The following is a 57671-nucleotide window of genomic DNA, read 5'->3' as shown; positions in this document are numbered from 1 at the left end:
GTTCGTCGTCGAACAAAACTGTGCCTATCAAGATATGGATGAAGTCGATTTTGATTGCTTACACTTGATTGCTCATCAAAACGCAGCATTAGTGGGCTATTGCCGCATTGTTCCGCCTGAATTCAATAAACTAAAATCCAATCTGTCGGTCGCCGACCCTACGATCAAGACCAACCACACTGCCATGCCTGCTATCGGTAGAGTGCTTGTGCTATCAGAGCACAGAGGTGATGGCCTAGCACGCCAAATAATGACTCAGGCTATTGCTCATTGCCGCAAAAAATACGGTAAAAAGCGTCCGATTATTATCTCGGCACAGGCTTACCTGCTTAGTTTTTATGAGTCTTTGGGTTTTGTGCCTGAAGGTGAGCATTATCTTGAAGATAATATCGAGCATGTGAAGATGGTGCTATACGTTGCTAAGAAAAACAAAGTAAGAAAAGAAAGTGTGGATACTGCATCAACCACGACCAAAGTTTTAAGCTTCCTGCTGTTTATTATAGCAGCGCTGTTTATTTTAGGTCTGCTCTATTTGATGATTTAAACGGCCTACAAAGTTTTACTTCTTAACACAATTCAGTCTGGTTGTTCCATATTGAGTATGCTACTTTTGAATGATAACCGCTTTAAAAGGATGACTGCGAGCATGGGTCAACAAAGCGAAAAGTTAGCACACTCAAGGAAGAGGAAACAACCATGTCAAATACCAATTCAGATACAGCCCATTCAAATACAAATGAGGCAACGGTAGAGAGCAATATCCGTCCAGAATATGACGATGAAATCCAAAAAACCGCCGATTATGTGCTCAATTATTCCATAGATAACGAGTCGCCTAACCCTGCGGAGGCATGGCGTACTGCACGCCACTGTCTCATGGATACCATCGGCTGCGGACTACTGGCACTGCGCTTCCCTGAGTGTACCAAGCACTTGGGGCCTGATTGCCCTGATCAAATAACGCCGCATGGCGCTCGCGTCCCTGGCACATCCTATAGACTAGACCCAATCAAAGCCGCTTTTGACATCGGCTGTATGGTGCGCTGGCTTGACTATAATGATACGTGGCTCGCTGCTGAGTGGGGTCATCCGTCTGATAACTTGGGCGGCATCTTGGCGGTCGCCGACTATATCAGTCAAAAAAATATCAGCCAAAGGCAAGCACCTCTGACCATGAGGGCCGTGCTCGAGGCGATGATCATGGCGCATGAAATTCAAGGCGTCATGGCACTCGAAAACTCATTCAATCGCGTGGGTCTTGATCATGTGTTTTTGGTAAAATTAGCCTCAACTGCGGTCGTCGCCAAATTCTATCAGCTGCCACGCGAGCGCATCATGGCCGCCATCTCACAAGCCATTGTCGATGGTCAGGCACTGCGTACCTATCGTCACGCACCCAACGCGGGCAGCCGCAAATCATGGGCGGCAGGTGATGCAACCAGCCGCGCGGTTCGGCTGGTAGATATCACTGCACGTGGTGAAATGGGTATCCCTGGCGCACTAACCGCACCGCAATGGGGGTTTTATGATGTGCTGTTTAGCCATACCAATAAGGATCTTGCGACCAAACCCGAAGACGAGCGTCGATTTACCTTTCAACGTGACTTTGGCAGTTATGTGATGGAGAATATCTTATTTAAAATCAGCTTTCCCGCTGAATTTCATGCGCAGACTGCTTGTGAAGCGGCGGTTATTTTGCACCCACATGTGAGAGGTCGAATTGATGAGATCGAAAAAATTGTTCTAACCACGCATGATTCAGCAATTCGCATCATCTCAAAAGAGGGCGCGCTTGCTAACCCAGCTGATCGGGATCACTGCTTACAATATATGGTGGCTGTTCCCTTATTGACAGGCGATCTGATGGCGGAGAACTATGAAGATGACTATCATGAAGAGCATTTATCAATCGATGAGCTACGCGAAAAAATGGTGGTAGAAGAAGACGCACAGTATTCAAAAGATTACCATGACCCCAGTAAGCGCTCTATTGCCAATGCCATTCAAATATTCTTCAAAGATGGTAGTAGCACAGAAAAAGTCGCCATCGAGTATCCTATCGGTCATAAACGCCGCCGTGCCGAGGGCATTCCTATACTTGAGGCAAAGTTCCGAGCCAGTCTGGCCACCCGCTTTATCGACAGTCGTTGTCAGCAAATCATTGAGCTGTGTAACGATCAAGAAAAATTGGAGCAAACGCCAGTGAATGAGTTTATGGACTTATTTATGGCTTACTAATGACTCAGTGACTAATATCTCATTCTGTTGACGTATTGACTACCAAGGTATCGACTCTCCTGCCCAATCGACAAAACTGCCTGATTGGGCAGCCTTCATCCCTGATAGCACTTCCAATAAACACTCGGCGCTATACGCTGGCGAGAATAGATGTCCTTCAGCGACATTGCCTTGAAACGGCGCGGACAGTTGAGTATTCACGGTTCCCGGTTGCATAACGACTACGCACACCTCTTTGAGTGATCGGCCCCATTCGATACTCAAGTTTTTCATCCCCATATTGAGCGCCGCCTTGCTCATTCTATAACTATACCAGCCGCCTAGCTGATTGTCCGTGATACTACCGACACGAGCTGATATGGTCGCAAAAATAGCTGGATGCTCAGCGCTGCGTTCAGCTTTGGCGAGCAACGGTTTGATATGCTTGGCTATCAGCAAGCTTGCTAGTGCATTGATTTGCATGTTCTGTAAAAAGAACTCCGTTTCAATCTGCCTCAAGGCCTTTTCTGGCTGCGCCGTCTTGGTATGGAGTAATCCCACGCAGTTGATTACCCAATCGACATGACCCATTGTCTGCTTGATGGTGTCGGCCGCTTTTTGGATGCTGTCTTCGTCACTGATATTCATGGGTATCCAGTGTAGATTTTCTGCTTCAAAGTTCGGCTCACTGCGATGATAAGTGGCGAATACTTGTGTACTATGTCTTTTAGCAGATGCGCCGTCAGTTTGATCGGCAGCTGACTCTTGTACCAGCTGCTTGACCATGGCCTGACCAATACCGCCCGTTCCGCCGATGATAAGATAGGTTTTATTATTCATATGCTACCCTCACTCTTTTTATACAGCTCTTAGCACGTGTTGGTTTGTTTATTCATTTTGGCTGATTTTACGAGTGTTTACTATGATAAAAATCATAGACATTATTCTCATTCTATATACGCTACAATACTTTTTAGCGATTAAACCCGCATTTTTTGCTTTCCATTATTTATATTGACGTTCTTATACGGATATCAGCGCCTTATGCTATCACCCCAAGACCAACTGACCGAGCTAGTACGTGCCTTAGAGACTGATCAGCACGTCTTTGCCACTGACCCGTTACTGATCACGGAAAAGCTACAGAGTGAGGATGGCACACCTATCCAAAAGCTGCATCGACGGGCCTCACGCATCGATAGCAATGGCGCGCTTGCGCGGGTACTGGGCAAAATAGATGGCCGCATAAAAGGCATCATGATCGTCATGAGTGTGGTGTGGTGCATCTCGGGATTTTTGGGACTGTTCACGCTATTGCAGTCCAATGTGGTGAACTTCTTTTATGTCTTGGTTTGCTTGCTTGGTTTTCATACTATTATGCTTGGTGGCTGGCTGGTGATGACACTCATCAATCGAGACCAGCGAGACCAGCAAGCGCCCAGTTGGTTTGCCAGCTTTGTCAGTCCCAGCTATCTCATACGCGGCAAAGACGATGTGACCAAAGCGGCCGTCGATCTGTATGAGCGCCAATTACAGCATAGCGGTATGCGCTGGTATTTGGGCCGGTTTAGCCATCAGTTATGGCTTGCGACGTTGACTGGCATGCTGCTTGCGATTATATTTTTATTGATTGTGCGTCAGTATAGCTTTAGCTGGGAGTCGACCCTACTCTCTGATCAGGCGCTGGTGAGCTTAACGCAAATACTCGGCTGGCTACCAGGCATGGTTGGTTTTGATGTGCCAGATAGTACAGCGATTGCGCAAAGCAGGTTGGTCACAGAAGCGATGCCATTGTCTGTGGCGCGGCAGTGGGCAGGATTGCTAGTCGGTAGCTTGCTGATGTACGGTATTGTCCCGCGTGCGATAGCGTGGGTATTTTGTGCTTTGATGTTCCGCCGCAAAAAAATGCGCTTGGATATCAAGCAACCGTATTATCAAAAGATCATAAATTTTTGGCAGCGTCAGGTGGTTGATGCAGATGACTTTACGGAAGCACCCGCACCTGTCGCGCCCAAAGCGGCGGTAAGTGCAGGCAAGAAACTGGTCGCCTTGCTTGAATATCCTTCAAATCAGGATAAATGGTGGCAGTCAGGGTTGACTAATGACCGTCATGATTTTTCAGAATCAAGTGAGATTGAGAATTTTGGTATCGTTGATGATCGTGAGGATATGGCACGGCTAAAAAACTACTTAGACGAGCACCCTGTGCAAGTCCTATTAGGTATCCATAGCAAAGCGCTGCCTGACCGCGGTACGCTACGCAAACTTGATCAAATCGCCGCTCATGCAAAAGATGGTCTTATTGTACAGCTGCTTAGTGATGCTGATTTGACACATGAGGATGAACCAGTGGATAAGCAAGCTGTACGCTATCAGCAGTGGCAAACAGCGCTCTCTGCGCGAAAAATTGGCTTGGTAGATATTGATTCTTAAAGTTTTTGAATGCGATACTTAATAAAAATTATTTTTATAAAAAGGACAAAATAAATCAGTAATATAGAAAATAGTTATCTCTTGGGTAACAAGGATGTTTTATAGTGGCTAGGAGCCAAATATGTCAACAGACAACACCCTCTTAACATCAGGTGAGTATGGTCAGATATTGGATAATTACAAAGAGGCGTTAAACCAAAGTATCTTAACCGCTGCACCAGAGTCATGGCAGCCAATGCTGGCAAGTATCTTACCTGCTCACTGGCAAGAATGGCTGTTACCGCTAGCTGGTGGCCCATTTTTCTTATTGTTTTTGGCAGAGTGGTTTTATCAGTCTAAGCGTGGGAAAAATGAAAGCTTTAGCTGGCGCCGTGCGATGACCAATTTTAGCTTGGGCGGCTCTTATCTCGGATTTGAATTGATTGTCCAAGCACTTATTGTGCTGCCTATTTGCCTGTGGCTATATCAATACCGACTGTTCACTATTGAGGTGAAATGGCTGACAGCCATACCCATATTTGTCGCGGTTGAGTTCAGCTATTACTGGTTTCACCGTGCCTCACACCGCATGAATTGGTTTTGGTCAGCGCATGTCGTGCACCATTCAGATGATAAGATGAACCTATCCACTGCCATGCGTCAAAGCTTGCTGTACTCGGTGACAGGCTGGTGGTTATTTTTCGTCCCGCTGATGTTGTTGGGTGTGCATCCTATCTGGGTATTTTTCTTTTATGCGTTAGATTTGATTTATCAGTTCTTTATCCATACCGAGACGGTGGGAAAATTTCCAAAATGGGTTGAGTATATTTTTGACACCCCATCCAACCACCGCGCCCATCATGGTACTAATGACGAATATATTGACCAAAATTATGGCGGCGTTCTTATTATTTTTGATCGCTGGTTTGGCACTTATGTAGAAGAAGACGCCGTCAATAATCCCGTCAAATATGGGGCTGTTGGTGAGACCAGTCACGATAATATTATTGGTCTGATATTTGGGGTGTTTTACCGAATGTGGCAGCGGTTTTTTCGTGCCAAGGGCATTAAGAAAAAAATTAAGGTACTGCTGCGCCCACCTACAGCAATCTCATAGCGTATCATGGATACATAAAATACAGTTTACGATATGGACACTACGCATCCAGAACCAACATACCACCAAATTTGTATTACAATAAATGGCTAAATTTCGATCTTCAATAACAATAAGACGCGACTATGAATAATGACAATAAAAAAGAAAATTACGAGCATCACACGCCTACAGGTCTTTTTGCAGACAAGGCGTTGCCCAGCGACTCAAATAATAACGCCAAGACCTCGCATTCGACAGTGTCAAAAACGGCCGCCCAGTCTAGGGTAACTCATGATAATCAATCCATATCAACTGAATCAGTACCGCCAGCTACAACCACAAAAAACCAAAATGTGACAAAAAAAACCATCGCCAGTGGTGAGGCGCTAAAATTGGCGGTCGTGGGACACACCAATACCGGTAAGACCTCCATATTGCGCACGTTACTGCGTGATGTCTATTTTGGTGAAGTCAAAAATGAAGCGGCGACCACGCGTCACGTCGAGCAAGCCAAACTCACAGATAGCCAAACCGGTGAAGACTTGGTCATACTATATGATACCCCTGGCCTAGAGGACGCTTCAGGGCTGATGGATTGGCTAGAATACAATACGGCCAGTCGCCGTGATGGTATTGAGCGTTTGAAGCAGTTTTTGGCATCAGATATCGCTCAAGGTGCAGATAGCAGTGTTCTAGACAGCTATGATTATAGCCAAGAAGCAAAAGTGATTCGTCAGCTGCTGGCAAGTGATATGGCCATCTATGTGGTAGATGCTCGTGAGCCAGTATTGGGCAAGTATAAAGATGAGCTGGCGATTTTATCGTGGGCAGCCATTCCGGTGATGCCTGTCTTTAACTTTACCGACAGTCAGAATGCCAATATTGATGATTGGCAAACCATGCTGGCTAGACGCAATCTACATATCTCCACACGTTTTGATTCCGTTGCTTTTGAATTTGAAGATGAGATGCATCTTTGGCAAAACCTCGCCACCATGCTCACTCATTCTGAGATGCTCGAGCAATTGATGCAGCGCCGGACTGAAGATTGGGCGCAGTTGTATGATGAGGCCAATATTATTATTGCTGACTTTTTATTGAATGTCGCTTCTTTTGTACGCGAGATCAATGAAGATGACGATCCGATGCCTGTCTTAGCGCAAATGCAAGAAGCGGTGAGGCAAAGTGAGCGTGCGATGCAGCACAATTTACTTAACCTCTATAAGTTTTATGACAATGCCGTTGCAGCAACCCCGCTTGAATTGCAAGCCTATCAGCAAGACCCATTCGACCCTGAGTTACTCAAGAGCTATGGTATCCGTACCACTTCTGGCGCAGCAGCGGGTGCGCTGTTAGGGTTGGGTATTGATGCAGCAGCGCTAGGTACGACATTGGGCTTGGGTGCAGCGATAGGTGGTATCGCAGGCGGGTTACTATCTAACACCAGTAGTATTGCCGATAGGATCACTGGGGTAAAACGCTTATATATCGATCCTGCGACGTTGACATTGCTAGCAACGCGAGCGATCGACTTGCTCACTGCCCTACGCCATCGCGGCCATGCTGCGACTGATGCCACCCAGCTATTATATAAAGGCGAGAAAAGCAGCCTTGAGACATCGTCAGATGATGGTAGTTACCACAATGATAGCAACAGCAATACTGATGAAGATAGCAACCCGATTACCGTATGGCCTGCGAATAAATTACCTAGTGAGCTAAAAAAGGCTCGCGGCAAACCGCAATGGTCATCGCTTAGCAGTGGTAAGTCTGAACAGGCGCAGCTGCTGCGCGCAGATATGGCATGGTCGCTATCGGGTAAGCTGCAATCGTACAAGCGTGAGTCGTAGTTATTTACCGTTCTATCGTTTGCTGCATCTAGCCTAGCAATGTACTCAATGCCTCTGTGCCACGTACGTCTGTTTGCTGCAGATAAATTGGATACAGCGGATATTTAGAAAAATTGTTTTCAATATCCTGCAGCAAATCCTGCTGACGCTCAGCACGGCGGCGCCAAAACTCATCCGACTGCGTTGTTGATATCAACTGATTGACTACTATTGCTGCGGGCGTGAGCTTGCTGTCCTCTAGCTGTTCGATAGCCCGTTTGGTCTCAGCCAACGGCAACACGTCAGCCGTCATAACCAACATAATTGCTGTTTGTGTACGATCATGCAGCAGCAGTCCTGCTTGACGAAACAACTGCTTGCGCTTTTCTAGCACGGATACCGCTTGCTCCCAGCGATCAGGCTTTTTTGCGGCAAACGGATTGGCCACATGGTTCTTTTGAGCGCTATCCGTTTGACTGCTTTTTTGATTGTGACTGTCCAAATGCGTCGCTACTGAGCGCAGCTTGGCTTGCCGTCGTTGCTGAGCAAGCAGTCCATCTGTCCATGCACCCATCATCTCTGGTAGTACTAGCAACCGTAGCGTATGCCCTGTCGGTGCAGTATCAAAGATAATATGCTCATAGCCTGCATCTGCCGCTTCGACTAAATGCTGGCACATGGATTCGAGCATCGCTGCTTCTTGGGCACCGGGTGCTGATTTTGATAGTCTCAGATGCTCACGAATTTTGGGCATCATATCTGGATTGGCATAGGAATTAATCGTACGCTCAACTTGAGAAAAGTGCTCGTCAACGATTACATCAGGATTTAACTCAATGGCATCTAAATAAGGTGATATTGCTGTTTTTGCGTTATTAAGCTGTGTATCCAACACGTCGCCCAAGCTGTGTGCTGGATCGGTTGAGACAATCAGCGTCTTTTGCTGCTGGCTTGCGTAATAACTGGCAAGTGCGGCGGCAGTCGTGGTTTTTCCCACACCGCCCTTACCGCCAATAAATATAATCGGTTGTGCTTTTAGTTGTTCTACTAATGTATGTAGAGGATGTAATGCCATATTTTTATCTCATTTCTTATATTATTTTTATTTTTCAATCATAAATAAACGATTAGCAGCAGCCAACATGGTCAAATGGGCATCTATCCATACCCATGCGCGTGTGCCACTCGTGAAAGTTTTCTAAAAATAACGGCTGTAACTCTAAGGTATAAAAGCTGGCAGGATTATCAATGCCTAAGCTTTCAGCAAACATCAGCAGCATAAAGAAATCTTCTTCATCACGGGCAGCACGTGCCATCGTTTGGCGATAAGGTGCATGATAAAACTCATTGAGTCCTGCCACAAATCGTTGCCACCATGGTTGAGTACTCTCTGGTGGTTGGGCGTTTTCTATATCATTTGATGTGTTTTTATTTTCCATAATTCGCTTATACCCTACTTATTTCTTATTACCTATCATGCCTATGTGATACAAAAAACGCCAGCAATTGCTGCTAGCGTTTTTAAGTTGATAAATATTTAGTATGGTTTAGCGTTTAAATGTCACCGCTTTTGCCTTTGTGTATCGACCATTCTTTGCGTAATACAGACAGACTCTCAAACGTTACTAAGATGGTTGCTATCAAGATAATGATATCCATAATGATAAGCAGCCAATTGCCATCAGTGAAGAAAGTTTTGAGCTGAATAAGTAGTGCAAATACCGTCATGACTAGCAAGAACGACAATGGCGCTAAAGTGTACCAAACTGTTCTGCCTTTACGTAACAAGATAACCGTTACGATCATTAGTGTTAACGCCGCCATTAGCTGATTAGTCGTACCAAATAGTGGCCAGATAATCATACCACCAGCACCATCAATACCGCCCGCGCCGAATGCTAATAGCAAGCAGCTGCCGACAGCAAGCAATGTTGCGACCACGCTTTTATTGAGGACTGGCAGGTTATAAAACTCACCGAACTCTTGGAAAATATAGCGTTGCAGGCGTACACCAGTATCCATAGTGGTACCTGCAAACAAGGCAGCCATGACCGTAAGCATCGTCTGTGATAGTACCATGTCAATGCCAACACCCGCATTTAATATGGTCGCACCACCATCAATGAAGGCACCGATAGAACCGTCGCCAAATTTTTGATAGACCGCTTGCCAATCACCAAGGGTAGCAAAACCTGCGGTTGCTGCTAGAATTGCGCCGAGTGCCAGCATACCTTCACCTAGCGCACCAAAATAACCAACGAAACGCGTGTCTTCTTCTTTATCAATCTGCTTAGACGTCGTCCCTGTCGCAACCAATCCGTGGAATCCTGATATCGCCCCACAAGCAATCGTCACAAACAACAGCGGCATTATTGATGGCGTGCCAACTGGCAGTGCTGTGTTTATTGCTGGCGCGACAATATTTGGCGTGCCGATAAAGATAGCTGCATACAATAAAATCAAACCAACGAACAGCTGCAAACCATTAATATAATCACGAGGTTGCAGCAGCATCCATACGGGCAACAACGAAGCAATCGCCGCATAGGCGAATAAAATAAGAATCCATACAGCGTTATCAGGTAAGCCCATTACGGTCTCAGGTAACACAATCGGGAACATAGGGCCAAGATAGATCAGCCCATATAAAGCGCTTACCCCGAGAATAGATACCCAAACCAAATTCATCTTGTAGCGATAAATACACTGACCGATGATAAAGGCAACCACTAAGGCGCCCCAAACAGGCAGTACAGCAGATGGCGTTTTGATCATCATATTAGCGATAGCAACACCAAACACCGCGTTGACCATCAATAGTAATAAGAAAATCACAACCATCATCAAACTGCGGACACGTGTGCCCATGACTGTACCCGCAATAGAGCCAATTGACTGTCCCCTATTGCGCATACTTGCCCAAATGGCCGACATATCATGTACACCAGCCATAAAAATCGTACCGAGCACCACCCAAATGATGGCAGGTACCCAGCCCCAAATAACCGCAATTGCGGGACCGATAATCGGTGCAGCGCCTGCCACCGAGGTAAAATGGTGCCCCCATAGTACATATTTATTGGTAGGAACATAATCGACCCCATCTTTCATCGTATGCGCTGGCGTGGGGCGACTGTTATCCAATGCTAAAACTTTAGTAGCAATGAATTTTGAGTAAAACACGTAGCCACAAAGCATAGCAGCAACGCCGAATATCAGTACAATAGCACTATTCATCTTATCTCTCCCTAGACAAGTAGTAGGTAGTCTTATAAGTTCAAGCTTTTTAAATCAAAATATAAAAAATATGCTAAATTAGTGTGCAGCGAGTCATTCATATAAACCGACCCGTCACCGAATAAATTGTAAAAATCATGTGTGATAAATATTAGCCAACAAATTTTCACATTGTACAATTAAGGTGCGTCACTAAGTAGCATATAGCGTGGTGAGTCTTTGTTTCAAATTCCGGTTAAATGGTAACCGATTTCACGGCAAATGTAACGCAAGTAAGACATGAAAAACAACAAATAAAGGAAGCATAATGGCACATTATTTTGGTTTCGTACCTTCAGATAAATTAAAAGTATTAATCAGCGAGGCCGAACAAGTCGTTGCTTCAAATGAGCAAGTAGAATATTACCCTTACCGAGACGCGCTCACTCATCAGACTGCACGAGATCTAACGGACAATTTGTTAGTCGGTTTGGTTGAGATTATTCCAAATCCTGAGCGTCAAGCGGCCATGCGCAAGATTGTTGCCACCATTGAACGTGCCACAGATACCCTACTCAATATCTTGTTAGGTAAAGAAAATAACGAAGATGTGCTGCCAAGCTTTCACTTTCTAAAAGATCAGGCAACTTTTATTGATAATGAAGGCGTAAAACGTATTGGCTTTAAGTTGTCAGAAGCAGATGCTAGAACTATCGTTGAAGGCTTTGCTGCTATCACACCAGAGCACGTAGATAGAGCCAAGTTTAAAACAGCGCTCGAAACCATGAATGACGCGACATTAACCCACTTCGTCAGCCGCTACGCTGAAACGTTAAAATTAGGTATGATCAAACGCAAATCAGTGCCAGTTGCCAAATCTGCGATTGATAAAGGAATGAATATGGCGCTTAACAAGCTACTACCTGATCTACCAAATGACTCTCTCAATCGTTTGGCGAATTATTACCGTCCATTTATCATTGAAAAACCAGAGTAATTGCTAAATTTTGATCAAATGGTCATATAACATTGGGAAAATTTACCAAAACTTGTTAAAATACTTGGCATTTTTCACCAAAGGTGCGCCCGATGACCCAAATCAGCAATCAAGAAATCGAAAAAACATTACGTAACTCAGAGTGCCTGATCAGCAGCATTGAAGTTGCTGCCGCTTATGAGCGCTTGGCCGCTCAGCTTAACCTACACTACGCTGGTTTGAACCCAATTGTGATGGTTGTTATGAACGGTGGATTAATTCCCGCTGGTCAATTATTGACGCATCTGACATTCTATCATCGTATGCATTATATCCATGCGACACGCTATCGTGACAACGAAGGTACTGACGATCTTGATTGGAAATTCAAGCCTGATGTGAGTATCGAAGGCGAGCATGTCTTGTTGATTGATGATATTTTTGATGAAGGCATTACTCTAAAGGCTGTTGTCGAAGAGCTAAATAAAGAAAAACCATTATCTCTCGAGTCTTGTGTGCTGCTAAACAAGCAGCATGACCGCAAAGTTGCCGATTTTGATGTTGATTTCGTTGGTATTAATGTCGCAGATCGTTATGTCTATGGCTGTGGTATGGACTTCCATGGTTACTTGCGTCACCTGCCAGGTATCTATGCTATCAAAGAAGATAAGGTTTAAGTCTTACCTCTAAGTGACTAACAATATCTAAGTTCAAAAAAAGCATCCAATTTGGATGCTTTTTTTGAACTTAGAATGATAATCATAAGTACTCAAACTGTAGGGACAAACCGGTATGTCTTTCGGTCGGTGTTTGGACAGCTTTCTCAAAAGCGTGTTTCGTACTGTATATCGTCACTTGTTTTTTGGCACGAGTCACCGCTGTATAAATAAGCTCCTTGCTTAATAATCTTGCATGACTATCATCAAACGTAATTGCGACATGATCAAATTCAGATCCCTGCGACTTATGAATCGTCATAGCGTATGCAGTAGCAACTACCTCCTCGTTGAGTAGATTGACCGCAATCCCTTGGGTCTTATTTTCAAAAAATACTTCCAATTGATTTCGTTCATCTGATGTCTGTAAGCAAAAACCAATATCACCATTAAATAACCCTAATTCATAGTTATTCTGCAAAATCATAATAGGGCGACCGTGGAACCATGCGTTTTGACCCAGTGGGAGCTTTAGTTCAGTGAGATGCCATTGGGTGAGATAATTATTGATGTAATGATCGCCCCACTCACCATTGTGACCAGCAGTTAATATTCTGAACTCACTAAATATTTCCATCAATGATGCAATAGTGTTTTTTATTGATTCTGGCATAGATTTTTCTATTGGATTTCTTAGTAAATTTTTAACTATTTCTATATATGGTTGATAAATTTGGGAGATCTTTAAGATATTTTTTTCATTGCTTAGGCTATTTTTTATTTGATTGCTTGGTACAGAGTCTACTTGCAACGTATTCACGTATTGGAAACTCAAGGCATCGTCTTGCCTTAATAATTGCCAAATAGTTTGAAGATTTGTCTCTGCTCTATTGATTTGGATAGCCAGCTTGCCAATACCTGAGTCCGCGCCAAATCGGCGACTCTCAGTCAGCTCTGCATGAATGGATTGTAGCAATGGTATGCAGCATAAATCCGCCAATACCGCCCCTGCATCGACTGCTGCCAACTGGTTAGCATCACCTAACAGTATGAGCCTTGCGCCTGGTTTCACTGCACTCACCAAGTAATTAGCCAACTCAACCCCTAGCATCGACGCTTCATCAACAATGATAATATCTTCGCCAAGTGGATTATCGGCATTGTAACGAGGTCTGCCCGTCCGCCCAATACCTAGCAAACGGTGAATGGTTTTGGCTTCTTGCAGCTGCAAATTAATGCCCGCTGTATCCAAAGCAGCTTGTAAAGACTCTTGCATACGCTGTGCAGCCTTACCAGTAGGCGCTGCTAGTGCGAGACTCGCACTATCCGTACTAAATCTAATATTTTCAGAACCCTCTCCTCCACTCTCTGTCGCTTGTTGCAGTGCAATAACTAACTGAGCAACGGTGTATGTTTTACCTGTCCCTGGACCACCGGTAATGATACTAAACGCGTTGTTATTAGCGACATTAATTGCTTTTATTTGATTTTCGTGAAGGCTTTCAGGTATTGTTATTGGTAAAGGCTTTACTTTTTGATTCAAGATATTGTTAATATTTTTTGCCAAATTAAATTCGGCCTGCCATGCGCGATGTAGCCAAAAAGTAATAGATTCTTTTGAATTTTGGCTGTTAGTTATGTCGTAAATGATAGGTTGGTTATTATTGCTTAGGCTATTTTCTTCATTGTTACTATTAGTGTTAGCCTTAACCTCAGCAAACAAAGCATGCTTATTAACTAGATTTATGAAAAAATTAAAGTCGGTATTTTTTAGTAGCTGAAATACCTTGGCAATTGTATCAAAACGCTTGGTTAGCATGTCCTTTTCATGATTACTCAGCGCCAACTGTATCCATAGCTGATTCCGCTTATCAAATAATGTGCTTAGCAATGTAAATATCGACGTTTCGGCGGTAGATTGATCTTCTGGTTGAGTATTTGATTTGGTATCTATGAGCGCAAAGATTGGCATTGCTAGCACCTCTAATAACTGTTGCTGCCAAGTGTATAATGTGACTGACTCATTATTGATTTCACCTTGCAATACCTCTTCATGCTCAGAGGACTTAATGGTCAGTACGGTATGGCCCTCTTCTAAATGCGTCGCTAACATCATGAACAATGCGTTAAATAAATAATCGTCTTCTTTCTTATCAGCTTGTTTGCTCTCATTATTCGCTTTTGCATACGTTGCGTCGTACGCTATACGCGTTTGCTCACGGCGTAGCAAAATATAATCACTGATATTACTGGCCCAGCTTTCTTGTAAGCCCATTGCTGCACTGCTTTTATTATTATTGCTCATGATATATTTGTCTCTATTTTGACCTGTTTGATCTTTTTAGAATCTTTGATTAATGATAGTCGTTAGGTATGATCTACTAATCAGGTACACCAAATAGCGCATCTAAACCTTTGATAAAATCGATTGGTATATCCCACGTCACAAGTCCATAACGGCCGTTATGTGGTGATTCGCTCGTCTTAATAGCCTCTTGTGATACGGTAGCAGTTGCTTGAGCGTCGGGGCTATATACCCCTCTTAGAAAGACATATTCTACCGCCCCTAAATACCTAGACTCATTGCCTACATAATCAGCAATTCTCATCGAAAGGAATCGATGCAAAGCTACTTGATAAATTGCTGCTTGTAGCCAGTAGCCTGCTTTTGTCATAGCCTTTCTGAGTGTATTTTCATTGTAATCGCTTAGGCTATTTCCTAAAAAATTACTCTTATAATCGACCACATAGTACTTGCCAGCATACTCATAAACCAAATCAATCTCACCACGCAAGTAACGATACAAGTGCGTTCTATTTTGCGGTACAAGATTGACATGCTTGTCTGTCTCATCAGGTAGATACTGTTGAAATAACTGACTGATATCCTCTGCTTTAAAGCGCTCTGACAGCCCCATATTGAACTCTAATTCAGCAAAGCGTTGCTCTTCGTTGAGAGAATAAAGTGGCTGATTGGACGCTAGCAGCGGAGTACGCAGCACTTCTTCAATCCAAGCAATCAAGGCCTCATGCTTTGTCGTATCTATTGCATCAGCGTTAAATGAGACAGAACTCTCTTCTCGGTTACCTTGTGCTCTACGGCTTTGGTGTTCAGCACTGCTATACATCAGCGGTAATTGATAACTACTGACCGCTCTATCGATCACCCCAGACCACTGGGATTTATTAGTGAAATCGATTTTTTCAAATATCTCATGTAAAAACGTACCTGCATTAGCACCTTTTACAAAGGTAAAGCGAATATCCTCTTCTGACTTGAGACTTAGCTCATCAATTTTTTCGAGAGACGTATTACTATCAAGGCTACTATTAGGATAAGGCTCTAACGACATTGCAGCGTCTGCCATATCAATGTCTATCGCATCATCAATACGCTCATCAACAACAGCCATTGCTTGTGTTGATTCGTCTAGCTGACGAGCCAAAGCTGTAAAGCTGGTCTTAGCCCAACCATAAAAATAACTCGTTTTCATGACCTCAGCAAAAGGAACATACTCAATCGCTTGTGTCGTGGGTTCGATGGTAAGTTTGGTATCTGTTGACGTTACTGTCTTAGTATAGTGACTATTATAGAACTCATTAATATTATGACCTCTAAGCATACCTATCGTGCCTTTTAGCCTATCAGGTAATTCAAACTTTGCGTCTGGAGAATCAAACCAATAAAATACCGGTTTTAGCTCAAATCCTGTTTTGTTGCTTGGATCTCGCAGCACGATATAAAGCTGCTCGCTAGCCCGCGTAAATGCCACATAACCAAGTCGGCGCAGCTCATCAAAGCCTTCTTTTGTTTCGATATCAGTATAATAGTCCTCTACCGTAGCAGAGCCTTGCAATGGTGAGAAGCGGCGCTGATTACCTATAAATTGATCCTTTGCTGATTGCTGCACTAACGCTGAAGGTGCTTGCTGAGCATTATATAGATACAGACCATACTTCTCATTATTACCTGATTTCCTACTGGCATCTCCCATACCCAGTACATAGACTATCGGAAACTCAAGCCCTTTTGATTTATGAATGGTCATGAGCTGCACGCCAGACTCTGTGGGTAGCGGATACTGCTTCGCCCAATCGCTGTTGGGTGCAGCCTCTATGTGCTGCCTAAACCAAGCTAATAGCTCATGCTCACCCATGCCTAGGCCATACTGCGCCAACACATCCATGATATGACGCAAATCCATGATATGTCGATCGCCATCTGGATGAGCGGCTAGTGCTTGCCAAACGCCTTGTGTCTGTATGGGGCTTTTATCTAGTAAGTAATGTAGCGCCGACAAAACACCAAAATGCTGCCAGCGCTGTGCCCCTTCCTTTAGATACGTAATAAAATCTTGATAGCTCTTTTTATGTTCTGTATTTTGAACATCGCTACTATTTAGATTGATACTATTAAGTCTATCGTCACTCTCAGCCACGCCTGACTCATGATCCGTCATCATGGCTTTGATATCGTTGATACTTAGGCCATATAGATGACTGGTTAAGACCCGATTAATCATGTCATGACGATACGGATAGAGCATGGCGCTCAGTAGCGCTGCGACATCTTCTGCCATAATCGTCTCGAAGATACTGACGTCACTGGTGGTCAGGGTTGGGACGCCTAGTTTGACCAACTCGTCTTCAACCTGCTTTAAATCTTTTTTGGTACGTGCCAACACTCCAATATCACTAGGCTGAATCGGCCTATCTTTTAATGTCTGACCACTACTGAGCAAGCTAGCAATATGACGAGCGGTGATTTCATACTCATCATAATCAAGCTCACCATCTTTACCATTAGGCAGGTGCAAGATGCTCACCGGCTGAGCAGAAAGCACTTCCGTCACCAAGCTACTATCTTTTGCGTCTGAATCCCTAAACCAAGATAGTTTACTCTTGGCTTCCTCACCTTCTTTTTCTTTCCTAGCTTTCGTATGCTGGTAATAAATATCACTGCCCAACTGTGCCAGCTTGTTGTCAGCAGTCGTTGCTGTCGGCATACCAAACCAGCAGTTTAGTGCATGAATCACCCCTGCATTTGAGCGACGGTTGGTGTTGAGCGTCCAAATGGTACTTTTGTCAAACTGCCCTTTCATATAATTATAGTTGGTCACGTCACCGCCACGGAACCCATAGATCGCCTGCTTTGGGTCACCAACCAGTAGCAAAAACTCATGGCTGGATTTTTTGGTAGTGGATTGCTTGTCATTATCCGACTGTTTACGTTTACGCTTTGGCAAATAGATACTTTCGATCATAATGGCTTGCTCGCCATTGATATCTTGCGACTCATCAATTAATGCAATGGGGTAATGGTGACGTATATAACGTGCTAGCTTATCGCCTTGCCGACCTGTTAGTGCTTGGTTTAAGCGCACCATCTGCAGACTAAAGGTGGTCTCCCCTCGCTCCTCTAAAATCACTGGCAGTCTATTGCGTACCGCAAGCACGATATGACGGTTGAGGTTGGCTAAAATCAATAAAATATACTGATTTAACCTTTCGATCATATCCAAGAGCGCCATTAATGTACTAATGGTCTCTAACTCAAAAAGGGTCTGGTGCTCTTTCTCCCTATTCTTATTAAAGTTTTTAATTTTGCCATCTTCATTTGGATATCTGGCATCCTGCAAAGACGTCAATATCTTGTTTTCACGCTCATTCAAGTAGCTGCTAAATGTCAGCTGATATTGGACTACTTTTTGATGAACATCGACAAGAGCATCAAAATGATTGGTTAAATTAGAGTTTCCACGAAACCCTTGAGATTTTCTATAATCGGGGTTTAGATAGGGCTGAATATCTGCCAAATCTAACTGGGCAAACTCATCAATCAATTTCTCATACGCATCAAAATCAAATCCTTGCTCTAGTTTTATCTCATCAATCGGCGCAGAAATAAAATTCAGCGAGCGAGAAACAAAATTTTTATGATCACCTACTGCTGTCAGCTTACCTTGCTGATCCATAAGCGCATACAGTTTGGGCTGCTCATGATACAAACGGCTTTGAAACTGACGCAGCTCATCATGGATAATACTATCGGTAACCTGCTCGATACTACTGTCTTCTATAATCGCCATGCCTTGCTGATGACCGGTTTCACTACTGTACTCGGTCAGCCACTTTTGCGCCAAGCTATCGAGCGTCCCGACAAACAGCTTATCCAACGTGGTTAACACTAATGCAGTACGCCGGATCGCCTCCGCCATCGGATAGCTATACACATGATCTAATAGATAACCGACTAAATGTAGGTTAATGGGATCGTCCATAATAGCGTTTAAGCGTGCATGTTTGGCTTGCTCTTTTAACCAATCTTCACGCGCTTTTTTGACTTGCGCGCGCTTTTCTCGAGCCACCTGCTGAGCATGTTTATGGTCATGGTCAATATCTTGATTAAACTCATCAGCCTCTGTTTTAGCATTTGATTCGATACTTGAGTCGTTGCTTGTTGGCTTATCCTTGTTATTCTTGTTATCGCCCCTATCAGGCAGTACCTGCAATATATTGGGATATAAGTTATCTTTGTTCTTGGTATCTGCACTCAGGTTATTGACCCATTGTAATAGCTGATAAAACTCTACCAAACGATCATGGATACGCTGACGCATCTCGGCAGCGGCGGCTCGAGTAAAGGTGGTGGCAATGATTTGCTCTGGCGCACGCCTCACTTCAATCAGGAGACGCAGCACAATGCCTGTCAGCGTCCACGTTTTGCCTGTACCTGCTGAGGCTTCGATAAGATGCCTTCCCGTTAATGCAACAGCAACCGCCGGTGTTACTTCTTCTTTTTCCTCAACTATAGCCCCTGAGTCACCCGAAACATCTGGATGATCGTCAGATAAATTTGGTTGTACAGTAGGTTCGATAATGTCGGTTGTGTCAGTAAAATCTGTCATATAAGCGCATACTTTTAATTATTATCTATAAAATCTAGAGGATAAAAAGAAAACTAAAAACAACTGCTATAGCTAATTGTCTAACCCGTCTAATGCGGTAAACATCGGCCTATACAGTGGTTGCGCCAAGGTGGTCAACGCTGCTGATAAGGCTCTAAAGGCATCTTGGTCACGCAGTACATATTGCCAAATAGCATGCTGAGAGCAAGTATCGTATACCGTGTCTGAGTTATAATTAGGTCTTAGCCAATCTGAGAAGTCTGCCCGTTTTGGCCAATAATTGCTATTTTCATTATCATCTGCTTGCGATTTTGAGCACTTAGCCAGATAATTGAGCGCATACTCAGGCAGTAATGTGATGGGGGTTTGACCCGATAGATTGCCAAAAATCGCCCATTTCATCAGTTCTATCACTGCATCTTCATAGACGATTGGGCTTAGCTTAAATGCGATGACATTTTTGTAGGCATCTACTTTTGAGCTGGATTTATTAAAGCGCCAAATACTCACGCCATCATTTGCTGCCACTTGCTCAGCCGTGGTGCATCTGGCTACTTGCCAGTATAGATGGGACAACCAAAACTTAAGGAGATGTTTTGGACTGGCAGAATTAGGCAGTATATTTAACCATTGCTTAGGTGATTGCTCGGCATAGGTCATGCCTGCCTGAATATGAGCGTTTTTATCATCGTTATCTGATGATACTGATATTGGTGATAGCCTTGGCGTTAACAGCGGCACTAGGCCTTTTATTTTGATAGATTTGGGTAGGATTTTTAGCCATGCGTCTGTGTCTATTTGACTGTTTGCGTCGCTATTTACACGATTAAGTATAGCTGCCAGCTCTATCTGAACGGGGTGCTCTGCGGTGGGTGTCAGTAAATGCAAAGCTGGCATGTCCTCTGTTCTACCTGCATTAGGTACGACACATTCACCAAAACCATTAGTGATCAACTGCTCTTCAAACTCTAGGCACTGCTGCTGTAATTGTTGTTGCTGATTGGGCAACGTGGTTTGGCGTGCTACCCCTGCTGGTATGATTTTTTGATACATCAACGTTGAGCTATCTTGCTGGACCGTATTGTCAGTACGCTTATCGGCGGCCAGCCCTTTAATCAAATGATCTTTAATCTGATAAGTTGTCAGGTGATCCAAAAACAATGGCTCTTGATGCGTCATCGCTTCCTCACCTTGTACCACATGCACTTTTTGAGACCGTAAAAACGCTTTGGCAGGATGGCGCACTTGATACACCAGCATACCCTCAATATCTATCTCGCCAATATTAAATACGGTATCACGCACCATTCGGGTGAGCGCCTGAGTCCTATCGTTCATATCATTAGCAGCAGTAGTATCGAGTCCCAGCATATTGGCTAATGTAGACACGATTTGATGATTTATGTTCCCCAGTCCACCCAAGCGATGACCCAGCATTTGAGCAATGGCTTCGTACTGTGTTTTTGTGGGTAAGTCAATCAGTTGTGGAAGCTCGCTAGCTCTTCTTTTCTGTAGTGTCTCAAAAACAGCCTGCCATAGCGGCGCCGGAGGAAATTGTTTTTTCTGAGCCAGCTTGGTTTTGCGCATGGCTTTATTTAGCAACCTATCTAGCTCATCGGCTACAGCAGTATCAGGGTTACTATCGCTAACATCATCAGACGTATTGCTAGGATCAACATTGATATTGGACGTATCAGCCTTTTGCTCAGAAGCTCCTTCAATATCTGCTTCAAACAAGCTCTTGTGAAAAGGTAGTGCTGGATGCTCAGTGACCAGCCATTGCTTTATGAGCTTTGGTAAATAACGCTTAAGGCTTTCTGCCGTTGAATCAATACTTTCAGGCAAAGTATCAAGCGAGTTGACCTGCCACTGCACCTCACCTTGCAAAAACTGTAATAATTCACTCACAGGATTCGCTGGCAGATGCTCGTGAGTGTCAGTCAAGCTTTGACCATTGTAGAATATCCAGCATGCACTACGCGCACATAGTAGCGCATCCAAAAATGCCCCATTATCATCGTCCTCGCTGACTCTATCACCGCGCCGTGAATTGGTCGCTTTCATCAAATCATATCGGTTGTCTCGGTCGCGTCCAGGAAACTCAGAGAGATCCATATTGAGCATGACCACCAGCTCAAAAGGGACGTTCCGTAGTGCACCAAATCGACCAAAAGTAATCACGCCTGTCGGCTCAGCACTGACTTGCTGGCTTTCAAGCTCAGCTTCGATACTGTCTAGCATAAAGCTCAGCTTGAGCGGTAATTGCTCGACCCCTGCCAGCCTTTGCTCCACCTCTACCCTACTGCTATCACCACTAGAATATTGTCTATAATGACGATTGGCACGTAAGCTTGATTTAAAGCCATTCATCGCATTATAAATAGCGCGCATCGTACGCGTTTGATCGACATCGCCAAAGTATCGATGAATCACTTGGGTCTCAATCTGATCTAGCCAATCTTCCGCTTTCATTTTTTGTGTATGGTCATCACGTCGTGCCACCAGACCAGTATAAATACGGCAAAGCGCTTCTACAATCATGGCGTCATTTAGACTCACTTGCGCGAGTGGTAAGCTCATCTCAGGTACAGCTGTACTTGGCCATTCATCTTCATGCAAAGGGTATAAACAATCACTCAGACCCGCCTCTGGCATAATTAATCCCAAAGTCAGTCTGTCTAACGCTTGTGCGAAGCTAAAGCGATAATCATAGTCGTTGACGTCTAGGGTCTGCTTTAGATGCAGCTCATCAAACCCGCGGATAAATCCAGCTTCCACCAACAAATCACAACCACGGCTCATTTGCTCATGGGTCAACCCAAAACTCTCAAATAAGGGTGGCAGCATCAGCCAGTCCAACACCTCAGCCGCTTCAAAACGAGCGCTATGACTGCCAAGCAGCTTATAAAACCCAATAATCGCTTCCCATAACTGGCGAATATCAGCATCGACAACACCAGTCACCTTCGCAGGCAAGGTCAGGCCATCTTGTCCCCTACCATTGACGAAAATAGAGCTAATTAGCGCATGATGACGCTCAACATCAGGTAGCAACACCACAATGTCTGATATATGGCGTTTTTTCTCACCAGATTTGATGGGCTCATTGAGCCAGCGTCCAATCATAATGCGCAGTACTTCAAGTTGGCGCTGTAAATTATGACAAGAATGAATGCTTAGGCTATTATCTTGAGAAGAGATAGCCCAAAAACGGTCTTTTTCAAAGCGCTTATTCTCTAGTACCTCATCGTCGTACCATGACGTTTCTTGCTCAAAGTCCAATGCTATCTGATTGCTAACAGCTTCTGAAACTTTTGCGGCTGTTGCTTGTTGGGTTGATTGCTCGTCAAGCATCAACACATCGTTTTGCAAACGGTGCAATAAACTTGGGCCGTTTTCTACTGCTTGCAACCTATCATCATCACTGTTACTGGCACTGCCATCGATGACGCTACCAGTTTCATCATCAAACCTATCACTAAAGTTATCTTGCCACTCCACCAGCGCCTCTTGGTATTGCTCATTACCTGACAAATTGGCCAACATGGCAAAAGTATCACGAGACTGCTTGCCTAAACGCGACAGCAAACTGTGCCCGTAATCACGTAAAAACACGCTTTGGGGATTAATAATCTGCTGACGCTGTAGCCACGCTTTATCAACAATATCTGCCCAAAATAACTTTGAGGGATTGTAGTGTAGTAACGTGATGTCCATATATTTTGACAAGCGCTGCAAAAAATCAAGCTCAGTCTGTGGCAATTGCTGAATGGTAAAAATACGCAATACTTTGGGCAACTGCTCACGTTCATTTGCTTTGTTATCTTTTAAGGCTGACCAAAAAGTATTCTCAATGGCCACGCGGTGCTGATGTACATCCGCAAATAGATGCGACCACAAAAAGCGCTGCGCAATCTCAAGCTCTACATAGTGCGCCACTAACCATTCAGGCGTACCGCGTGCATACTGATCAAACCGTAGGGACAACGCATCTTTATCTGCGATCAGCTTGTCTACATCAAGTGGCTTGTTATCCGACCATAGCGCCAGCCAGTCCTCACGATGAGTCAAGTAACGGTTAAACACCCTTGCCAAGTCACTTGCCAGCTGCCAAATGCGCGCGTCTTGTTGCGCCTTATCTTGCTCGACCCCTTCTTGCGGCTCGTCAATCAAAGATGCCAACAATGGGTTCACAGGATGCGTGTCATCATTGACAATCAACGCTTGATAGTAAGTTAGGTAGCCGAACAGGCGCCACTGCATCACCGTTGGCGACAGCACGGCAACTTCAGGTACATTCAAGGTTGCTGCTTCAGGATTAACCTCTAACAAATAGGCATTATGGCGAGTTAGCACATCCTGCATGAGTGTCCACTGATACTGACCCCAAAATTTGGTACGTACCAATGTACTGATACCAGCACGGCTAGCAATGGTTTTATCCAACCAGTCGCCCAATACCATTGACGGTACAATAACAATAAAAGGTTCAAAAATGTTCTGACTCTTTGACTGATATTGCACCAGTAGCTGGTCAACGAGATTTTCGGTACGATGTGACTGAATGATAGTAAACATAGACAATAATCTGATTAGAATAAGCGTAAGCGTAAGCGCTGAGGGCTACTGTTGGTTACAGCTAACCTGTCAATCACTACGCTTGTAATAAAAGTGCCACAGAAAGTAGCAATGAAGCCTGAATTGATACTCATCAATACATCTTTGGCAGTCGTCACTGTAATGCATTTCTGCTAGCATTATATGATGTACAATACGCTTTTATAAGCCACGTATATGCTCTGTCAGTGTGCCACTGATATTCGATGTTTACCAGTATAGATATCAGCATTATACTATCTTGCGACATCTAATGTCGTTTTGTGGCACTGCTTATAATTATGATAATAAAATATACATTGCCGCTCTTTTAAGTTATTTTCTATACCTTATCTAGACCTAATATCCATTATCACGAGATGATTTAACATTATGCCTTTGCGTCCTATTGATGCCGTCTTTGTTCATCCGAAACAACGTTTATACGTTGTTTACTATCGTGGTGAGCTATGGCAATTACCGCGTATGAAAATCGATGATAAATCATGGCAAAACAGACGTCCTTATACTGACGATAGTAGCTCCCTTTATCTGAGCATTCACCAAGCCATCAGCGATCCTGTATTGGCACAAAAATTACGTACATTAGATTTGCCTATTGCAGTGCGTGGTAGCACCTTATCGCGTTTTGAAGCGTGGTGGGAGGCGCATGGGTTTAAATGGCTAAAAGACAAGCTTATGATCGGTCAGTCGCCATTGGCTGCACATCAAGCGACAGCTTATACAAAAGCGATTGATAGCCAGCCTGCATCGCCCGGTCATAACCGTACTGAGAATAAAACCCCAGCGTCTATGTCTTCTTTTGTGAATACAGATGTGTTTGCAGAGATGCTGACTGAGTTAACCAATGAAGTACTCGATCAAAAGCTTTGACGCAAGCCATATATCACCTATAGTGTCTTATGTAAATTTTGAACTGAATCCATTAATAAAAGAGCGGTAATATATGAAAGACTACAAGCTGCTACTGGCTGGGCTAATTTTATTGCTGCTAGCAATTTTTATCGCTCTGATTGCATGGTTGTGGACCCACAATCGTAAAAGTATAGATCCGCTACCTATCATGGCAAGTGAGAATGAATCTGCCGCTGCCAAAGGCGATGAGACTGCCAAAACTGTGCCTGATAGCATCCTGTATGTCCGTGCAGCAAAAAGCCTGCAAGTGCCATTGGACGATATCATTGTCAGTTTTGAATCTCGTTATCCTCATATTCAAGTGTTAGCAAGCTATGTGGCACCAAACACACTTTTAACCTTATTAGATAATGATATCAATGCTAACAATGACAGCGACGCCGCTTTTAATACAGACATCATTATCGCAAATGATAGGCTATCGGCAGAACGTCTCGCGCAACTACAAGCAAAGCTGACAGCGTCTCAACACCAAGATAACCAGAGTAAGGCAAACGCCAATACAGTTATTACAGAGGATGAAACCGATAGCGAAAATACTGATAGTGAAAATGCTAATAGTGAACAGGCAGCTACCGAGAACGATAATAAAGAGGCACGTACACTAACCTCCTTTAATTATGCCTTGAAAGATAAGCAAGAACTCGAAGGCGTTATTTTGACAGACCGTACGGTTGCCGTTAGTTTTCGCAACTTCTTACTCTCAAGTACGGGCCAAGGTATTTTAGAGAAATACGATTATTATAATATTAATGGTTATGAGAATAGCGTAAACGACTTGTTTCAACCAACATCACGGGCAAAAAAAGCATCAGGCGATAATCCAGTAGATGTCGCTGATGCTCTTAGCAATGGAGATAAATGACAAATTGCCTCTATTTGTCTTTTGTTGATTGCTTTTATGACTGCTTTTTCCTACAATGTCACCCCATAATGCGCCTATAGCTCAACAGGATAGAGCAGTTGCCTCCTAAGCGATCGATCGGGGTTCGAGTCCCTGTGGGCGCACCACATGAATATACTAAAATACCCCTTAACGCCCCTCCAACAAGGCTTTTAGGGGTTTTTTATTGTCCAAACCTTGCTTTATATACCCATAATTACCCCCTGCTTACTGTAAAAATGGTAAAAAACTGTCAAGCCCCTTACCAATACTCAAGTCGATAAGGCTAAGCCTTTGGATAAACCCTATACCTTAAACGATGGCGGTGGTCTTTATTTACATATCAGTAAGGCCGGCACAAAAGCATGGCGCATTGACTATACGACACCTATCACAAGAAAGCGTGTCACAGTAACACTAGGTCAATACCCAGAGATCACTTTAGCAACTGCAAGACAGATGCGGACTGATATTAAGTATCATCTTGCTAACGGTGATGATCCACGCGATATCAAAAGAGATGAAGAGCGCAAGCAATTGCTTGAGTCTAAAAATACATTCGCTATGGTTGCTGAAGAGTACATGAGCCGCAAGACTCATATCGCCCCCCTCTACTATCAAAAATAACTATAGGCAGATGAAACGGCTAAATGCATACCTTGGCACCATGCCTATAACTGATATCAAGCCAATGGATGTATTAGAAGTTTGCAGATCAGCTGAGGCGTAAGGATATATTGAGACAGCGGTAAAGATGCGCTTAAAAGTTTATTATGAGCTATGCTGAAGAAACCGTAGAGATAAACCTGGTAAACTAAGCGTATTAACCGGAGTTTATCATGACCAAGAAAGTAAGAACCTACAGTGACGAATTTAAAGCCGAAGCTGTTAAAAAGATAGCAGACAACAACGGCAATATCTCAGCCACTGCAAAGCAGCTCGGCATCGCCATGCAGACCTTAACTAATTGGCATAATAAAGCTAATAAAGGCAAGCTAATCGGTACTAAAGAATATGATCCTGAGCTTATGGCTATACTAGAAGAGAATAAACGTCTTAAACGTGATCTCAAAGTTGCTCAAGAAGAGCGAGACATTCTAAATGAGAAGGGATAAAGCGAAGCACCGCTTCGCCCTGACGCAAGATGAGAGCTATGCTCGAATGAGGCGACGGCGTACTTCGCCAATGAGGAACGTTAAGAAACAGTCTGGGAGACTGTTTTAGTGACGCAAGGCGAAGGGCTATGTCCGCAGTGACAGCTAGTCAAGTACGCCTTTATCAAAGACAACCAACAAGTCTTTAGCATTAGTAGCATGTGCCGCGTACTACAGGTTAAACCCTCAAGCTACTATGACTGGCTGGGTCGTCATATCAGCTGTCAGCAGGTACATCGCAATCAGTGCGAGTTACTGGTTAAAGCCGCTCAATGTGTAAAGGTTCAAACAGCGATATCAATACCCTTTATTCCAGCTCATCAATCAACTGCTTCATTTCATCAATTTCACGCTTTTGTGCTTTTATAATATCGTCAGCAAGCTGCTGCACACGCGGATCTTCAATATCAGCACGACTACTGGTGAGAATAGCAATCGAGTGATGCGGTATCATGGCCTGCATCCAATCGACTTGATTAACCGTTGCTTGCGATCTCACGCCCCAAATGCCGACAGCAAACATCAATACGCTCAGACCGTAAATCATCAAGTTAATCTTGGTCTTCTTATACATATTAGTCATAAATGCCAACATGACGACTGCCATACCGGCACCCATGTAGAGCGCCATATAAGCCCTGGTTTCACTAAAGTAAATGTGATCCCACTGGTAGGTATTGAAGTACATCATGATATACATCACAATCGTAGACGTCACAATCATCAGAGTGAACTTTACATAAGGGTTCATGCCCTGTTGATGATTCATGTTGTTTTGATCTGAAGCATTCATAGTATATCTCCTATTATTTTAATAATATTAAAACCAGAATTTAACCCCCGTTGTCAAACTACTGCTATCAACCGGTTCATTATGTTGACGTCGTTGACCACGAGCCTTGCCAAGCGCTGTCTCATAACTCATACCGATGTAAGGCGCGAGTTGGCGACTGAATGTCTCATAAGTAAGCCTGACCTCAGTTTCCATCTCATTAAAGCCCTTGGTAATGTCATTATCATGGTCATCTTTACTAAAGGCAGTCAACCCCACCTCCGGTATAACTACCCAATGCTGATCCAAACGCTACTCGTATTCTGCGCCCAAATCAAGACGAATCTGACCATCGGTATATAAGTACGCCCTAGCGTCCGTTTCGATAAAATATGGCGCGGTACCGACAATACCTGCCATCACTGCAGATTTGTCGTTTTCAGTATCGTAAGCGACACCGGCCTCACCGTTCCAAAAGATACTCAGTGGTTTCCAATAAGCGAGCGAGCTCAAGCTATCGATTTCTTTATCATCTTTGGTCTGAGCACTACCTTCGGTACGTAGCCTTATACGATTACTATCCGTACCGTACCAACCCGTCGCTTCGAAGTTGATTTGATCGTCATCAAACTGATAGCCCAAGTCGTCTACTGACACTCCCCATAACGGCATGCTGCCCATCATCATTGGCTTACCATACTGCCCGTAGGGAACCCCATTTGAATAGTCTGGACTACGAGCATCGGCTGGTGGTTCACCACCCTGCATGCCAGACATGTTCATACTGCTATGATCCATGCCAGACATATCCATACTGCTGTGATCCATGCCAGACATGTCCATACCGCTGTGATCCATACCAGACATATCCATACCGCTGTGATCCATATCAGACATGTCCATACCGCTGTGATCCATATCAGACATGTCCATACCGCTGTGATCCATATCAGACATGTCCATACCGCTGTGATCCATGCTCGGCATCTCAGCAGCATTTGCTAACGGTGACATTAATAACATCAAAGACGACATGCCAATAAACGGTAGACCTACTTTATATATTCTCATAATAAGGCTCATATTCGAAGGTTTATTAAACAACGGCAACTTCTCTGAACATGCCGGCTTCCATGTGATAAAGCAGATGGCAATGCCAAGCCCATCGTCCAACTTCACCCGTCACATCAAAGCTAATCTTTTGCGCTGGTTGAACCACAATCGTGTGTTTACGTACCTGAAAGTCTCCGGATGGCGTTCGTAAGTCACTCCACATTCCATGCAAATGCATAGGATGATTCATCATCGTATCATTCACTAAAGTAATGCGTACACGCTCATTAGGCTTAATATTTACAGGCGTTGCATCTTTAAACATAACCCCATCTAATGCCCAGATATAACGCTCCATGTTACCCGTTAAATGTAGCTCGATCTCTCGGGTAGGCTTGCGCTGCTCCGCAAATATTGCCTCATCGACAGAGCGCAGCTGACTGTAATTCAAAACCTCTCTGTCAATATTACGCAGGTTGATACCTGGGTCATCAAGGTTCATACGTGGACTGTCGACACGCATATCAGATTTAAAGTCATATTCGGTCTTGGCATGCTTTGCTTTGTAGCCTTTGTCACCCATCGCACCCATCATATCAGCCATGGTCAGCCATTCAACCTTGTCCATCGCAGGTATCGCAGGACGAGCGCCTTTCTTGGTCGCAAGCGTGGTCGCGACATAGCCTGAACGATCGATATTTTGGGCAAATATCGTATGTGCATCTTGAGTAGGCGTGACGATGACATCATAGGTCTCAGCCACGCCAATGCGGAAATCATCAATTGCAACGGGTGCGACATCAATACCATCGGTTGCCACTACAGTCATTTTGAGACCTGGTATGCGCACATCAAAGATGGTTTGTGCTGAGGCATTGATAAAGCGCAGTTTAACAGGCTGTCCTGCTTTCACTAACTGCGTCCAATTGGCGGCTGTCGTCTTACCATTCATCAGGTACGTAAAGGTCTTTTCACCAGATAGATCGGTAAAATCTGTGGGCATCATGCGCATCTGATTCCACATTTTGCGCTTATCATAAGCCGCTTCTAGGTCTGTAGCTGCAATATCAGACAATAGCTTCTTAAAATCTGGTAAATGATAATTGTCAAAATCTGCACGTTGTTTTAATAGCTTGAGTAAATTATGTGGGTCACGGTGTGTCCAATCACTTAATAAGATAACATGGTCTTCTGCGACTGGGTGACGCTCACGGCCTTTTGGCTCAATGACAATAGCACCACGCATACCAGTTTGTTCTTGAAAGCCACTGTGTGAGTGATACCAATAGGTGCCTGATTGTTTAAGTTTGAATTTATAAGTAAAGGTACTGTTCGCGGGAATACCATCGAAGCTGATGCCTGGTACGCCATCCATCTCAAAAGGTACGAGCAGACCATGCCAGTGAATAGAGGTCGACTCATTCATCTGATTATGGACACGGATGGTGACAGTCTCGCCCTCTTGCATCTTTAGCGTTGGCGCTGGTAGCGAGTCATTAATCAGTGTCGCTATACTCGACTTGCCATTGACGGTAATCGGCTTTTTACTGACATAAAGGTCAAACTCATTACCGGTTAAGATGGGTACGATATGGTCGGCTTTGTCACTATTGACGGCGACGTTTTGTTGACCTTTACCGAGCGCACTATTGGCAATAGACGGCAGTGTGGACAACATGGATGCCCCTAACAAGGTAGAAGATCCTGTCAAAAAACGCCTGCGGTTAAGCATAGTTTTATTCATAATTATTCACCTGATTTATATCCATAAAGTGAGAGTTGAGTCTATATTTATCAGCGAAGTCTATGCCTTTGGCCGCTTATTAATAGAGCTTTATAAGCTATTTAAACGATAACCAAGCTAGATTTGCTGCTGCGGTGTGTCAATAGTTGCATAAATAGCTGTTGAGCCATCTTTGTTAAGCTGCATCACTTTATAGGGCATAAATTTATCTTGGTATTCCATACCTGGGCTACCGACTGGCATGCTCGGTACAGCAAGTCCGATCGCATCACTTGGCGGGTTTTTTAGGAACTGCGCCATATACTTAGCAGGCACATGACCTTCGAAAACGTAGCCATCAGTAGTGACGGTGGTATGGCATGAGCGCATTTGCTGGGGTACGCTATAACGGTCTTTAAATAACGATACATCTTCAACATTTTGAGCAGTTGCATTTAAGCCATAGCCTTCAGCATGACTAACCCACTCTTTGCAACAACCACAATTGGCATCTTTATAAACAGTGGCTGAAACATTGTGCAAAACCGCTGATTGAGTGTTTGAATGAACGTTAGCGGGTGCTGTTTTGCTTTCTAGCTTCACCTCTGATGTACTTTGCGTAGCACTGGCTGATTCATTTGCAGGCTTTGATTCAGCTGCAATATTAGGCTGACTGCAAGCAGCTATCGTTAATGATAATGGTAAAACAGCCATTTTTGTAAGTATATGACTTGATATAAGACTATTTGTATTTATATATCTATTGATATAGCCTCTCATAAAATCACTCCTAAGCGCCTATCTAGCGATCAATCTATAAGCATTGAAGCCGTAATATTGACCAAGTTATACCGATAAATTTTAAAACTTAAATCATAAGAACAGCACTATGCAGCACTGTATACTCACGAATACTCAATGCTGCATATCAGACTCATTACCTGACATGCCCATATCACTATCAAACGACATATTTAGCGTTTCATCATCTAGCCGAGTCGTTAACATCGTGTACTGGTTTTTGTTCAAATCCGGTAGCGATCTGATAAAAGCCATCATTGCCCACATCCTATCATCATCATGAGAAGCACCCCATGCGGGCATACCTGATGCCATAATGCCGTGTTTTATTGCCCAAAAACCTTTTTTGGCACCGTCTTCACTTTGGTATCGTTTAACGACATCTGCGTCAGTAAAATTTGGTGGTTGTGGATACAGTCCTTTACTCAGGTCTGTACCCGCGACTCCCGGCGACAAGTGACAACCAGCACACATCTCTTTGTAATCTGCGCCACCTGAACTGATCATTTCTGCCTTTTGTAAGTCTGGCACCAAAATATCTTTACTGGCATGTTCAATTGAACGACTACGTGCTGTCTCTAAAAAGTTATAGACTAAGGGGCTATGGGCTTGATCAGCACCGATATTTATCACGCCGCTAGTTATTACAATAAAAATACCTATCATGATGATACAGACGGTAAAAAGTATTCCTAGTAAAAACTTCATAGGTCTGTCCTAAAAATCCATTTTTATTCATATCCGCTTATTGCTCGACCACCTTGTCCAACAACATCAACACGCTATAAACATCTTTAAGAATCATTTTTGCTAGGGATACAATGTTTTTGGTACATCTGCTTCATTTTGCTCATATTGGTCATCATAGCTTTCATGGCCGGATCGTTCATATCCATTTTGCTATGATCCATTTCCTTCATCATTTGCATGTGCTTTGCTATTTTTTCGCAATTCATTTGGTCTTTTTCGGCATGCATTTTTGGATCGTGTGCCAGTGCAGAGGTTGAAACGACCAAGGCTACAGCAGCTGCTACGATTGATTGAGACAGTGGCATTGATTTAAAAAGTGACATAACTCATCCTTGATTGGCTATGAAGTCAGTAGGACTTCAGAATATTAAGTTGCCTTAGAGCATACTGTAGCGATTCTGACAGAGACATGACGACAACATTACAATTCTGTCATCTTGGAAATTTAGATATCTAAAAAGCATTATGCTTTACTATGTTAAATAAGCTGGACAGGAGTAAGAGAAGCTACTATGAAAATATTGCTAATAGAAGATGAGCTAAAACTTGGTGAGTATATAAAAAAAGGCTTAACCGAAGCTGGGTTTATTGTAGATCATCAGCTCACAGGCTTAGATGGCTATCACGCATTGATGACAGAAGAGTTTAGCGTGATATTGATGGATGTCATGCTACCAGACGTTAGCGGCTTTGAGCTGGTACGTAACTACCGAGCAGCAGGTAAGCATACACCCGTATTGTTCTTAACCGCAAAAGATGACTTGAGCGATAAGGTAAAAGGAATTGAAATTGGCGGCGATGATTATCTGACCAAACCTTTTGCTTTTGCAGAACTAATAGTGAGAATAAAAAGTCTATTAAGACGTGCCAATCAAATCGACTACCAAAGTACAACTATGCAAATAGCAGACCTCAAGATGGATATTGCCAAGCGTACGGTATATAGAGGAAATAAGGCAATTAGACTAACAGCGAAAGAGTTCGCTTTATTACAGTTTCTATTAGAACGCCAAGGTGAAGTCCTACCACGCTCAGTTATTGCTTCTCAAGTATGGGATATGAACTTTGATAATGATACGAACGTCATTGATGTGGCGATAAGACGCCTTCGCATAAAAATAGATGACGACCATGATATAAAACTTATTCATACTGTACGCGGTATGGGCTACCGGCTAGAGGCTATCGATACAGCGCTTGATAGCAATCAATCTGACGACACTGGCACTATTTAATATGAAACATCGATTAGATAATCGACGATTGCCTCTACTGTGGCGCACCGTTTTTCTACTCACTGTATTCGTGATTATCTCTCAAGTGATTATTTATGCGTGGGTGCAACGTTCTGTTAGTGGGCACTTTGAACAAATGGACTCTGAGATTCTCACGCATGCAGCTTTTAACCTGCGCAGAAGCATCAATAATGTTGATGCTCAGACAAAGTCAGCAGCAGCTTCAAAATCTCAGTCATTAACTGGCACCAATCATCTACATTCTTCTCAGCGTGATTATGACTTAAAGACTGTCATCGCAAATAAAAACGGTGCGCTATTATCTAGCGATCCAACCAGCTTTGCCAACGACCTACCTTCAGATTTCAGCTTGCCACAATTGTGGCAAGTCTATCGTGATCAACAATTCACGGTTGAGATAAAAAATAGAAATTACAGAGCCATCATCATCGAACACCAAGAGTTGTTGGCACTTATTGCCCTCCCCATCGATGTCCATCACCACTATCTCATGCACTTTAATCGTCAGCTTAGTATGATTTTATTCGCGATCACCTTACTACTGGTGTCAGTAGCTGCATTCAGTGTGTACTGGGGGTTTGCACCTTTAGCCACTATCGTACAAAAAATGAAAAGAATTAACCCTGAAAGACTGGATGAAAGAATAACCGTCAGTGATATGCCTTTAGAGCTACGATCACTAGCACAATCTTATAATTCGATGATGGTCAAACTTGAGAGTAACTTTGAATCTTTGTCTCGGTTTTCAGATAATATTGCCCATGAACTCCGTACCCCAATAGCGACGCTTAGTACGCAAACGCAAGTCATGTTGAATAAGCCAAGAGATGGCAATGAATACATTGAGCAGCTACATCATCAACATGACACGTTAGAGCAGCTATCGGCTATGATTAATAATATGTTGCTGCTGGCAAAAACTCAAAAAGGCTTAAGTGAGTCGCAAATTGGTAATGTAAATACTGAGCGCTTAATGACTAAGCTCGTTGACTACTATGAAATGCTGGCCGAGGATCGTGAGATCACTTTTGAAAAATCGGGTGAATTTGTGACAGTAGTAGGTGATGAAGGTTTGCTTCAGCGATTATTTGCTAATCTGCTGTCAAATGCCATCTATTACGCTGCTAGTGCCAGTACTATCACAGTATCAGCTACCATCATTACCTCAGGCATCGGCCTTGATGGTTCAAAAGAAGAAGCTCTAGCCGCAAAACAACGATTGTTAAAAATCGTCCTAACTAATCGCTTAGACAAACCACTAGAGCAGAGTGAAGCTGAAAAGCTGTTTGAACGATTCTATCGTCATGATAAGACAAGCAGTCAACATTCAGGGACAGGACTAGGATTGTCTATTGTTCGGGCTATCACTCATGCCCATAAAGGCAAAGTAAATATTGCTATCAAAGATGAGTATTATTTTGAGGTCACTGTAGAGTTATTGATGGCCTAGTATTGACTATCTTCTATGAAGCTTGGATTTTATGAACTTTAAAGATCGATGAATTAATAGAATGTTCAGATAGTAATAACAGTACCCTAGTGAGGACTTGAATATTGAACCGCCCCGGGATTGTCGGAGACTCAACGCTCCAAGAAAATACGACAATGAAAACATGAAACTATACCCCTGAAATGAAAGAGCGCGCCGTCTGTATACTAATTGAAACTAAAGACGACTACCCATCCACTTGGTCAGCCATCAAAGCCATAGCGCCAAAGATAGGTTGCACGCCTGAGACCCTACGATGAGGCAAGTGGGCACAGCAAGCTTTTGCGGTTTGTCTCGCTTAATACGGCGTTTAGGCTTTATTCTAAGGTTTAATTCAAGCTCACGGTAGATGCGATAAACACGTTTATGGTTATAAGGCAGTCCGAGTACATTTCTTAGATATAAGAAGCACAGCTTAACGTCAACAATTTATTCAACCAAAAATATCTTGCTGGCGAAAATTTTTTTGGATTAACGTATGGCGAGCCTTTAAATGTAGTCGGTAGAGTGACGTATCGCTTTTAGTCTAAATATTAGAGTGTGTTGAGTTTGAAAGTTAACATCTAACAAATTGACATTCAGGGTCGGCTTATAATACCATTGATAATTACTTTCATTCATCTCAACGATGGTCCTATAATAACTTTTTGGAGCAATCCCATGCAGTGGACTAAACCCGCTTTTCAAGACATCCGTATCGGTTTCGAAATCACTATGTATTTTGAATCACGCTAAAAACTCATAGACCTGAATACATTAAAAGCCCTAGATGATTAGGGCTTTTACTTTTTTTGACATTTGGAAATATTGCGCTATGTATATTCACGTTTTAGGCTCAGCAGCGGGCGGCGGTTTTCCGCAGTGGAACTGTAACTGCGAAAACTGCCACGGCGTACGTCAAGGCACCATCGAAGCAAAGACCCGTACCCAGTCCTCGATCGCCATATCAGAAAATGGTGTTGACTGGATTTTGTTTAACGCTTCACCAGACATTCGCCAGCAGCTATATGACTTTAAAGCGGCTCAGCCAGCGCGTCAATTACGAGACACAGGCATCACCGATGTGGTATTGATGGACAGTCAGCTTGACCACACCACGGGATTGTTGACCCTACGTGAAGGCTGCCCCATCTCTGTTTGGTGTACGGACATGGTGCATGACGATCTCAGCACAGGATTTCCGCTGTTCAACATGCTAAAGCACTGGAATGGCGGCCTACAGTACAATCAAATCGACCCAAAGCAAAGCTTTCAAATTGACGGCTATAGCAATTTAGAACTGACACCTTTGGTGATTAGAAGCTCAGCGCCGCCGTATTCGCCGCATCGCAATGACCCTCATGATGGCGATAATATCGCGCTGATTGTGAAAGATTTAAAAACACAAAAGCAGCTGTTCTACGCGCCAGGCTTGGGCAAAATTGATGACGACGTGATGCAAATCATGAAAGCGTCTGATTGCGTGATGATTGACGGTACACTATGGACAGACAACGAGATGCAAGAACGCGGCGTTGGCATCAAAACAGGCCAAGACATGGGGCATTTGCACATCAGTGGTGACGATGGCTCACTGCATTATCTCGATCAGCTCGACAATGCTCGCAAAGTGCTCATTCATATTAATAACACCAACCCGATATTAAACGAGCAATCAGAACAAGCCGCGACATTAAAACAGCACGGCGTTGAAGTGGCGTTCGATGGCATGCAGATAGAACTGTAAGACACACGGTAAGGCAATCCTATGACAACAATAACAGAAGACAATATCGCCTTAAGTCCAGAAGCGTTTGAACAAGCGATTATGGCAAAAGGTCAGTATTATCATATCCACCATCCTTTTCATATCATGATGCACGAAGGGCGCGCCACGCAGCAGCAAATCCAAGCGTGGGTCGCCAATCGGTTTTATTACCAAATCAATATCCCGCTAAAAGATGCGGCGATTATGGCGAACTGTCCCGATCAGCGCGTGCGGCAAGAGTGGATTCAGCGCATGATTGACCAAGACGGCGTGTATCCTGATGGTGGAGGACGTGAGGCGTGGCTCGGTCTGGCAGAAGCGGTCGGTCTGACGCGTGAGCAGGTGATTTCGGAAGAATTGGTATTACCCGGTGTGCGTTTTGCTGTTGATGCTTATGTGAACTTTGCACGCCGTACCTCATGGCGTGAGGCCGCTAGTAGCTCATTGACCGAGCTGTTTGCCCCGCAGATTCACCAATCACGCTTAGAGTCTTGGCCCAAGCACTATCCTTGGATCAAAGAAGAAGGCTATACCTATTTTCGCTCGCGCCTCAGCCAAGCGCGCCGTGATGTTGAGCATGGCCTGACCATTACCCTCGACTCATTCAAAACGGCAGAGCAGCAAGAACGCATGCTTGAGATATTACAATTTAAACTCGATATTTTGTGGACGATATTGGATGCCTTGAGCCTCGCTTATGTCCATGACCAAGCGCCTTATCAAAGCGTCACCACAGATAATGTCTGGCATAAAGGATTGTTCAAATGAGTATCCCTACTAGTTTACCTAAGCTGGATCAATCTCTGGTTCCCACATGGCGTCATGGCTATCGCTTTCAGTTTGAGCCAGCGCAAGACGCGTATGTCCTGCTCTACCCCGAGGGGATGATAAAACTCAATGACAGCGCCAGTATCATTGGACAACATATCGATGGCACCGCATCGGTTGCTGATATTATCCAAAAGGTGCAAGCCATGTTTGGCGACGTGCCTGAAATCGAGCAAGACATTATCGAATATATGCTGGTCGCCCAGCGTGAACATTGGATTGATTTAGTATGACTGCACCCGTCGGACTGCCGCTATGGTTACTCGCTGAGTTGACCTATCGCTGCCCCTTACAATGCCCGTATTGCTCAAACCCCATTGATTATGCTCAGTATAAAGACGAGCTGACGACACAGGAGTGGTTTGATGTGTTTGATCAAGCGCGGCAAATGGGCGCGGTGCAGCTGGGGTTTTCTGGCGGTGAACCACTGGTGCGTCAAGACCTAGAAGAGCTGGTCGCTTATGCGCATAAGCAAGGTTTTTATACCAATCTCATTACTTCAGGTATGGGACTGACTGAAGCACGCATTGCCAGTCTAAAAGAAGCAGGCCTACAGCACATTCAGATCAGCTTCCAAGCCAGTGATCCATCGGTGAACAATGCCTTGGCAGGTTCAAAACATGCTTTTGAGCAAAAGTATGAGATGTCACGTCTGGTCAAACAATACGACTATCCGATGGTACTTAACTTTGTGATTCATCGGCAAAATATCGATCAGATTGACCAGATTATTGATCTGTGTTTAGAGCTGGAAGCGGATACGGTTGAATTGGCTATCTGCCAGTTTTATGGTTGGGCGTTTGAAAACATCGAAGGCCTACTACCGACCAAAGAACAAGTCGTGCGCGCCGAGCGTATCACCAACGAGTACCGCAAAAAAATCGCCGAGCTGGGCATTAAGTGCAAATTGATTTTTGTCGTCCCTGATTATTACGAAGAGCGCCCAAAAGCGTGTATGGATGGTTGGGGCAAGATTTTCTTGACCGTCGCGCCCGATGGCACCGCGCTTCCCTGTCATGCGGCAAGACAGCTGCCGATAGCATTTCCGAACGTCAAGCAAACACCGCTAAAAGACATCTGGTATGACTCGGCGAGCTTTAATCAGTATCGCGGTGATGAATGGATGCCTGACATGTGCCAAAGCTGCCCCGATAAAGAACGCGATTATGGCGGCTGCCGTTGCCAAGCGTTTATGCTGACGGGCGATGCCAAAAACGCCGATCCTGTGTGCGGCAAATCACCTTATCATTATTTAATTGAAGAGGCGCGCATCAATAGTGAAACGCCCGTCGCCTTTGAAGACTTACGCTTTAGGAACCCCAAAAACTCTAAGCTACTCAGCAAAGAGGCGCGCATCCCAACGCAGACGGTGACAGAATGAATAAAGCGACCATGACCCAGCCTATAGTCTTTGATGGACACAATGATTTATTAACCCGCCTTTGGCTCAGCTCAGCGGCTGACCCTGTGCATGATTTTATTTATGGCACACTACCGGGACATTTAGATTTAAAGCGTTGCCGACGAGCAAGATGGATGGGCGGCTTGTTTTCTATTTTCTTACCGCCCTACGCTTATGTAAAAAACAACCATCCTGATAAGTTATCCAACCCGTCAAACTCAGACTTCACCGCGCAAGAAATCGTTGATATTTGCTGTGCGCAACTAGAACTTGCCCAGCAATTGCAGGCGCGATCAGACGGTCAGATTCAGATCTGTACGTCTGTTGCACAAATAAAAGCCTGTCAGCAGAACCAGCAACTGGCCATCGTTTTGCATCTTGAAGGCGCTGAGTTTTTAGCTATTGAGCCTGACTTGCTGGATGTGTTTTATGAGGCAGGACTCAGAAGCATTGGCCCACTGTGGAATAGAAAAAGCCTGTTCGGTGATGGCTTAAATGCGTCTTTTCCGCATTCGCCAGACACAGGCTCTGGACTCACCGAGGCAGGTAAAGACCTTATTTTAGCGTGCCGTGATAAGCATATGCTGATTGATGTGTCGCATATGAATGAGCGGGCGTTTTGGGATACGTTAGAGATTGCCGATCAGCCGATTGTCGCAACGCATTCCAATGCGCACGCCTTATGCGCGCAAGCAAGAAACCTGACTGATCGACAACTGGCTGCCATTAAACAAAATGGTGGTCTGGTTGGGGTGAACTTCGACGTGGCGTTTCTACGTGCGGATGGGCAGCGAGATACGCATACCTCACTTGATGTGATCGTCGATCATCTTGCTTATCTGATTGACCATTTGGGCGAAGATCACGTTGGCTTTGGCTCTGATTTCGATGGTTGTCTATTACCTGATGAATTGTCTGATATCAGTCAAATCTCTAAGCTGATTGAGCGGATGCAACAACGTCACTTCTCTGATGCGCTTATTGAAAAGATCACGTCAAAGAATTGGTTTAGGGTGTTGGATGAGATATGGGAGTGATGGTTTATATCTTTGGATACCACGAAATAAAATATCTATATCGATGCGTATTGCTCTAAGAGTTGGATATAGTCGAACCACTATTAAAGTGTTACAGCGTTAGACTCGTTTAGCCTACTACTGTAGTACTTGCACTCGTCTGCCTTGTACCACTTTTAATATTGGTTGACTATAACGGGTATGAATTTTTCCTGACTCCCAAGGTGCTTTTTCATACTATTTACTATTAAAAATATAAAGCCTAACTGATTACCTTAGGCTCTATGATAAAAATCATCGAGCGTTAAGCCTCATTTTCATCGGTCAAGTACCACTCCATAAACTCATAGAAGCTATCCCAATGCGGTAATGTACCGTCCGCTAGTTGCTGTAGCTGTCCCATCTGAAAATCCCATACACTGTCATCTTCTATATTGTACAGATATCCCCCTTCACCTTCGCCTGTACTAAATAAAATGTAAGGGGCTGTCCTAGATAACTAGTTCAAACCCTGTTTAATCCATTGTTTTAATTGTAGTAATTGCGACTTTGGGTCACTGTGATTAAAACGCCACTCACATTCCTTTAAATAGAGGTGAAAATGCTCTTTTGGAACCCCGTTAAACTTGCGTAGATGCCGTTTAGCTTGGTTCCAGAAGTTCTCTATACCATTAATATGATTCTTGTCATTAACAAAGGTTTTGGAGTGGTTGATGAGATAATGAGTAAACTCACTGACATCTAATGCGTTATAGCTTTTAAATGAGTCAGTATAAACAATGCTATCAGGCTTCACTTACGCTTTAATAGGCCAAACACGGGCACTTTGCTACCAGCACCTCGCCCTCGCTTGCCTTTACGAGTGCCACCAAAGTATGATTCATCTACTTCGATTTCGCCTTCAAATAGACCAGGGTCTTGACTATTCTCGTAAATAAGCACTCGTAGCCTATGAAAGTAATAACTGGCTGTGGTTTTATTAACACCAATTAGGCTTGCTGCTGTTCTCGCGGTAGAACCGGCAACAAATAGCTCGATGAGTCTGTTTTGTTTATACCAACTTAGTTTACTCTTTCTCATAGTACTATCCTAAATAATTTTACTTATCTAGGACAGCCCCTATTTTTAATATAACGACTGTAACACCTGCTGTGTTTGGCTTTCTAGCTCTGCAATGGCTTCTTTGTCTAACGCATCGGCATGCGGTTGACCAAATTCGCCCCTAGCATCGCCATGTGTACCATCTTTGATATCGTTGTCAAAGTATTTACCCGTGTCGTCCGCGAACTCGTCCGAGACCGCCAATGCCGTTAAGATATTTGCGCCTTTATCTGCTGATGACCAGTGATGACCGTAGGCTTCATCAACCATCTTGGTGTTCAGCAGTGAGCCTGGGTTAACAGCGATCACATTGATACCATCGCTAGCGACTCTGTCTGCCAAATCCATACTCCACATCGTGAGCGCCAGCTTACTTTGCGCATAGGCAGCTTTGTCATCGAGACGCTCTTGTCCTACAAATGCCTTATATGATATTGGTGCTTGAGCAGCCGAGCTCAGATTCACAATACGCGCTTTACTAGATTGCTTGAGTAAAGGTAATAAAGCATTGGTCAGCTCATAAGGCGCTAGGTAATTGACCACAAAGCGTACGTCCAAACCATCTTTAGTCATCGCTGATGCCGTGGTATAAATCCCTGCGTTGTTTATCAATACATCCAGCTTTGGTAGCTTTTTATTGACGTCTGTGGCCATCTTGAGTACAGCCGTTAAGTCAGAGAAATCAGCGACAAATCCATCAATATGATCTACCGCGTCGCCTGTTGCCACTGCTTGAACTTCTGCAATGACGCTGGCAAGTTTGTCAGCATCGCGGCCATGCAGGTACACTTGATGCCCAGCCTCTGCTAGCTTTAAAGCAGCCAACTTACCAATGCCATCTGTGCTACCGGTAATTAAAATTGTTTTAGTTTTACTCATGATTGCAACCATCCTGATTATTTAACTTATGGTTATATTATTAGGTACACGCTACATTTTATCCGCCGTCATGGTATCCATTGTTATGAAAGTGTTGTACTTCATACAGCCACTATTGATCATTTTTCAGTATTATTTTAAAAGTGGCGAACGCTTTATATAATTGTTTACTCTGCACACGACAAAAAAACAAAAAAGTCTGTTAAAGCAAAGGCATAATAGTAATTTTTAAGACGAATAGACCATGCCAAACTTTAACAGACTTAGTGAGACTTTAACCCAAAACCTGAGCATGAACAAGGCAAGAATCAATTGTTTGAGCCTAATGATAATAGCCCTGATTACTGCTCAAAGCAGTAATCTTAAAAAAACAGCAAGACACCTTCCTAAGGGTGGCAAGACCGACAGTCACTATCGCAGACTACAGCGATTTTTTGCCGAAGCGAGGATAGACTACGATCAACTGGCTTTAATGATATATCGACTATTTGGGCTAGGCGAAGTCACCTTAACCATTGACCGCACCAACTGGAAATGGGGTAAAAGTAACCTCAACATCTTTATGTTAGGGGTGGTATATAAAGGGATAGCCATCCCCTTATACTGGCAAATGCTAGATAAGCGAGGTAATACAAACCATCTTGAACGCTGTGAACTTATTGAGCGGTTTATCAAACAATTTGGCAAAGATAACCTTGAGATGATAGTAGCAGACAGAGAGTTTGTTGGCGAAAAATGGTTTAACTGGCTCACCAATAATCACATACCCTTTGCCATACGGATTAAGAAGAACAGTAAAGTTAAGAATCATCATGGCAAGTTGGTACAGATTAAAGAGTTATTGCGCCATGTTAGCCATCAAGAAACATATCGACATGGGCGAATACTGACTGTCGATGGTTGTTTGGTTCGAGTATTTGCCAAGCGTGATAAAGACTATGGTTTAGTGATTGTCGCAACCAATCAACTAGAAACAGTGGATGCGATGACAAGCTATGCTAAGCGTTGGGAGATTGAGACTTTATTTGCTTGTCTAAAGGGCCGTGGCTTTAATCTTGAAGATACCCACTTAACCCATCTTGATCGGGTCAGTAAATTAGTCGCAGTGAACGCCTTAGCATTTTGTTGGGCTTATCATGTCGGTATTTATAAAGACAAAGATAAGCCGTTAAAGCGCAAGTTAAAGTCAAACGCTCGACCTCAAGCCAGTTTGTTTGCGCTTGGCCTGGATGTGTTGATTGAGGGCCTTCACTTGGTGTTCTTTAACAATGATAAGACTGTATTTCGACAGTTAGTTAGCTTTTTAACCCCTAAACCTATGAAAATCGGGTGGGGATGATTTTTTTGTCGTGTGCAGAGAATTGTTTACTATAGGAAAATCATAACTATACACATAAATATCTGATAAATAAAAAACGCTAGTAAGTGAGTACTTACTAGCGTTTGAACAACGACTGTCTATCTAAATCTTCAGTTAGCGTCAATTAACGTAAATCGTCAACGACGGCTAGCATAGCGATAAGCGATGCTTCCCCTAACTGAATAGAACGCTCTGGTGACCAGCCCATCTCTGTATCAGGTAGATTATCGTTGTCTTTAAATGGCATCTCTAACGTATTGGCAAGACAATCAAAACGCTCAGCGACCCAATGGGTTGCAAGCGTCATGTTCGCCTCACCTGGCGCATCAATCTCATAGCCGACCTCGGTCTGAAAATCGGCATTGGCTAATTTCAATGCGTCTGAAAACCGATCACGTAGATGTGCGAGGCGCTCATTATAACTCGGCGTGCCTTGAGAGCCCGCAAGGAATGCATACGGCAATGCTTCATCGCCATGCACATCATAAAACAGATCAACGCCCGTCTCTTCCATCTTCTTAATCACATAAAACACTTCAGGGCTTTTGTCCAAGCTTGGACTTGCCCACTCACGGTTTAGATTCGTACCTGCGGCGTTCGTACGTAGATGCCCGCGTACACTGCCATCAGGATTCATATTGGGCACAATATAGAAATTGGCTTTATCTAATAACAGCCTGCTATTGGCATTGTCGCTGTCTAACAAGCTATAGAGCAAACCTTCGACCAGCCATTCCGCCATCGTTTCACCCGGATGCTGACGCGCAGTGATCCAAATATTGCGTTTATTAGTATCGCCATCACCAATTTTGACCAAAGTCAAATCACGCTTATCCAGCGTGTCACCCAAATGCTCTAGCGTCACTAGCGGATGTGTCTGTACAGCGGCTAATAAATCTTGATGACGCTCATAGCTATAAGGGGCAAAATAAGCAATTTGAATGGTCTCGCACGCCAGCTCTGCCACGATGGTTAATTTGCCATCTTGGTAAGAAGTAGGCAAACGAAACCAATGCTGACGATCGTAGGAAGCGACTGCTTGATAATTCTCCCACCCTTCGAGATAGGAAGCCTCACCTGCATTCATAATATTGAGAACGTACTTCCCTCCAACCTCGCCAGAGAGACGGAAGTTAAACCATTGAAAAAATTCTTCGCCAACGTCTGGACGAATGGCGAGCTGAATATTATTTTTATCTTCTATATTAAGTACGTCAATATTACCTGCGTCAAAATTGGCAGTGATACGCATGATCGCTCCTTGATGGGTTGTGATGAGTGGATTTGATAAGCTCAATTGAGGCATAAAGACATATGATAGTCTGTTTTATGCTAGATATGGGCCAATCTAATACAGTAGAACCTCAATAAAATTGATACAGCATAGGAAACGCGCTCGATTAAACGCTACTTTTCTTGCTTGCTGTGACTGCGTCTCCAGAGGCTGCGAAAAATAGCGTTTAATCTTGCTATACCATTTTTATAATGGTTTCACTATACAGTAGCGTATTATTTTATTGGTCATCACGCCCTCTTTTTCAAGTGATCAGCTGAATGGCGCTCTCTACTTGGACTTTATCCAAACTGAAAAGCAGATAGCTGCGTTTTTAGCACTTGCTCAGAGTAAATTTTATCCCCTTTATCATTGCCTGCTGCACCTGCTGCCACCATCAGCGGTAGCAAATGCTCCTCTGCGCCTAATGGATGTGAGGCTGTTGCATAAGGGGCTTTTGACCAGTTAGCCAGTGCTGACCATCGCGTCTCCCAATCCGCTGCGACAGTATCGGTCAGCCAGTCGTCAAAAACTTCAGACGGTGCGGTGAAGTTTGCATCACCATAGCCGCGCATATTATGAAAACTCATACCGCTACCGATGATCAACACCCCTTCTTGGCGTAATGATTGCAGGGCTTGACCTGCTGCCAGATGCGCTTCTGGGTCGAGATCATTACGTAGTGACATCTGTACCACGGGAATATCTGCCTCAGGGAACATTACCTTTAACGGTATAAAGACGCCGTGATCAAATCCACGCGCCGCATCTTGCTCATTTGGAATGCCTGCCGCTGTCAGCAGATTACTGACTCGCTCAGACAACGCGGGCGCACCTGATGCCGGGTAAGCCAAATCATAAGTATGCTCAGGAAAGCCATAATAATCGTAAATCAGATCAGGTTTTGCGCCAGAGGTGATACGAAATTCAGGCGTCTGCCAATGGCCGCTAATGATCAAGATAGCTTTTGGTCGCTCAGGTAATCGAGTGGTAATGCTCGCTAAAAAACTTGCCATACCGTCCCATGTATCCGCAGGTTGCCAATCCATAAAAAAACAAGGTCCTGCGCCATGCGGTATAAAGAATACAGGCAGGCTTACTGCCTCGTTAGATGTGTATATGCTCATCACTTTCTCCTTGTCACTTTTATAAGATGGTTTTATTGGTTGATATAAAGCGGTTAACGTGAGTCATGACGATCTTGAAGGTGACACTTTTTTAGTGTTACTGATAGCCATTAAAGGTAACTATTACACAATCCGCTTAAGCTCGCCCTAGATTTTTTGATAATACCTTATCCATACTTATCGCACCGCCACCTTGTACCACCAGTGCCAGCAGCGCCACCATCAAGGTCAATGCATATTCGTAGCCGCCATTGGCAATGAATAAGCCACTACCGATATGGACAGAAAAAATAGCAACTAACATCGTAAAAGCGGCGATCAATGCTGCAGGTCTCGTTAATAATCCTAATACTAACGCAAGACCACCAAAAAACTCAGCACCGCCTGCTAAGATAGCCATCAGGTAGCCGGGCTCCATACCCATACTGCTCAACCAGCCTGCCGTACCTGCCAGCCCATTGCCGCCAAACCAGCCAAATAGCTTTTGCGCGCCATGTGCCATCAAAATTAGGCCCACAGGTACACGAAGGATTAAGGCAGCTGTGCCAGCTTTCGATGTTAAAACTCTATTGAATAATGAGGATTGCATTGATGAGTACTCCATAACGTAATAGTAAGATAAAGTGTTTAGATATTGGTATAAACATACTTTACTATCATCGTTATGGAAGAGTAAGCCAAGTTATATTGAATAATTATCAACGTAGTGTTGTTAATTGGTTGGACACCAAGACTATCAAACATAGTAAGGGTCTGAAGAAAAGAGTCTGGTCAGTCATCTCATCAATGGGGTTTTTCTGCATTGACACACCGTAAACAAAAGCAGACAGCAATCATCAATAGGTCTGCTACAGTAGCAGCCGCTTCTGATTTAGTATCTGGTATTTGATATTCGGCATTTATTATTTGGCGCGTTGCCAAGCCACCTCCATCTGTCCCATTTTTATGACGCACGACACAAAGGCTTCTCTGTTCATGATCGCATTTATACAAGAAAACCAGCAGTTATTCAGTTTGGCGATGGCGCTATTGTGCATCGTTGTTTTCTTGTGGGTGCTACAATATGTATTGATTCATTATGGCAAGCCCGCGCTCAGTCTGATCTCACGCGGTGAGCTGTGGCTGCGTGGACATATCGCCCGCCTACCCTTGATCACACGTTTACAGGACAAATACCCTGTATTGTTTGGCTTTATCGCCAAGCGCTTTGCCCGCGGTCATTTTTCTGGTCTGATACTCACGGTTTTAACGCTGCTCAATGTATATATTTTGGCAGTGTTTGCAGGTTTGGTTGAGGATGTGGTGGAGGCCGACTCTATCGTGACCACTGATTTGTTTGTATCGCAGCATATGAGCGTACTGCGCGAGTCTGGCATCATAGATATCTTTGTGTTGATCACCAGTTTGGGCTCTACGCCCGTCACTTGCCTGATTGTCGTACTGACTGCCATTTTGTGTATGGTGGTGCGCCGGCCTTACGTCATTATAGGACTACTGGTCTCGACCATCGGCAGCACAGCCTTTACCTTTGTGAATAAAATGGTGTTTCAACGCGCACGCCCTGTCGATATTTTGTTGCATGAGCATACCTACTCATTCCCAAGTGGTCATGCGACGGTCAGCATCGCGCTCTATGGGTTTTTGGGTTATATGGCGATTCGTTTTAGCAGTCGCTTTGTTCGTCAAGTCCGGCTGCTCTCACTGGCTGTTTTGCTGTGTGTGCTGATTGGACTGAGTAGAATCGTGTTAAACGAGCACTATCTGAGCGATGTGCTAGGCGGGTTTTTGGTGGGGTCGCTGTGGCTGATCATTGCGATCAGTGTGACGGAGTGGCTGACCGCAAGGGGTAAGATTAATTGGCACATGTCATGGTCAAAAGGACAAATCTCACTGGTATGGCTGGGCGTCATCATGGTGTTTGTGGCCACACTGATTTATGCCAATATGTATCAGTTTCCACTGCTTGGGTAGTGGTGGAAACTAAATTGGCTTGGAAGGTATAAAACGCTCAGCGCTTATAACTGGCTAAATGTACTCTTTGATGTCATCATGAAATAAGTTAGGCAATGATCAGAGTTATACCCACGGATCATTAAGAAAATCAAATAGCTCCTGAAATAAAAAGTTAAAAAAACAGCCATTTTTTGTATATTTTAATGGCTTATTATAACGATTAGTTGAAGCCTTGATGAACACTCCCAGTAACTTCAAATTGATTTTGCTGAAACTCTACCGATGGAATATCAATATGGTCTTTTAACCAAGGCCACACTTCATTAGTTTTACCATTAGCCTGATGAGCTACGTAGAAAAATGATATTACGGGCTCTATAGTCAATCAATATTAAAAGTGGTACAAGGCAGACGAGTGCAGGTACTACAGTAGTAGGCTAAACGAGTCTAACGCTGTAACACTTTAATAGTGGTTCGACTATATGCAGTTGATAATATTAAAAATAGAGTCTTTGAAATATGCTTTATAAAACTCAGTTGCATCGATAGATTTCTGGTGGATTATCTCATTTCTGTACTCTTCAAGAGTAACAAAATGTCCCCACCATTTTTGCTTTTCTACAGCCTTAGTTTCGTACAACTCAGGAAGAATGTATTTAATCTTAGTTTTTAAACTAAGCCACCGCTTAATGGCTACTTTATCGTATGACTCTATAATACCTTTTGAGTTTTTCTTAGCTTGGTAAATGTGCCCATGAGGAATACTAAGATTAGCAAGTGCTTCTAAAGCAGTATAAGCAAAGACGATTGCAGATTGAATTTCTTCAAGGATTAAATATCACACCATTTTCTCAAGGTTTTCAGCTGATTAGATGGTGAACCATAGTTGAATCTAAACTCACACTCTTTTAAAAATAAATGGAAGTGCTTCTTATCGATTCCATTATACTTTCTGAGTGTTCATTTAGACTGATTCCAAAAGTTCTCAATGCCATTGATGTGATTGTTTTTACCGCAAATAAACTCTATAGAGTGATTGACTCTGAAATGTTTAAACTCGCTCACATCCAGTGCATTGTAACTTCGATAGCTATCCGTATAAACAAAGCTGTCAGGCTTGATGTTACGCTTAATGGCAGGCATTAGCGTGGTCTGCTTGGTGTCTGCTACGACCCCGCGACCTCTTTTACCTTTGTGTACACCGCCAAAGTAACTTTCATCTAATTCGACCTCACCATCAAAAAGCTCATCAGCTTCTAATGAGAGATGGTCATCTATCACAAGTCTTATTTTATGATAAAAAAGTGAAGCAGTATTAGGCTGAATATCAAGCAAATCTGCGGCTGTTCTAGCAGTCACTTCAGCTGTGAAAAACCCTAACAGCCTTCGCTGTACTTTTTTACTTAGTTTACAACGGGTTATCTTCATAAAAGTAGTCTAGCATAGTGCTTATCTACTACAGCCCCATTATCATTTATATTAAATAGAAACATTTTAGATGAAAAATCAACGCTGCTATCCAAGGTCAATAGAACGCACGACTTTACTATCGGTGAAGCAACAGCGTAAGATGACTGACGAGAGAATATTGATAACCGCTGGAAGGAAAACCTGAATAATGGATAGAATTGATGCGATGCGGGCGTTTGTATCAGTGGTGATTGAGGGCAGTTTTAGCAATGCCGCTACAGCCATGCAACTGTCGCCGCAGTTGGTGAGCAAATATGTGTCAAAGCTAGAAGAGCGACTGGATATACGCTTACTGAACCGCACGACCCGTAAAGTCAGTCTGACGGAGGCAGGTACTCACTATTTCGAGCATGCACAGCAAGTGTTACTCAGTATCGATGATATGGAGTCCAAATTAGGTGGGTTTCAGCAGAACCCAAAAGGCACATTGAGAATAAGCGCGCCTGTGTCCTTTGCCCTCAAACATATGGCAAAATTGGTGACGGATTTTCAGACACGTTATCCTTCGGTCAATGTCGATTTGCAGCTCAACGACCGCAAAGTAGATATCGTTGAAGAAGGATTTGATGTGGCGCTGCGCATCGGTCAGCTCAAAAGCTCGTCACTGATTGCTAAGCAAGTTGCGCCTGTCCGCGTCATCTTGTGTGCTTCCCCTGCCTATCTAGAGAAATATGGCGTGCCCAGCAAACCTGAAGACCTAAAAAACCATCGGTATTTGCATTACAGTTATATGGAAAAATACGGCAAAGAAGATATTTATCAGTGGCTAGATGCGACCAATCAGCTAAGCCCAGAGCTGAGCAGTAATAACGGAGATTTGCTTGTCAATGCGGCAGTGGCTGGCGCTGGAATAGCATTACAGCCCACGTTTATTGCAAGCGAAGCACTGAGTAAAGGGAAGCTTATGATGGTGTTACCTGATTATGAACCCGAGACATTGGGGTTGTATGCGGTGTACGCCCATCGAAAGCTGTTGCCGCACAAAATCAGATGTTTTATCGATTTTATCGAAGGGTATTACGGTTCACCGCCCTATTGGGATGAATCGATACAACACTTGTAGATAACTATTAGCGACCCTCACCAAAACACCCCATGCATTGATAAATGTCTAGGGTGTTGTTTAATGCGCTTGGTAGCATGACAAGTCTATCGTGAGCTATATTATAAATATCATTAAAAATAGCACCCCTCTCAATTCATCACTCTCAAAACTCGTATTTGGCCATTATTTCAATTTGCTGACCTGCTGGCATCCATGGAAAGGTCGTCGCACTTTGCTCTCGCCACTCAATCCCCAAGTCTAAATCTGGCAGATACTCATAGATAAGGTTGGCGCTTTTGACATTGGCAGAGGTATTTGCCGCGTCATCGACATTGACCTCACCATAACGCAAGTTGCCACGCAGTTTTTGAGAGAACTGATGCTTATAACCAACACTATAACCTGTCTGAGAGATCAGTTTGCCATCTTCAGCGTCACAATCGGCACCGCCATTCATAATAAGCGGCCCGCCCACACATATGGCAGAATAAGCACCCATGCCTTTACCATTGAACACACTACCATGGAGCGAATGCTCTCCCAAAGCCAGCTTGCCTGCTAAAGACACGCCGACGCCCACATCCGAGTCCTCTCCGTTCTCAGCCTCACGCGCCGTGACAGCGACATTATAGTCGAGATTGGCTATCTTATCTTTGTAGCTGACCACCATGTCAGGCAGGCTGGCATCGTCATACACGGGGTCTTGAGCGGTAAAACGCAGCCCCTTGTAAGTGTAATGCACCGTCAAATCTGGACGAATGTATGAGCCGCCACCGGAGGCTGTGCCGATACCTGTTCCCCAAAAATCAAGCTGCTCGGTGGAGAGGGGTGCAACGGCCAAAAATTGACCGTTCCACGTTTTACCCACTGTCAGATCATCCACTTGCACATAAGCATGGCGCAAGCGCAGGTTGGATCCGCCCTTGGCATAATCCCCATAAAAATCGCCTTCAATAAAACCTGTGAGCTTTTTATCCTCCACAGACTTGGTCGTCTTCATATTAATACGTGACTGGCGTAAGTTTCCTTTAAATTCTGAATCTCCCTCATCAGGCGAATTAAATGCCCCTTCTGCTTTGATATAACCCCCGATACTCAATGTTGTATCGCCCGTTGTCACAATATCGATCGCTTGCGCAGATGCGCAGGTTGCTACCATAGCCAATCCTATAGATAGCCTTTTTGTATAAAGCATCATTCCTCTCTTCCCTGTTATATGTTGATATCCTTATCAATGCCAATGGCGATTACGCGCTCTTTACTTCATAACCATGAATGCGTTTTTTATAAATTGCCTCCTACCTATTACCTGCTGTCTCATCAAAGAGTCAGTAACGAATTGATGTTCTATTGGGTGTTATGCTTCTTGGTCGATACTCTCTAATGCTGCAATGGCTTCTTTTTGCGTCTCATCGATTGGCTTTTTTTGTCCGCTCAATTTATCGAGATAGACCAAAACCGACTCACCGATTGCAACGACTTTTTTTAGTGCGGTACTATAATAGGTGTATTCGTGCACCAGACTTGAGTTGCCGATTTTTTTGACCTTGACGCCGATCCACAACGTATCAGGATAAGCAACTGGAGTAAGGTATCGACATGACGAGGCCGCCATCACCGAAAACGTTTTTTCATTAAATAAACCAAGCCGCCTGTTGTAGTAAATACGAGCATTTTGAGAGTATTCGTAATAGACCACATTGTTGACATGACCAAAGGTATCCATATCACCCCATTCCACTTGTTGAGGGTAGATCACCGTAAAGTCGTGTAATGGATGACTGTCATCACTGGTGACAGCTTCTTGTATTTCTGGAAATGTAGGAACCGCTTCCATAGCTTGTCTCTTTTTATTAGGTAGGTTTTGTTATATAGATGATGCGTGTGACTCAGGGTACTCATGACACACACCTCCTCCATCCCTAGCATTTATGCAGATACTAGGGTTTATATACGTCTTTTCTGTTAGTAAACTCGCTGTGATGGTGACAGGTCTATTTGGCTAGATGAGGTTTTCTGAATACATCGAGCGCATGCGTTTTTTATCGAGTTTACCGACGCTGGTTTTTGGCATCTCGGATAAGAACCTCACTTCACTTGGGACGCCATATTTTGGCAAATGACCTCTCTCAACCGCTTGATGACCCAGTGCCAAAATATCTGTCGACGTTGTATCGGCATAGTCTGGTTTTAGCACGACCAATGCAAGAGGGCGCTCGCCCCAGCGCGTATCTGGGACACCAATTACCGCGATATCAGCAACGCTTGGGTGAAAGGATAGAATCGTCTCAACCTCAAGCGAGGACACCCATTCGCCACCAGACTTGATAACGTCTTTTAGTCTATCGGTGATGCTCAGCGTACCATCGGCGCTTATGCAGGCAATGTCTTGCGTATGCATCCAGCCGCCTTTCCATAACGCATTGCCTGCATCGGGATTTTTAAAGTAGCTTTGCGTTAGCCACGGCGCTCGTATCACAAGCTCGCCTGTCGACTCACCATCCATCGGTTGGGGTTGACCATTTTCGTCCCAAATTTCCATCGATACCAGCATGATGGGCGAGCCTGACAGACAGCGATAATTGAGATTGTCCTCTAGGGTCATTGACTCGGTTTTGTCATCGAATACCGCTCGAGACAGCACAGGGCAGGACTCTGACATCCCAAACCCTGACATAAACTCAATACCGCACTCGATAGCGGCTTTAGCTAAGCCCTCATTGAGCTTTGAGCCCCCTAGCAGTAGTTTGAGATTCTCAAACTTACGACCGCGCGCGGCCATTTCTTTGAGGAGCATCTGCAATATGGCGGGGACGCCATGCGATAGCGTGACTTTATGCTGCTCAATCAAATCGACAAGCTTTGGAGCTAGATAGCGCCCCGGATATACTTGGTTTAGCCCTATCATTGTTGCGCCATATGGCCAGCACCACGCATGAACATGGAATAAAGGCGTCATTGGCATATAGACATCGTCGTAGCGCGCGCCTTGACCTTCGGCATTGAGCGCTGATGCCAAAGTGCTTGCCATCGTCTGTAGTACGATCTGGCGATGGGTAAAGAAAACTCCTTTTGGATCGCCTGTCGTCCCACTGGTATAAAAGGTGGTCGCGATGGTGTTTTCATCAAAATCTGGGAAGTCAAACTCGTCACTAGCAGCTGCTAATAGCGCCTCATATTCACCGTCAACATAGTCAGGCAGCTCAGCTTTCTCACTACTTGCATTGTCATCCTCTGCATCGTCTGCCCAGATGACATGCTCAATAGACGGTGCATCGTCACGATAATCTTTGATCATCGGCGCAAATTCAGCATTTAACAGCAGTGCTTTGGGTGCAGCATGGTTGACGGTGTACAGCACTTTATCTTCAGATAAGCGCACATTGACCGTTTGTAAAATCATGCCCGACATCGGCACGGCAAAGTATGCCTCAAGGTAACGATGACTGTCCCAATCCATGACCGCGACCACATCACCTGCCTGCAAACCCATGTTTTTTAAGACATTGGCCAAGCGATTGATACGCTTAAAAAACTCAGCATAAGTATAAGTCACTTTGTCCGCATAGCTAATGGTTTGGTTGGTGGAAGCGATTTTGGCACGGTTGAGTAGCTGCTTAATAATTAACGGAAACCCATACGCTTCTTCGGCCTGATGGTAGTTGTCGTGTTCGTTGAGTATGGTGGTCATAGTGTCATCCTTGATAATAAACTGTTCTTGATAATCAGTAATGTGGCGCGTGCTTTTAATATCAGACGCGCTCTATCACCATGGCAAGCCCTTGCCCGATGCCAATGCATAGGCTAACCACTGCATATTTACCGCCCGTACGCTGTAATTCTCGAGCGGTACTCAAAGCGATTCGTGCACCAGATGCGCCCAGCGGATGCCCGACCGCGATGGCGCCGCCATTAGGATTGACGCGCTTATCATCAAAATCAATATCCAACCCTTTTAGACAACCCAGTACCTGTGAGGCAAAGGCTTCATTAATCTCAATGACAGACATGTCATCTAGCGTTAAATCCGCACGCTTTAATGCCAGCTTAATCGCCTCAACAGGACCCACGCCCATGATATTGGGTTCAACACCCATCGCACCCGATGACAAAATTTTGGCAATGGGCTTAAAGCCTAGCTTCTCTTCTGCTTGTTTTGAGCCGATGATAAGCGCAGCTGCGCCGTCATTGATACCGGAGGCATTACCTGCCGTAACTATGCCATTTTCATTTAAAGGTTTAAGCTTTTGTAGCGCTGCAATATCGGAGCTGGCACGAGGATGCTCATCATCGGTAACGACTTTTTCGGGCAACTTTTTACCTTGTGGGACGGTGATAGGCGTTATCTCATCGTCAAAGAATCCTGCTTGCTTGGCAGCTTGATATTTGGATTGCGATGCGGCGGCAAACTTATCGGCTTCCTCGCGCGTAATGCCATATTTATGAGCAACATTGTCACCCGTCTGCGGCATGGTATCGCTACCGAACTGCTCAATAATCTTTGGGTTAGGAAAACGGCTACCGATGGTCGTATCAAATACTTTAAAGTCACGGCTAAACGGCTTTTCTGTCTTGGCAAAGACAAAAGGCGCACGCGTCATCGACTCGACCCCACCCGCCAAAATAATATCCCCTTCATGACACGTAATACTGCGAGCAGCATCGACCACGGTAGACAGACCTGACGCACATAAGCGGTTGACGGTCTGACCCGGCGTGGTGACATCCAGCCCTGCTAACAGAGCGGCATTGCGCGCGATGTTACGAGAGTCCTCGCCCGCTTGGTTGGCACTGCCTAGCAGCACTTCATCAAACACATCGCTCGGCAATTGATGTTTTTCGACCAGCGCTTTTATCACGGTGGCAACCAGATCATCAGGACGCACCGTTGCCAATGCACCGACATAGCGACCAAAAGGGCTTCTTAATCCATCATAAATATAGGCATCTAACATAACGTGTCCTTGTTGTATTTTTTCACTTTGAATAAATAGTTTTATAACGATATTTTGTTGTTTGTACTAATAAATGGCCTGCTGAGTGAACAATGACACAGCCAGCTTGGCGCGGCGCTGTAACCAAGGGCTTGGGCGATAGCGTGGGTCGCCTGTGAGCGCGTAAATACGCTCTAAAATGAGCAGCACACGCGAGGCACCAAGATGATCGCCCCAAGAGATCGGGCCATACGGATACCCCAGCCCAAGCTTGACGGCATTATCGATATCCTCTGGCGTGGCAATTTTTTGCATGGCGATATCACAGCCGAGATTGATTACCATGGCGACCACCCGCTGTGCCACAAAACCTGTACTTTCGGCAATCAGCGTGGCACTACCCGCCTCCTGCGCATCTGCTTCACGACTATCTGAGCCTTTATTACCCGTGCTACTGCCAAATAATGCATAAGCTTGCGCCACGAATCGTTCTTGCGTGACGATGCTTGGCATCAACGTACGATGCTTTGTAAGTTCGGTGAGCATATCAATGGCAACGGCTTGCTTGGGATCAACCTGATAACGAATCGCGGCATTGGTCGTATCTTCGCCATAGATGGCGAGTAGCACCAAACTATCAGGGTGTGGTGTGTCGTTGTCATCGATAGTGACGTCATGAGCATTTAGGTAATCGACCAGCTGCGTCTTATCTTCTGCCAAATCAGCGCCAATCCAAACTGAGCTAATAGTGGCATCAGCTATAAGCGCCGCCGCCTTAGACGATTGATTCTGAGCGCTATCTACAGAAATCTTTTGACCTTTTTCGTATTGATAAAAACCGCCGCCAACTTTACGGCCGAGCTTTTTGCCTACCAGCATTTGACGAGTTAATGGATGCGGGCGATAGCGCGCTTCATGATAAAACTGGTCGTAAATTGACTCCATCACGGGGTGTGACACATCAATGCCCGTCAGATCTAACAGCTCAAACGGCCCCATGCGAAAGCCGGCGCCCTCTCGTAAAATGCGGTCTATTTGCTCAAAACTTGCGACGCCTTCACCCAGTATTTTTAACGCTTCGGTGCCATAGGCTCTGCCACCATGGTTGACGATGAAACCCGGTGTGTCTTTTGCGACCACGCCCAGATGTCCCATCCGCTTGGCCAAATCAGTGAGCGCGTCAATAACTGATTGCTGAGTAGAAAGGCCCGGAATAATTTCTACAATTTTCATCAGTGCTACGGGGTTAAAGAAATGAAACCCTGCCACGCGCTCTGGATATTCACAGTCAGCAGCAATTGCCGTGACTGATAATGAGGAGGTATTGGTCGCCAAAATAGTATCGGCGGTAACCACACTTTCTAACTGGGCAAAAAGCTGTTTTTTGATGTCTAAGTTTTCGATAATGGCTTCAACCACGATCTCAGCGGTCGCGATTTGGTTTAACTCTTGAACGACGGTTAAACGGTTTAGCATAGCTTGTAGCTCGTCATCGCTGAATTTGCCTTTAGCGGTGAGCTTTTCGAGCATGGCTTGCAAGGAGTGTCGTCCTTGCTCAGCTGCGCCTGCTTTGGCGTCATATAAAAGGACTTGGATACCAGCTTGGGCAGCAATTTGGGCAATACCCATACCCATAATACCAGTGCCAACAATGGCAAGTGTATTCACGGTCATAATGATTCTCTACATAGTTTGCGATAGGAGTTGGTCGGCGTGGACAAAAGAGATAAGCGGCATCTGCCCCTTAATAGCCTTTATACTCTGCAGGGCGCTTTTCCAAAAAAGCTTTGGCGCCTTCTTTTTGGTCATGCGTATCAAACAGAATCTGAAAGGCTTTACGCTCCAGTGCTAACGCGCCTTCTAAAGGCATATCAGCACCCAGCGTTGCCACCTCCTTGATTTGCGCTAAGGCAATAGGAGAATAGTTTGATAGCTGCTCAGCAATCTCAATGGCGCGAGTGATGGTAGCCTCATCGTCGACGACTTCAGAGACCAGCCCCATTGTGTCCGCCTCATCAGCACTGATCATATCGCCAGTCAGTACCATCTTCATGGCCTTGTGTTTGCCAATGGCACGAAACAAACGCTGCGTGCCTCCTGCTCCTGGCATCAGTCCTATTTTGATCTCGGGCTGCCCAAATTTGGCAGATTTGCCAGCGATGATGATGTCAGCATGCATGGCCAGCTCACAGCCACCGCCAAGTGCGTAACCATTGACAGCCGCGATGATGGGCTTGCGGCAATGAGTGATGGCATCCCAATAGCGCTCGCTACGACGCAAATACATATCTGCTGTGCCAGTCGTCAAAAAATCATTGATGTCGGCACCAGCGGCAAACACCTTATCACCACCCGTCAGCACGATCGCCTTGGTGTGTGGATCATCATTTAACTGAATGAACAAATCTGCCATTTGTTGGCGTAGCTCACTGTTTAGTGCATTGCGCACTTTGGGTCGATTGAGCGTGATGACACTCACGCCCTCTTTTGGTTTTTCACAAATAATGAGTTGCTCTTCCATGATCCACTCCTTAAACCTCATTCCGATATAAAGTACAAATACATAATAAAGTACAAAAACATATTAAAACGATTATTTTGAAATAAAAATATCGCTATGCGGTATTTAATATCAATATATACTGTTTATTTTGGTTTGTGAAGGGCAAAAATTGGTTAAATGAGAAAAATTATAGAGAATAATTATCATATTTATAATAAAAATACCGCAATGCGGTTTTTTAAACCAAAACTATTGTAATTTACTTATTCATCGATTATGCTAATCATCCAAGGACGTCACATGACTA

At 44.2% G+C, this 57671-nt stretch carries 43 protein-coding genes, 1 tRNA gene and 5 pseudogenes (1 of these 49 running past the window's edge); 23 read left to right on the top strand and 26 right to left on the bottom strand.

What is annotated here, in order from left to right; translation table 11 throughout:
• On the top strand, positions 1-544 hold the 3' portion of the coding sequence (locus tag AOT82_RS01840; protein WP_071001550.1) for a GNAT family N-acetyltransferase. Its footprint begins 83 nt before the window's first position; the window shows 544 of its 627 coding nt (coding positions 84-627); its start codon lies beyond the left edge, outside the window; it ends in the stop codon at positions 542-544.
• 152 nt (positions 545-696) lie between these two features.
• Positions 697-2238 carry a bifunctional 2-methylcitrate dehydratase/aconitate hydratase gene (locus AOT82_RS01835; RefSeq protein WP_071001549.1) on the top strand — a complete coding sequence of 514 codons (1542 nt, stop codon included), beginning with the start codon at positions 697-699 and terminating at the stop codon, positions 2236-2238.
• 39 nt (positions 2239-2277) lie between these two features.
• On the opposite strand, the gene AOT82_RS01830 is transcribed toward AOT82_RS01835, so the two are convergent.
• The gene (locus tag AOT82_RS01830) at positions 2278-3057 is read right to left on the bottom strand and encodes an SDR family oxidoreductase (RefSeq protein WP_071001548.1); all 780 of its coding nucleotides are present in this window, start codon (positions 3055-3057) and stop codon (positions 2278-2280) included.
• A 204-nt stretch (positions 3058-3261) separates the two neighbouring features.
• Here AOT82_RS01830 and AOT82_RS01825 point away from each other — a divergent pair, with 204 nt between their 5' ends.
• The 3 genes from AOT82_RS01825 (at position 3262) to AOT82_RS01815 (ending at position 7578) form a co-directional block, all read left to right on the top strand.
• The gene (locus AOT82_RS01825; protein ID WP_071001547.1) at positions 3262-4650 is read left to right on the top strand and encodes a DUF2868 domain-containing protein; all 1389 of its coding nucleotides are present in this window, start codon (positions 3262-3264) and stop codon (positions 4648-4650) included.
• Positions 4651-4771: 121 nt separating this feature from the next.
• Positions 4772-5746 carry a sterol desaturase family protein gene (locus AOT82_RS01820; protein WP_083328810.1) on the top strand — a complete coding sequence of 325 codons (975 nt, stop codon included), beginning with the start codon at positions 4772-4774 and terminating at the stop codon, positions 5744-5746.
• Positions 5747-5871: 125 nt separating this feature from the next.
• Positions 5872-7578 carry a DUF3482 domain-containing protein gene (locus tag AOT82_RS01815; RefSeq protein WP_071001546.1) on the top strand — a complete coding sequence of 569 codons (1707 nt, stop codon included), beginning with the start codon at positions 5872-5874 and terminating at the stop codon, positions 7576-7578.
• A gap of 28 nt (positions 7579-7606) precedes the next feature.
• Here the strand turns inward: AOT82_RS01815 and AOT82_RS01810 are convergent, their stop codons facing one another.
• From AOT82_RS01810 to AOT82_RS01800, 3 genes are all read right to left on the bottom strand, one after another.
• A complete protein-coding gene (locus AOT82_RS01810; protein WP_071001545.1) occupies positions 7607-8632 on the bottom strand; it encodes an ArsA family ATPase in 1026 nt (341 codons plus the stop codon).
• Between the two features lie 52 nt (positions 8633-8684).
• The gene (locus tag AOT82_RS01805; protein WP_093070887.1) at positions 8685-8996 is read right to left on the bottom strand and encodes a cory-CC-star protein; all 312 of its coding nucleotides are present in this window, start codon (positions 8994-8996) and stop codon (positions 8685-8687) included.
• Between the two features lie 115 nt (positions 8997-9111).
• On the bottom strand, positions 9112-10794 hold the full coding sequence (locus tag AOT82_RS01800) for a carbon starvation CstA family protein (protein WP_071001544.1): 1683 nt from the start codon (positions 10792-10794) through the stop codon (positions 9112-9114).
• A gap of 307 nt (positions 10795-11101) precedes the next feature.
• Here AOT82_RS01800 and AOT82_RS01795 point away from each other — a divergent pair, with 307 nt between their 5' ends.
• Positions 11102-11770, top strand: a complete 669-nt coding sequence (locus AOT82_RS01795; protein ID WP_071001543.1) for a hypothetical protein — start codon at positions 11102-11104, stop codon at positions 11768-11770.
• Positions 11771-11862: 92 nt separating this feature from the next.
• The gene (locus AOT82_RS01790; RefSeq protein ID WP_071001542.1) at positions 11863-12426 is read left to right on the top strand and encodes a hypoxanthine-guanine phosphoribosyltransferase; all 564 of its coding nucleotides are present in this window, start codon (positions 11863-11865) and stop codon (positions 12424-12426) included.
• A gap of 82 nt (positions 12427-12508) precedes the next feature.
• Here AOT82_RS01790 and recD read toward each other — a convergent pair whose 3' ends face one another.
• The 3 genes from recD to AOT82_RS01775 form a co-directional block, all read right to left on the bottom strand.
• Positions 12509-14713, bottom strand: a complete 2205-nt coding sequence (recD, locus tag AOT82_RS01785) for an exodeoxyribonuclease V subunit alpha (RefSeq protein WP_071001541.1) — start codon at positions 14711-14713, stop codon at positions 12509-12511.
• Positions 14714-14786: 73 nt separating this feature from the next.
• Positions 14787-19313 carry a UvrD-helicase domain-containing protein gene (locus AOT82_RS01780; RefSeq protein ID WP_071001540.1) on the bottom strand — a complete coding sequence of 1509 codons (4527 nt, stop codon included), beginning with the start codon at positions 19311-19313 and terminating at the stop codon, positions 14787-14789.
• A 72-nt stretch (positions 19314-19385) separates the two neighbouring features.
• On the bottom strand, positions 19386-23891 hold the full coding sequence (locus AOT82_RS01775; RefSeq protein ID WP_071001539.1) for an exodeoxyribonuclease V subunit gamma: 4506 nt from the start codon (positions 23889-23891) through the stop codon (positions 19386-19388).
• 411 nt (positions 23892-24302) lie between these two features.
• Here AOT82_RS01775 and AOT82_RS01770 point away from each other — a divergent pair, with 411 nt between their 5' ends.
• The 5 genes and pseudogenes from AOT82_RS01770 to AOT82_RS14305 form a co-directional block, all read left to right on the top strand.
• Positions 24303-24803, top strand: coding sequence for a hypothetical protein (locus tag AOT82_RS01770; protein WP_071001538.1), 501 nt, complete (start codon positions 24303-24305; stop codon positions 24801-24803).
• 73 nt (positions 24804-24876) lie between these two features.
• Positions 24877-25710: a hypothetical protein gene (locus AOT82_RS01765; protein ID WP_071001537.1), complete on the top strand. Its 834-nt coding sequence runs from the start codon at positions 24877-24879 to the stop codon at positions 25708-25710.
• Between the two features lie 70 nt (positions 25711-25780).
• Positions 25781-25856: transfer RNA gene (locus AOT82_RS01760), tRNA-Arg, on the top strand.
• A gap of 166 nt (positions 25857-26022) precedes the next feature.
• The gene (locus AOT82_RS01755) at positions 26023-26355 is read left to right on the top strand and encodes an integrase arm-type DNA-binding domain-containing protein (protein ID WP_071001536.1); all 333 of its coding nucleotides are present in this window, start codon (positions 26023-26025) and stop codon (positions 26353-26355) included.
• Between the two features lie 212 nt (positions 26356-26567).
• Positions 26568-27209, top strand: a pseudogene (locus tag AOT82_RS14305) (transposase); the annotation flags it as partial.
• Here the strand turns inward: AOT82_RS14305 and AOT82_RS01745 are convergent.
• From AOT82_RS01745 to AOT82_RS01720, 6 genes and pseudogenes are all read right to left on the bottom strand, one after another.
• Complete coding sequence (locus tag AOT82_RS01745) at positions 27190-27675, bottom strand: DUF305 domain-containing protein (protein WP_058025818.1); 486 nt, start codon at positions 27673-27675, stop codon at positions 27190-27192. The pseudogene AOT82_RS14305 and the gene AOT82_RS01745 sit on opposite strands and share 20 nt — an antisense overlap.
• A 27-nt stretch (positions 27676-27702) precedes the next feature.
• Positions 27703-28422: pseudogene (locus AOT82_RS14020) on the bottom strand (copper resistance protein B).
• 328 nt (positions 28423-28750) lie between these two features.
• Positions 28751-30451, bottom strand: a complete 1701-nt coding sequence (locus AOT82_RS01735; RefSeq protein ID WP_071001534.1) for a copper resistance system multicopper oxidase — start codon at positions 30449-30451, stop codon at positions 28751-28753.
• A gap of 117 nt (positions 30452-30568) precedes the next feature.
• A complete protein-coding gene (locus AOT82_RS01730; protein ID WP_071001533.1) occupies positions 30569-31210 on the bottom strand; it encodes a DUF411 domain-containing protein in 642 nt (213 codons plus the stop codon).
• A gap of 135 nt (positions 31211-31345) precedes the next feature.
• Entirely contained in the window at positions 31346-31939 is a 594-nt protein-coding gene (locus AOT82_RS01725; protein WP_071001532.1) for a c-type cytochrome, read from the bottom strand.
• A gap of 86 nt (positions 31940-32025) precedes the next feature.
• Positions 32026-32304 carry a hypothetical protein gene (locus AOT82_RS01720; RefSeq protein ID WP_071001531.1) on the bottom strand — a complete coding sequence of 93 codons (279 nt, stop codon included), beginning with the start codon at positions 32302-32304 and terminating at the stop codon, positions 32026-32028.
• A 189-nt stretch (positions 32305-32493) separates the two neighbouring features.
• Between AOT82_RS01720 and AOT82_RS01715 the strand changes: the two genes are divergently transcribed.
• The gene (locus AOT82_RS01715; RefSeq protein WP_071001530.1) at positions 32494-33216 is read left to right on the top strand and encodes a heavy metal response regulator transcription factor; all 723 of its coding nucleotides are present in this window, start codon (positions 32494-32496) and stop codon (positions 33214-33216) included.
• A 1-nt stretch (position 33217) separates the two neighbouring features.
• Positions 33218-34687: an ATP-binding protein gene (locus AOT82_RS01710; protein WP_071001529.1), complete on the top strand. Its 1470-nt coding sequence runs from the start codon at positions 33218-33220 to the stop codon at positions 34685-34687.
• A gap of 306 nt (positions 34688-34993) precedes the next feature.
• Here the strand turns inward: AOT82_RS01710 and AOT82_RS13755 are convergent.
• Positions 34994-35140 (bottom strand): annotated as a pseudogene (locus AOT82_RS13755) (IS3-like element ISPar2 family transposase); the annotation flags it as partial.
• A gap of 246 nt (positions 35141-35386) precedes the next feature.
• Between AOT82_RS13755 and pqqA the strand changes: the two are divergent.
• The 6 genes from pqqA (at position 35387) to AOT82_RS01685 (ending at position 39740) form a co-directional block, all read left to right on the top strand.
• Positions 35387-35461 (top strand): pyrroloquinoline quinone precursor peptide PqqA, encoded by a 75-nt coding sequence (gene pqqA / locus AOT82_RS14300; protein WP_143007430.1) that lies wholly within the window; start codon positions 35387-35389, stop codon positions 35459-35461.
• Between the two features lie 79 nt (positions 35462-35540).
• Positions 35541-36452 carry a pyrroloquinoline quinone biosynthesis protein PqqB gene (pqqB, locus tag AOT82_RS01705; protein ID WP_071001528.1) on the top strand — a complete coding sequence of 304 codons (912 nt, stop codon included), beginning with the start codon at positions 35541-35543 and terminating at the stop codon, positions 36450-36452.
• A gap of 21 nt (positions 36453-36473) precedes the next feature.
• Positions 36474-37241 (top strand): pyrroloquinoline-quinone synthase PqqC, encoded by a 768-nt coding sequence (gene pqqC, locus AOT82_RS01700; RefSeq protein WP_290127425.1) that lies wholly within the window; start codon positions 36474-36476, stop codon positions 37239-37241.
• Positions 37238-37534 carry a pyrroloquinoline quinone biosynthesis peptide chaperone PqqD gene (pqqD, locus tag AOT82_RS01695; protein ID WP_071001527.1) on the top strand — a complete coding sequence of 99 codons (297 nt, stop codon included), beginning with the start codon at positions 37238-37240 and terminating at the stop codon, positions 37532-37534. The genes pqqC and pqqD overlap by 4 nt, the downstream gene beginning before the upstream one ends.
• The gene (gene pqqE / locus AOT82_RS01690) at positions 37531-38682 is read left to right on the top strand and encodes a pyrroloquinoline quinone biosynthesis protein PqqE (RefSeq protein ID WP_071001526.1); all 1152 of its coding nucleotides are present in this window, start codon (positions 37531-37533) and stop codon (positions 38680-38682) included. Before pqqD ends, pqqE begins: the two co-directional genes overlap by 4 nt.
• An 11-nt stretch (positions 38683-38693) precedes the next feature.
• Positions 38694-39740 carry a dipeptidase gene (locus AOT82_RS01685; protein ID WP_197496708.1) on the top strand — a complete coding sequence of 349 codons (1047 nt, stop codon included), beginning with the start codon at positions 38694-38696 and terminating at the stop codon, positions 39738-39740.
• A gap of 478 nt (positions 39741-40218) precedes the next feature.
• Here the strand turns inward: AOT82_RS01685 and AOT82_RS01680 are convergent.
• A pseudogene (locus tag AOT82_RS01680) lies at positions 40219-40799 on the bottom strand (IS1595 family transposase).
• Positions 40800-40844: 45 nt separating this feature from the next.
• Positions 40845-41699, bottom strand: a complete 855-nt coding sequence (locus tag AOT82_RS01675) for an SDR family NAD(P)-dependent oxidoreductase (RefSeq protein WP_156770949.1) — start codon at positions 41697-41699, stop codon at positions 40845-40847.
• Positions 41700-41943: 244 nt separating this feature from the next.
• Between AOT82_RS01675 and AOT82_RS01670 the strand changes: the two genes are divergently transcribed.
• Positions 41944-43038: an IS4 family transposase gene (locus AOT82_RS01670; RefSeq protein WP_071001282.1), complete on the top strand. Its 1095-nt coding sequence runs from the start codon at positions 41944-41946 to the stop codon at positions 43036-43038.
• A 145-nt stretch (positions 43039-43183) separates the two neighbouring features.
• On the opposite strand, the gene AOT82_RS01665 is transcribed toward AOT82_RS01670, so the two are convergent.
• The 3 genes from AOT82_RS01665 to AOT82_RS01655 form a co-directional block, all read right to left on the bottom strand.
• On the bottom strand, positions 43184-44311 hold the full coding sequence (locus AOT82_RS01665; protein WP_071001524.1) for a M14 family metallopeptidase: 1128 nt from the start codon (positions 44309-44311) through the stop codon (positions 43184-43186).
• Between the two features lie 323 nt (positions 44312-44634).
• Positions 44635-45459: a DODA-type extradiol aromatic ring-opening family dioxygenase gene (locus AOT82_RS01660; protein WP_071001523.1), complete on the bottom strand. Its 825-nt coding sequence runs from the start codon at positions 45457-45459 to the stop codon at positions 44635-44637.
• A gap of 136 nt (positions 45460-45595) precedes the next feature.
• Positions 45596-46048: a DoxX family protein gene (locus AOT82_RS01655; RefSeq protein ID WP_071001522.1), complete on the bottom strand. Its 453-nt coding sequence runs from the start codon at positions 46046-46048 to the stop codon at positions 45596-45598.
• A 386-nt stretch (positions 46049-46434) separates the two neighbouring features.
• Between AOT82_RS01655 and AOT82_RS01650 the strand changes: the two genes are divergently transcribed.
• On the top strand, positions 46435-47430 hold the full coding sequence (locus AOT82_RS01650; protein ID WP_071001521.1) for a phosphatase PAP2 family protein: 996 nt from the start codon (positions 46435-46437) through the stop codon (positions 47428-47430).
• Between the two features lie 813 nt (positions 47431-48243).
• On the opposite strand, the pseudogene AOT82_RS01645 reads toward AOT82_RS01650, so the two are convergent.
• Positions 48244-48840, bottom strand: a pseudogene (locus AOT82_RS01645) (IS1595 family transposase).
• A gap of 190 nt (positions 48841-49030) precedes the next feature.
• Between AOT82_RS01645 and AOT82_RS01640 the strand changes: the two are divergent.
• Complete coding sequence (locus tag AOT82_RS01640; RefSeq protein ID WP_071001520.1) at positions 49031-49945, top strand: LysR family transcriptional regulator; 915 nt, start codon at positions 49031-49033, stop codon at positions 49943-49945.
• A gap of 145 nt (positions 49946-50090) precedes the next feature.
• Here the strand turns inward: AOT82_RS01640 and AOT82_RS01635 are convergent, their stop codons facing one another.
• The 6 genes from AOT82_RS01635 to AOT82_RS01610 all read right to left on the bottom strand — a co-directional run bounded on the left by AOT82_RS01635 (position 50091) and on the right by AOT82_RS01610 (position 57382).
• The gene (locus tag AOT82_RS01635; RefSeq protein ID WP_227517170.1) at positions 50091-51086 is read right to left on the bottom strand and encodes a hypothetical protein; all 996 of its coding nucleotides are present in this window, start codon (positions 51084-51086) and stop codon (positions 50091-50093) included.
• A 198-nt stretch (positions 51087-51284) separates the two neighbouring features.
• Positions 51285-51764 carry an acyl-CoA thioesterase gene (locus AOT82_RS01630; protein WP_071001519.1) on the bottom strand — a complete coding sequence of 160 codons (480 nt, stop codon included), beginning with the start codon at positions 51762-51764 and terminating at the stop codon, positions 51285-51287.
• A gap of 165 nt (positions 51765-51929) precedes the next feature.
• Positions 51930-53618, bottom strand: coding sequence for a fatty acid--CoA ligase (locus AOT82_RS01625; protein WP_071001518.1), 1689 nt, complete (start codon positions 53616-53618; stop codon positions 51930-51932).
• A 61-nt stretch (positions 53619-53679) separates the two neighbouring features.
• The gene (locus AOT82_RS01620) at positions 53680-54882 is read right to left on the bottom strand and encodes a 3-oxoadipyl-CoA thiolase (protein WP_071001517.1); all 1203 of its coding nucleotides are present in this window, start codon (positions 54880-54882) and stop codon (positions 53680-53682) included.
• Positions 54883-54948: 66 nt separating this feature from the next.
• Positions 54949-56541 (bottom strand): 3-hydroxyacyl-CoA dehydrogenase, encoded by a 1593-nt coding sequence (locus tag AOT82_RS01615; RefSeq protein ID WP_156770948.1) that lies wholly within the window; start codon positions 56539-56541, stop codon positions 54949-54951.
• Positions 56542-56605: 64 nt separating this feature from the next.
• Complete coding sequence (locus AOT82_RS01610; RefSeq protein ID WP_071001515.1) at positions 56606-57382, bottom strand: enoyl-CoA hydratase; 777 nt, start codon at positions 57380-57382, stop codon at positions 56606-56608.
• Positions 57383-57671: the final 289 nt, after the last annotated feature.

Source organism: Psychrobacter sp. AntiMn-1, assembly GCF_001854065.1.
GTDB classification, from domain to species: Bacteria; Pseudomonadota; Gammaproteobacteria; order Pseudomonadales; family Moraxellaceae; genus Psychrobacter; species Psychrobacter pacificensis.
Note: the sequence above shows the minus strand (reverse complement) of the source record. Positions and strands in the feature narration are given on the sequence as shown.

Coding starts and splice junctions, on each gene's coding strand:
- AOT82_RS01835 (WP_071001549.1), top strand. CDS start 697: ATGTCAAATACCAATTCAGATACAGCCCATTCAAATACAAATGAGGCA.
- AOT82_RS01830 (WP_071001548.1), bottom strand. CDS start 3,057: ATGAATAATAAAACCTATCTTATCATCGGCGGAACGGGCGGTATTGGT.
- AOT82_RS01825 (WP_071001547.1), top strand. CDS start 3,262: ATGCTATCACCCCAAGACCAACTGACCGAGCTAGTACGTGCCTTAGAG.
- AOT82_RS01820 (WP_083328810.1), top strand. CDS start 4,772: ATGTCAACAGACAACACCCTCTTAACATCAGGTGAGTATGGTCAGATA.
- AOT82_RS01815 (WP_071001546.1), top strand. CDS start 5,872: ATGAATAATGACAATAAAAAAGAAAATTACGAGCATCACACGCCTACA.
- AOT82_RS01810 (WP_071001545.1), bottom strand. CDS start 8,632: ATGGCATTACATCCTCTACATACATTAGTAGAACAACTAAAAGCACAA.
- AOT82_RS01805 (WP_093070887.1), bottom strand. CDS start 8,996: ATGGAAAATAAAAACACATCAAATGATATAGAAAACGCCCAACCACCA.
- AOT82_RS01800 (WP_071001544.1), bottom strand. CDS start 10,794: ATGAATAGTGCTATTGTACTGATATTCGGCGTTGCTGCTATGCTTTGT.
- AOT82_RS01795 (WP_071001543.1), top strand. CDS start 11,102: ATGGCACATTATTTTGGTTTCGTACCTTCAGATAAATTAAAAGTATTA.
- AOT82_RS01790 (WP_071001542.1), top strand. CDS start 11,863: ATGACCCAAATCAGCAATCAAGAAATCGAAAAAACATTACGTAACTCA.
- AOT82_RS01780 (WP_071001540.1), bottom strand. CDS start 19,313: ATGACAGATTTTACTGACACAACCGACATTATCGAACCTACTGTACAA.
- AOT82_RS01775 (WP_071001539.1), bottom strand. CDS start 23,891: ATGTTTACTATCATTCAGTCACATCGTACCGAAAATCTCGTTGACCAG.
- AOT82_RS01770 (WP_071001538.1), top strand. CDS start 24,303: ATGCCTTTGCGTCCTATTGATGCCGTCTTTGTTCATCCGAAACAACGT.
- AOT82_RS01765 (WP_071001537.1), top strand. CDS start 24,877: ATGAAAGACTACAAGCTGCTACTGGCTGGGCTAATTTTATTGCTGCTA.
- AOT82_RS01745 (WP_058025818.1), bottom strand. CDS start 27,675: ATGAATGCTTCAGATCAAAACAACATGAATCATCAACAGGGCATGAAC.
- AOT82_RS01735 (WP_071001534.1), bottom strand. CDS start 30,451: ATGAATAAAACTATGCTTAACCGCAGGCGTTTTTTGACAGGATCTTCT.
- AOT82_RS01730 (WP_071001533.1), bottom strand. CDS start 31,210: ATGAGAGGCTATATCAATAGATATATAAATACAAATAGTCTTATATCA.
- AOT82_RS01725 (WP_071001532.1), bottom strand. CDS start 31,939: ATGAAGTTTTTACTAGGAATACTTTTTACCGTCTGTATCATCATGATA.
- AOT82_RS01720 (WP_071001531.1), bottom strand. CDS start 32,304: ATGTCACTTTTTAAATCAATGCCACTGTCTCAATCAATCGTAGCAGCT.
- AOT82_RS01715 (WP_071001530.1), top strand. CDS start 32,494: ATGAAAATATTGCTAATAGAAGATGAGCTAAAACTTGGTGAGTATATA.
- AOT82_RS01710 (WP_071001529.1), top strand. CDS start 33,218: ATGAAACATCGATTAGATAATCGACGATTGCCTCTACTGTGGCGCACC.
- pqqB (WP_071001528.1), top strand. CDS start 35,541: ATGTATATTCACGTTTTAGGCTCAGCAGCGGGCGGCGGTTTTCCGCAG.
- pqqC (WP_290127425.1), top strand. CDS start 36,474: ATGACAACAATAACAGAAGACAATATCGCCTTAAGTCCAGAAGCGTTT.
- pqqD (WP_071001527.1), top strand. CDS start 37,238: ATGAGTATCCCTACTAGTTTACCTAAGCTGGATCAATCTCTGGTTCCC.
- pqqE (WP_071001526.1), top strand. CDS start 37,531: ATGACTGCACCCGTCGGACTGCCGCTATGGTTACTCGCTGAGTTGACC.
- AOT82_RS01685 (WP_197496708.1), top strand. CDS start 38,694: ATGACCCAGCCTATAGTCTTTGATGGACACAATGATTTATTAACCCGC.
- AOT82_RS01675 (WP_156770949.1), bottom strand. CDS start 41,699: ATGAGTAAAACTAAAACAATTTTAATTACCGGTAGCACAGATGGCATT.
- AOT82_RS01670 (WP_071001282.1), top strand. CDS start 41,944: ATGCCAAACTTTAACAGACTTAGTGAGACTTTAACCCAAAACCTGAGC.
- AOT82_RS01665 (WP_071001524.1), bottom strand. CDS start 44,311: ATGCGTATCACTGCCAATTTTGACGCAGGTAATATTGACGTACTTAAT.
- AOT82_RS01660 (WP_071001523.1), bottom strand. CDS start 45,459: ATGAGCATATACACATCTAACGAGGCAGTAAGCCTGCCTGTATTCTTT.
- AOT82_RS01655 (WP_071001522.1), bottom strand. CDS start 46,048: ATGCAATCCTCATTATTCAATAGAGTTTTAACATCGAAAGCTGGCACA.
- AOT82_RS01650 (WP_071001521.1), top strand. CDS start 46,435: ATGATCGCATTTATACAAGAAAACCAGCAGTTATTCAGTTTGGCGATG.
- AOT82_RS01640 (WP_071001520.1), top strand. CDS start 49,031: ATGGATAGAATTGATGCGATGCGGGCGTTTGTATCAGTGGTGATTGAG.
- AOT82_RS01635 (WP_227517170.1), bottom strand. CDS start 51,086: ATGGTAGCAACCTGCGCATCTGCGCAAGCGATCGATATTGTGACAACG.
- AOT82_RS01630 (WP_071001519.1), bottom strand. CDS start 51,764: ATGGAAGCGGTTCCTACATTTCCAGAAATACAAGAAGCTGTCACCAGT.
- AOT82_RS01625 (WP_071001518.1), bottom strand. CDS start 53,618: ATGACCACCATACTCAACGAACACGACAACTACCATCAGGCCGAAGAA.
- AOT82_RS01620 (WP_071001517.1), bottom strand. CDS start 54,882: ATGTTAGATGCCTATATTTATGATGGATTAAGAAGCCCTTTTGGTCGC.
- AOT82_RS01610 (WP_071001515.1), bottom strand. CDS start 57,382: ATGGAAGAGCAACTCATTATTTGTGAAAAACCAAAAGAGGGCGTGAGT.